The sequence below is a fragment of the Pseudomonas sp. PDM32 genome, assembly GCF_019219225.1.
GTDB classification, from domain to species: Bacteria; Pseudomonadota; Gammaproteobacteria; order Pseudomonadales; family Pseudomonadaceae; genus Aquipseudomonas; species Aquipseudomonas laurylsulfatiphila.
In genome coordinates this window covers 1-56,518 of sequence record NZ_JAHUWE010000018.1, presented here as the reverse complement: position 1 = coordinate 56,518, position 56,518 = coordinate 1, and the positions used below count along the sequence as shown (strand labels likewise).

Below are 56,518 nucleotides of genomic sequence, written 5' to 3'. Positions count from 1 at the left end.
ATGCATCGGGACGGGTGTCGTCGAGCAGTTGCGTCAGGCTCGCGGCATCCCAGCCGTCTTGCGGCGGGCGGGGGGCGAGGAAACCGATGTCTTCCTCCGCACCGAGGCGAATCAGCGCCTGCCCAAGGGCATTTCCGCCGCCCAGTAACATAAGGCGCATTCGCATAGAGTCAGCAGGCCCAGTCTGATTGGAACGATGGCTATATCGACATCGCCCCCAGGCGATGTCGTTGGTAATTGCCGGAATCGTTGCATTTTGCGGGTTTAGTGCGCAACCGTCATCCGTAAAGTGTAGATGTCCGGGATTTGTGGTGCTGCAACTGGCCCCCTCGCCACAGGTTTACCGGCCAGCCAGCGAGACTTGCATCTTGCGCCCCCCACCCGCATAACTTGCTGCATGAACCTGCCCATCCCCGCAGACAGCGCCCTGAGCGGCTTCCACCCCGCCGTCAGTGCCTGGTTCAGCCACACGTTCGCAGCGGTCACCGCCGCCCAGGCTCGGGCGTGGCCGTTGATCCGCCAGCGCCGCTCGACCCTGGTCGCCGCGCCCACCGGCTCCGGCAAGACCCTCACCGCATTTCTCGCGGTCATCGACGACCTGGTGCACCGCGGCCTGGAAAGCCCCGAAGGCTTGCCCGACGCAACGCTGGTGGTCTACGTCTCGCCGCTCAAGGCGCTGTCCAACGACATCCGGATCAACCTGCAAACCCCGTTGGCCGGCATTACCGAACAATTGCGTGTGATGGGCCTGCCCGAACTGCAGATCAGCACCGCCGTGCGCACTGGCGATACACCGCAAAAAGACCGCTCGGCGATGCGCAAGACGGCGCCGCACATTCTGGTGACCACACCGGAATCCCTGTACGTGCTGCTCGGTTCCGACTCCGGTCGGCAGATGCTCGGCACCACACAAACGGTGATCATCGACGAAATCCATGCCATGGCCGCCAGCAAGCGCGGCAGCCATCTGGCCCTGAGCCTTGAACGCCTGCAGGCACTCTGCCCCGAACCGCTGCTGCGCATCGGTCTGTCGGCCACGCAAAAACCCATCGAAGCAGTATCGCGTTTTCTGGTCGGTCGCGACCGCCCGTGCGAGATCGTCGACATCGGCCACGCCCGCCCCCGCGACCTGGACATCGAAGTGCCGCCCGTGCCGCTGTCGGCCGTGATGGCCAACGATGTCTGGGAACTGGTTTACGACCGCCTCGCCGCCCTCGCCCGGGAACACCGGACCACGCTGATTTTCGTCAACACCCGGCGCTTGGCCGAACGCCTGAGCCGCCATCTGAGCGAACGCCTGGGCAAGGACTCTGTAGCGGCCCACCACGGCAGCCTGGCCAAGGAGTTTCGCCTGGACGCCGAGCAGCGACTCAAGCGCGGCGACCTGCAAGTGCTGATCGCCACGGCATCGCTGGAACTGGGGATCGACATCGGCGACGTCGACCTGGTGTGCCAGATCGCCTCGCCGCGTTCGATTGCCGGGTTTCTGCAACGGGTCGGCCGCTCCGGGCACCAGGTCGGCGGCACGCCCAAGGGCCGCTTGTTCGCCACCACCCGCGACGACCTGATCGAATGCGCCGCGTTGCTCGACTGCGTGCGCCGGGGTGAACTCGACACCTTGTTGATCCCGCAAGCGCCGCTGGATGTGCTGGCACAGCAGATCATCGCCGAGGTCAGTTGCCAGGAGTGGCCGGAGCAAGCGCTGCTAGAGATGCTGCGCCGTGCCTCGCCCTACGCCGGACTCGACGACAAACACTATCAGGCGCTGCTGCACATGCTCGCCGAGGGCTACAACGGGCGTCAGGGCATCCGCAGCGCCTACCTGCACCGCGACGCCGTGAGCCGCACCCTGCGCGGTCGCCGTGGCGCAAAACTGACCGCAGTGACCAGTGGCGGGACCATTCCGGACAACGCCGATTACGCCGTGCTGCTGGAGCCTCAAGGGCTGAACATCGGCACCATCAACGAAGACTTCGCGGTGGAAAGCATCGCCGGGGATATCTTCCAGCTGGGCAATACCTCCTATCGAATCCTGCGCGTGGAAACCGGCAAGGTGCGGGTCGAGGATGCCCAGGGTCAACCGCCGACCATTCCGTTCTGGCTCGGTGAAGCGCCGGGGCGCAGCGCCGAATTGTCCTCGGCGGTGGCGCGCTTGCAGGCAAAACTCGACGACCTGTTGGGTACCGAACCAGGCAACTTGCAGCCAGCGCTCGACTGGCTGACCAATACCCTGGGCCTGAACCTCGCCAGCGCCGAACAACTGGTGGACTACCTGGCCCGCGCACGACAGACGCTGGGTGCCCTGCCCTCGCAAGACACGCTGCTGATGGAGCGTTTTTTCGACGAGTCCGGCGGCACCCAGCTGGTCATTCATACGTCGTTCGGCAGCCGCATCAACCGCGCCTGGGGCCTGGCCCTGCGCAAGCGTTTCTGTCGCACCTTCAACTTCGAACTGCAGGCCGCCGCCAGCGAAGACGCCATCGTGCTGTCGCTGTCCACCAGCCACAGTTTTGAACTGGACGATGTCTGGCGCTACCTGCACAGCAACAGCGCCGAGCACATCCTGATCCAGGCCGTGCTCGACGCGCCGCTGTTCGGTGTGCGCTGGCGCTGGAATGCCGGCGTGGCCCTGGCGCTGCCGCGCTACAGCGGCGGGCGCAAAGTCCCGCCGCAGATCCAGCGGATGAAAAGCGAAGACCTGATCGCCAGCGTGTTTCCCGATCAGATTGCCTGCGTGGAAAACCTCGCCGGCGAACGGGAGATTCCCGACCATCCGCTGGTTGAACAGACCCTCGACGATTGCCTGCACGAAGCCATGGACACTGAAGGCTGGCTGGCCTTGTTGCGACGCATGGAACGCGGTGACATTCGTCTGATCAGCCGCGACTTGCCAGCGCCCTCGCCGCTGGCGGCGGAGATCCTCAGCGCCCGCCCCTACACCTTTCTCGACGATGCACCGCTGGAAGAACGCCGCACCCAAGCGGTACTTAATCGGCGCTGGAGCGATCCGCAATCCACCGACGACCTCGGTGCACTGGACGCCGAGGCGATTGCCGCAGTGCGCGACGAAGCCTGGCCCGCGCCCTCCAGTATCGATGAAATGCACGAGGCCTTGATGAGCCTGGCGTGCATCACCAATGCCGAGGCCGGCGCCAATCCACAATGGCTCGACTGGCTCAAGACCCTGGCCGACAGCGGACGCGTGAGTCATTTGCAGATCAATGCCGGGCAATCGCTGTGGCTGGCGCTGGAGCGCCTGAATTGCCTGCGGGCGATTTATCCACAGGCCGAATTGACGCCACCGCTGCAAGCGCTGCCGGACTTCGATGAAAGCTGGGCACCCGACGAAGCCGTCCTCGAACTGATCCGCGCAAGGCTCAGCGCCTTCGGCCCGCTTGCGCTCGAGCGCATTGCCGAACCACTCGGCATGCCCGCAGCACAAGTGACCCGGACCCTGGCGCAACTGGAACGCGAAGGCTACGTGTTGCGCGGTCGCTTCACCCCGGGCATCGCCGAAGAAGAATGGTGCGAGCGGCATTTGCTGGCGCGAATTCACCGCTATACGGTCAAGCGCCTGCGCCGGGAAATCGAACCGGTGGCGTTGCAGGATTTCATGCGATTCCTGTTCGATTGGCAGCATGTGTCGACTGCAAGCCAGGGCCAGGGCGCTGCGGTGTTGCCAACCATCGTCGGGCAATTCGAAGGCTACCCCGCCGCCGCTTCCGCCTGGGACAGCGACATTCTGCCCGCACGGATCAAGGACTACTCAGCGACCTGGCTGGATGAGTTGTGCCGCAGCGGCAGACTGGTGTGGACGCGCCTGACTGCGCACAACAAAAACACCGGCACCGCATTGCGCAGCACACCGATTGTCTTGCTGCCGCGCAACCGTGTCGGCCTCTGGAGCGGCTTGACCGAACAGACACCGGTGAGCGAACTGTCGCCGAAAACACAAAAGGTCCACGCCGCCCTCAGCCAGCACGGCGCGTTGTTTTTCGATGAGCTGATCCATGAGGCGCACTTGTTGCGTTCGGAGCTGGAAATCGCCCTGCAGGAACTGGTGGGCGCGGGGCTGGTGAACGCCGACAGCTTTGCCGGGTTGCGCGCCCTGATCACCCCGGCCAGCAAGCGCCAGCCGCGCAACAGTCGGCGTGGACGCGGCGCATTCATTGGTGGCATGGACGACGCCGGGCGCTGGGCCTTGTTGCGACGCGCGCCAACGGCCCCTGTGGTGGAAAACCAGCGTCCTATGCCGACGCCGGCCGATACCCTGGAACACATCGCCATGACCTTGCTGCGTCGTTACGGCGTGGTGTTCTGGCGCTTGCTGGAACGTGAGGCGGACTGGCTGCCGAGCTGGCGCGAACTGCTGCGCACCTTCCATCGCCTGGAGGCACGCGGCGAGATTCGTGGGGGACGGTTTGTCAGCGGCCTGGCGGGCGAGCAATTCGCCCTGCCCGAGGCGATTCCATTGCTGCGGGAGGTGCGACGTCGGCCCCATGACGGCAGCCTGGTCGCAGTGTGCGGAGTTGATCCGCTGAACCTCGCCGGCACACTATTACCTGGTGCGAAAGTCCCGGCACTGGCGAGCAATCGGCTGGTGTATCGCGATGGTTTGCCGGTTGCTGCCGAGATTGCCGGCAAGCAACAGTTTTGGGGGGAGCGGGATCAGCAGGCGAGTGCCGAGGTGCGCAGCAAGCTGATCCGGCATTGAGGTTGTCTCTACCGGCCCCTTCGCGGGCAAGCCCGCTCCCACAGGGGGATTTGTGAACGACACAGTTCAACTGTGGGAGCGGGCTTGCTCGCGAAGGGGCCATCACAGCCAACAAAGAACCTCAGGACAAAACCTTCTACTGAGACCGCGGCCGATCCGGCATCAACACCGCCGCATGCTCCGGCTCAGCCTCTGGTGGCGCTTCGACCGGATGCCTCGGCACCAGCGCCTGCTGTGGATAAGTCTGCGCGAAGTTCACCCACGGGCAGTTATCCACAAGCTTTTTCAATCGCTGGTTAAAGGCTCGGCTCACCGCATATTGGCCACCACTCACCGTGCGAAATTGCGCGGTCAGCACCACCCCGTTGAGGTCCATCCTGTCGACGCCAAACACATCCAGCGGCCCTTGCAGGTTGTAGCGCAGGAACGGGTCGTTGCTGATGGAGTGCCCGGCCTCGCGGATCAGTTCGATGGCCTTGTCGACGTCGGTGTCGTAGGTGAATTGCACCGAAAAAAACGCATAGGCGAATTGCCGCGACTGGTTGGTCACGGCCTTGATCTGCCCGAACGGTACCGAGTGCACGAAACCCTTGCCGTCGCGCAGGCGCAAGGTGCGGATGGTCAGGCCTTCGACCGTGCCGGCATGCCCGGAATCAAGCACCACCCAATCACCGATGGACAGGGTGTCCTCGATGATGATGAACAGCCCGGTGATCACATCCTGCACCAGTTGCTGGGAGCCGAAACCGATTGCCAGGCCGATGACCCCGGCACCGGCCAGGAATGGCGCGACGTTGATCCCCAGATTGGCCATGGTGGTGATCGCGCAGATCACCACCAGGATGATTTTGATCGCGTTGCGCAGCAATGGCAGGATGGTTTTCACCCGCGTACTCGGCTGGCGTACCGAGCGCTTGTTGGTCGGCGGTTTCAGGGCCTCCTGAATCGCCGTGTCGAGCACCACCCAGACCATCCAGGTCACCAGCAGGATCAAACCGATGTGGCTCAGTGAATCACTGATCGCCCGGCCCACGGCATTGCTCACCGCGAACTCGAACAGCGACACGCCCCAGATCCGCCCGAGGATATCGATGAACACGATGGCCATGCCGATGCGCAGCAAGGCGTGGGACAAGTTGAGAAAACGCTCCTTGTAGGCGCTGCTGCGGCGCAGGTCCGCTTCGCTGCGCGCCTTGAACAGATGGTGCAGCGTAGTGCTGAGAAACACCGTGGCGATCAGCAATACCGTGGTGAACAAGGCGCTGCGCAGCACCCTCTGGTTGTCCGCGCCAACGCCGATCAGGTTGATGATCGAGACCAGCACCATCAACAGGATCGGCCAATACCAGAGCCCGGAAAATATCCGCAGGGTCTCACGCAATGCCGGCTGACTTTGGCGCTGGACCAGCGGCAGGATGCGGATCACCTGAGCGACCGGGCGGCGCGTGCGGATCACCAGCAAGCCGAAGGAAATCGATGCCGCCAAGCCAGTGAAAACGGCGATGCTGCTGGTGAGATTGCTGCCCAGTTGATGGGCGATTTGCGGACTGGTCAGGGCATCGCTCAAGGCCACCAGAAAACCGATGCCGAACAATGGCCGGGCACTCTTCTCGCGGAGAATCTGCACCGCCCGGCGCTTGTGGCCGGCATTGAACACCACCACCAGCGACAGCACCAAGGACGCGGAAAATATCCCCGCGCTTGTGGCATAAGCCAGGCACAACGCAAGCGCCCGACCGGCGGATATCGGCAAAAACTGGCTGGCATAAATCGTCAGGGGCAGGCTGGCCACCGCCGGAAGGGTATAGGGCAATACATAACCGAGCAGGGCTTGGCCGCGTTCGCGGCTGAGCAACAGGCGATGTTCGCACAGGCGTTTGGCCAACAATCGCCCCAGCAGCCAAAGAGAGGCAAACACGGCGGCCCACACGCAGGTCAGTATCAGGAAGTCACCGGTGACGCCCCAGGGCGAGCGGGCCGAAGGCTGATTGACCAACTGATCCACCTCGTCGGCCGCGCGGTCGGCACGCAAGCGCCAGGCGTCCACGAGGTTTTCGTTGAGATCGAGTTTGGCCTGGACCTCGTCGATGCTTGAACTGATGGCCCCCAGTAATCCGCCTTGCACGAGCGGTTCGGGGTGCGCCGGCGGCGTCGCAGCGGTCGCGGCGGCCGGCAGCCCCGGTATCGCGGCGGCTTCCAGTTGCTCGCTGCCCACAAACAGCAACGCCCTCAGCAGTATCGCGGTCTTGAGCCTGATCAAAACACCCGCTCCTTTGGCTGTGTCGGTAAGGAACTGATCGAAAAATGCCGGGCAAGTTCGGGCATTGCTAGTGGATAGCAGGACAGCGACGCCATTTGTGGCGAGGGGGCTTGTCGGATCGCCGCATCGCCCCGTTGGGGTGCGAAGCGCCCCCAAAACCTACAGTTCCGATTCATCTGAAGCACCGCATACTAAGGATTTACGACTGCTGCGCAGCCGAGCGGGGGCGAGCCCCCTCGCCACAAGTATGCACCCGCCTTCGCGATATTTGATCTGTACGCAAATATCAAATGCTCGTCCCTGTATTTTTCTGCACAACCTCAACCCCGACACTGCGCTCCATCGAATCATCTTCCGGAGTTGCAGCCATGCCCATTGCCTTGCTCGCGCTGACCCTCAGCGCCTTTGCCATCGGGACGACAGAGTTCGTCATCGTTGGCCTGTTACCCACTATTGGCACCGACCTCGGCGTCAGTCTGCCATCCGCCGGCCTGTTGGTCAGCCTGTATGCCCTTGGCGTCGCCGTCGGCGCCCCGGTGCTGACCGCCCTCACCGGCAAGGTTCCGCGCAAGTTGCTGCTGTTGTCGCTGATGGTGCTGTTCACCCTCGGCAACCTGCTGGCATGGCAAGCGCCGGGCTACGAGTCGCTGATCCTCGCACGGATCGTCACCGGCCTGGCACACGGGGTGTTTTTCTCGATCGGTTCGACCATCGCCACCAGTCTAGTGCCGAAGGAAAAAGCCGCCAGCGCGATTGCCATCATGTTCACCGGCCTGACCGTAGCACTGGTCACTGGCGTGCCGCTGGGAACCTTCATCGGCCAGCATTTCGGCTGGCGTGAAACCTTCCTCGCCGTTTCGACCCTGGGCGTCATCGCCTTCATCGGCAGCCTGATCTACGTGCCGAAAAATATCCCCCACAGCAAGCCCGCGTCGTTCTTGCAGCAATTGCAGGTGCTCAAGCAACCCCGCCTGTTGCTGGTGTATGCGATGACGGCCATCGGCTACGGCGGCACGTTCACCGCCTTTACTTTCCTCGCGCCAATACTTCAGGACCTCTCCGGCTTCAGCGCCAGCGCCGTCAGCCTGGTGTTGCTGGTCTACGGCATCTCCGTGGCCGTGGGCAACATCTGGGGCGGCAAACTGGCGGACAAACGCGGTCCGATCAGCGCCCTGAAAATCATTTTTGCCCTGCTCGCCGCCGTGTTGTTCGCGCTGACCTTCACGGCCGGCAATCCCTGGCTGGCGCTGGCCACCGTTCTGGTCTGGGGTGCCGTCGCATTCGGCAACGTACCGGGATTACAGGTGTACGTGGTGCGCCAGGCCGAACATCACACGCCTCATGCCGTGGACGTGGCATCCGGCCTGAACATCGCCGCGTTCAACCTCGGCATTGCCGGTGGCGCCTGGGGCGGTGGCCTGATCGTCGCCCACATGGGGTTGATCCACACCGCGTGGATCGGTGGCCTGGTGGTGCTGGTGGCGCTGGCATTGACGGCGTGGAGTGGACGTCTTGATCGCCTTGGCCCGGTGTATGCCGAGCCGGCCGACGGTTCTGCCCGCATAATCGCGGGCCACTGATAAACCCTGTGGGAGCGAGCTTGCTCGCGATGGAGGAGTGTCAGTCGACATCATTGGCGTCCGACACACCGCCATCGCGAGCAGGCTCGCTCCCACATTGAATCTGTTGTGATCTGATAACTGTGTACCGTCCGTAGCCCCATCGAAACTTTCGCCGCCGCCCCAGAGTCATCCAAAAACAGGGGCCGTCAGGCGGGAGGCGACATGACAGCGAATCACACCGATATTCCCGCACACGCAAATGCAAACGACATGCGGGTACAGGGTCCGTCCGTGACTTGTCGCTTCAAGGTGCTGACGGTCAACACCCATAAAGGTTTCACCGCGCTCAACCGGCGTTTCATCCTGCCGGAACTGCGTGAAGCGGTGCGCAGCGTATCTGCCGATGTGGTGTTTTTGCAGGAAGTCCACGGCACCCACGAGCACCACCCCAAGCGCTACACCAACTGGCCGGCGATGCCGCAATACGAGTTCCTCGCCGACACCCTGTGGCCGCAGTTCGCCTATGGTCGCAATGCGGTGTATCCGGCAGGTGATCACGGCAACGCGCTGTTGTCGAAATTCCAGATCATCCGCCACGACAATCTCGACGTGTCCATCAGCGGTCACGAAAACCGCGGGATCCTGCATTGTGTGTTGCGCCTGCCCGGCGACGGCCAGGAAGTACATGCCATTTGCGTGCACCTGGGGTTGCGCGAAAGTCACCGCACGGCGCAATTGAAGCTGCTCGCCCAGCGCCTGGACGCCCTACCCGCCGATGCCCCGGTGATCGTCGCCGGGGACTTCAACGACTGGCGTCAGCGCGCCGATGCGTTGCTCAAACCCTGCGGTCTGCGCGAAGCCTTCGCCGCACACCACGGCAAACCGGCGCGCAGTTTCCCCGCGCGCCTGCCGGCACTGCGCCTGGACCGCATCTACCTGCGCAACCTCAAGGCCAGCCATCCGCAAGTGCTGACCAGTCGCCCCTGGTCGCACCTTTCCGACCACGTCCCGCTGTCGGTGGAGATCGAGTTATGAGCAGCCAGTCGATGGAAAAAACCACGCTGGATCACATCCCCGCTCCACCGATCCGCGAGCCGACAGCGGTCGACGTCGAATACGGCTGGCAAGGTAGCAATCGCGTCGAGTTGCTGGAAAACGGCGAGGCGTATTTTCCCCGGGTATTTGACGCCCTGCGCCAGGCTCAACGTGAAATCCTGCTGGAAACCTTCATTCTGTTCGAGGACAAGGTTGGCAATGAACTGCAACAGATCCTGATCGAAGCCGCTCAACGCGGCGTGCGCACTACCGTCAGCCTCGACGGCTTTGGCTGTGGCGAACTGAGTACCGGGTTCCTCTCCGCCCTGACCGCGGCCGGTGTGCACCTGCAAATGTTCGATCCTGCGCCGAAACGCCTGGGCATCCGTACCAACTGGTTCCGGCGCCTGCACCGCAAGATAGTGGTAGTGGACGGCAGCATTGCCTTCATCGGCGGGATCAACTTTTCTGCCGATCACCTTGCCGACTTCGGCCCCGAGGCCAAGCAGGACTATTCCGTGGAGGTGCAAGGCCCGGCAGTGGCTGACATCCATCACTTCGCTCTGCTGCAATGCGGTCGCCCGGCGCACGCCAAATACTGGTGGCAACGCCGTCGGCAGCGACGTTCGGAACTGGCCTTCAGCGATCACGATGGCCAGGTACGTCTGGTGTACCGTGACAACGGCGAACACCCGAGCGACATTGAAGAGGTTTACCGCCAGGTGTTGCGCCAGGCCAAGCGTCGGGTGGTGATCGCCAATGCCTACTTCTTTCCCGGTTTCCGCCTGCTGCGCGATATCCGCAACGCGGCCCGCCGGGGTGTGGATGTGCGGCTGATCCTGCAAGGGCAACCGGACATGCTGGTGGCCAAACTCGCCGCACGCATGACCTACGATTACCTGCTCAGGTCCGGAGTGAAGATCTACGAATATTGCGACCGCCCGCTGCATGGCAAGGTCGCATTGGTGGATGAAGACTGGAGCACCGTCGGCTCCAGCAACCTCGACCCGTTGAGCCTGTCGATGAATCTGGAAGCCAACGTGCTGATCCGCGACCGTGGCTTCAATCGAGTTCTGTTCGATCGCCTGGAAGACCTCAGCGACAACCATTGCAAGGCCATGTCTCACGACATCGCGCCGCGCGGGCGTGTCTGGCACATGACCATAGGTTTTCTGGTGTTTCACTTCCTGCGGCATTTCCCGGCTTGGGCCGGTTGGTTGCCGGCGCACAAACCTCGCCTGAAACCCATCCCCCCTCCGACCGGGAGCGCTGACCATGAACCGCGCTGAGCCTCACATGGCAACTGACGCCAAAAGCCCGGGCAAGTCGCACTGGAGCCGCTGGAAACGACCGCTGACGATGCTGTTTTTCCTGATGCTGATCGTGTTGTTCACGATGCTCGCCCAGCGCCTGGAGTGGAGCGAAGTGTTCGATAACCTGGCCGATTTCAAGGTGCGCACGCTGATCATTGCGTCGGGGCTGACCCTGGTGAGCTTTCTGGTATACGCCTGCTTCGACCTGATCGGCCGCACCTACATACGCCAGAACCTGACCTGGAAACAGATTCTGCCCGTGGGGATCATCAGCTACGCCTTCAACCTGAACCTGAGCGCCTGGGTCGGCGGCATCGCCATGCGCTACCGGTTGTATTCGCGGCTCGGGGTCAGCAAGAGCAACATCGCGAAAATCCTTGGCCTGAGCTTGGCAACCAACTGGTTCGGCTACATGGTCATTGCCGGCGCTGTGTTCAGCAGCGGGCTGGTGCGCATGCCGCCGGGCTGGAAGCTCAGCAGCAGTGCGCTGCAAGGCGTAGGGGTCTTGTTGTTGCTGCTGAGCGCCGGCTACCTGGCGGCATGCCGCTTTGCCAAACGTCGGGAGTGGGCGATTCGCGGCATCGAAATCGACCTCCCGTCCTTGCGCATGGCAGTGCTGCAACTGGCCCTCGGTGCGCTGAACTGGTCGCTGATGGCCGCGGTGATCTTCACCTTGCTGCCGAGCAAACTGGACTATCCACTGGTACTGGGCGTGCTGTTGATCAGCGCCATCGCCGGGGTCATCACCCACATCCCGGCTGGGCTCGGCGTGCTCGAGGCGGTGTTCGTGGCATTGCTGCAACACGAGGTGTCGCGGGGCAGCCTGGTGGCCGGGCTGCTGGCCTATCGAGCGATTTACTTCATCCTGCCGCTATTGATTGCCCTGGTGATGTACTTGTTGGTGGAGGCCAAGGCCAAGGCGTTACGAATCTCAAGGAAACCCAAGTGATCTTTGGTGTCTGCTAGTCCGCCATCGCGGGCAAGCCCGCTCCCACTGGGTCTGCTGGTGGATGCAGATTTTATGTACACCCTCGATCCCTGTGGGAGCGGGCTTGCCCGCGATGAGGCCCGCAAGAACACCCCGATATCAGGATGATTGAATAATGCTCAACCGCTCCCCGACCACCATCTCGGTAATCCAGTCGACAAGGATCGAGGTATAGGCCTGCTGGGAAACCGGGTCGCTCAAGGCGTGGTCGGCACCGTCGATGATGCGGTGGGTCATTGAGTGCGTCTGCTGGCAGGCCGCCCGGTAGCTCATGATCGTCGCGTGGGGCACGTAGTCGTCGGTCTCGGACTGCACCAGCAGTACATCCCCGCGAAATTGCGAGCAGGCATGCAAGGCCCGGTTGCTGTCGGCACGCACCAGGGTGCCTCGGTAATCACGCAGATCCAGCTTGTCCAGGTCGCGTTTCGGCGTGTGCCATTGTTCGTCGCGGTACAGCGCCGGCACCCGCAGCGCCAGCCAGCGCACCGGCCGCAGCGAAGTCAGAATCGAGGCCAGATATCCCCCATAACTGGTGCCAACCACGGCAATCGCCGAAGTATCGAGGGCCGGGTGCGCGAGCAAGCGGTCATAGGCTGCCAGCAGGTCGCGCAGATTGTCTTCGCGAGTCACCCGGGACAATGGAATGCCAGTGCCGCCGGTGTGCCCGCGCAGGTCGAAGGTCAGGCATACACACCCCAAACCGGCGATACCTTTGGCGCGCTCCAGGTCCCGCTCCTGACTGCCACCCCAACCGTGCACAAAAAGTACGCCGGGCACTTTCGATTTGGGACTCAGAAAAGTCCCGCTCATCTGTTCGTTATCGATGTCGATCTGAATGGATTCGCTTCTAGCCGTCATAGGATTTAACCGTCACGTACTTGAGAAGAAAGTCACTGCTTTGCGCCGGCCCGCGATACACCTCGATGGCATCTGCCGGCAGCGGCTGATCGATGTAGGTTTCCACCGAAGACACACGAATCGCGCGCATCCCCGGATCGTTGACGAAACTCTGCAAGGCCGCCACCTCGGCACTGCTGGCACCGCCCATGCGCCAGGATTGTTCGAGCACGCCGCTGCGCTGTTTGCCGCCGCTATCGATGCCCTGAGCGATGTCGTAGTTGCGCCGTGACGCATAGAAACGCGGATAGGCTTCATCCGCGGCGCTGTCGAACACCTGCGCCTGCTGGATAGCCATGCGCACGTCATCGGCCAGGTCCAGCTTCAGTAAATCGTCATAGCTGCCCTGCACCACCAACAGGTTCGAGCCGCCATACACCTCCTCGCCCTCGGCGTCCTTGGTCAAGTATTGATCGCCGCAGTAACTCAGCACCTTGTCGCCGATGAAACTCTGGCCGACGCTGTGGGTAATCACCTGATCAAGGTCCTGTTCCAGCACCACGCCTTCGGTGAAGGTCGCGTCAGCCTCGGGCCTGGCCAGAATTTCATCGAACTCGTCGAGGCTCTGGATCACTTCCTGACCACGTCCGGCGCAAGCGTGTATCGGCTTCAGGCGGATCGGCCCGGTGTACAACAGGTGTTCCGCCGCCGGGCGAGCATCCTTCAGGCTGAACACGCTGAGACCGTCGAGTACTACGCTGCGTACCCGCTGGGAAAACAAAGGAGCCCAGCCTGGCGGAGCGTGGGCATGGTGGTTGAGCAGGCCATGACTGATGGCTTTGGTGCAGATGAAATCATGGTCGACATAACCACCCCACAAATCCTCCGGTCCCTTGACCCCCAGTTGCCGGGCAGCCTCAGCGCCCACCAGAGTCTGGGTCGGCAACAGGTAGAGGGCGCGACCTTCGTGTAATTGCGGATCGTAACTGCCGCCGTACTTGAGCCCCAATATCCGCGCTAGCCAGCGCGCCAGCGCACGGTTGGTCTCGACTTCGTGCAGCGGCGCGTCGGCGCGTACCGAATGGGCAACCACCAGTTTCTTGCGGTTTGTTGGGGTCATGCATCCCCCTTCAATCGAAGCTTGATGAATGTAGTTGAAGGGGGTGCAGGGATCAGGCCAAGGCGCAGTGCAGCGAAACGGTTTTCAAATCAGCAGGTTGTGGCGCAAGTGATGGCATGAGGCCTGTTTTATTCTGCACGATGCTCTTTGATATGCCGGCATTTTGCACGACTCAATACTGGCACAGAACCCATGTGGGAGCGGGCTTGCTCGTGAAGGCAGAGTGTCATTCACCGCAAATGTTGACTGAAAGTCCGCATTCGCGAGCAAGCCCGCTCCCACATGGGGATTTGTGGTGATAGGCCTACCGCGCTACTGCCCCAGGCGTCACCCCAAACCGCATCCGATAATCACTCGGCGCCAGCCCGGTGATTTTCTTGAATGTCGCGCGAAACGCTCCTGGGTCCTGATAACCCACGGTCCAGGCGATATGGTCGATGGTGCCGTTGGTGAATTCGAGCAGTTCCCGGGCCTTGCCGACTCGCAGATGCTGACAGTATTCGGTGGGTTTAAGCCCGGTGGCCGAGCGGAAGCGTCGCAGAAAGGTGCGCTCTTCCAGCCCTGCCTTTTCGGCCATCGCCGTCAGCGATACCTCGGTCGCCCCGGTGCTTTGCAACCAGTGCTGCACCTTGAGGATCGCCGCGTCGCCGTGACTGAGGATCGGCGCAAAATTGCTGCCGCACTCGCTGGCGCTATCGCTGTGTTCCACCACCAGAAAACGCGCGGTACTGGTGGCAATGCTCGGCCCCAGCAGCCGGTTGACCAGGCGCAAACCCAGTTCAGACCACGCCATCAGTCCGGCGGTGGTGATCAGGTCGCCGTCATCGACAATCGGCGTATCGGCCTTCAGCCGTATCGCCGGATAACGTTGGGCAAAGGTCTTGGCCGAAGTCCAGTGTGTGGTGGCGCTGCGACCGTCGAGCAGACCGCTTTCAGCCAACAGGATCGAGCCCACGCAAACCCCGCCCAGTGTCGCGCCGCTGGCATGTTGCTCGCGCAACCAGCGGATCAAGCCCTGTGGCGCCTGGCCCTCGGAAAAACCGGCAATCGATGGCGGGATCAACACGGCCACCAAGGCACGCTGCGAGCCGGGAAGGCTGTCGAAGACCCGGACCGGCGGCTGATCACCCTCGACCTGCCAATGGCTGACCCGCAGCAGCGGCAACTGTGCAGACTGATGTTCAGCAGCGATCCGGTTCGCCACCCCGAACAAGTCCGTCAAGCCATGCACCGCCGCCATCTGCGCGCCGGGATAGATCAGCACACCAAGTTCGGCAATTGCCCTTTCTGCGTCCATTGTCAGTTTTACCCCTCTTATTGTCGGTGCGGCCAATCCCCGGACCGCCTGCCAGCGCCAATACTTCATTCCACACCAAACACACTTCGAGGAAACAGTCATGGCCGAGCAAGCGCTCATCGTAGTCGATATCCAGAACGACTACTTCCCCCAAGGCAAGTGGCCACTGGTCGGCGCCGATGCCGCCGCCGACAACGCCGTCCGCCTGATCAAGGCCTTCCGTGATGCAGGTGATCCGGTGGTGCACATCCGCCACGAATTCACCTCCGCAGAGGCGCCGTTCTTCGCCCCGAACTCCGAAGGCGCTAAGCTGCACCCCAAAGTGATCAACCGCGCCGACGAACCGGTGGTGCTCAAGCACTTCGTCAACTCGTTCCGCGAAACCGAGCTGAAATCGATCCTCGACGAGCAAGGCATCAAGGAACTGGTGATCGTGGGCAGCATGAGCCACATGTGCGTCGACGGCATCACCCGTGCGGCGGCGGACTTCGGCTACACGGTGACCGTGATCCACGACGCCTGCGCCACCCGTGACCTGGAATTCAATGGCGTGTCGGTCCCGGCGGCCCAGGTTCATGCGGCGTTCATGGCGGCCCTGGCGTTTGCCTATGCCAGCGTAGTGTCGGCCGACGAGTTCCTCGCGGCCTGAGCCTCCGACCAAATTTCACCGCCCATAAAAAACCCGCACTTCAGACCGAAGTGCGGGTTTTGTTTTGTCAGCTTACTGCTTGCAGCTTGAGGCTTGCAGCTGCTTTAGAACGGAATATCGTCATCAAAGCTGTCGAAATCCGGAGCCGGTTGCGGAGCGGCCTGTTGAGGGGCCGGACGCTGTGGCTGCTGTTGCGGTGCTGGACGTTGAGCCTGCTGACGCGGAGCGGATTGCTGGTAGTTGTTACCACCGCCCTGGCCCTGCTGGTCGCCCTGTGGACGGCCGCCCAGCAGTTGCATGGTGCCTTGCATGTCTACCACGATTTCGGTGGTGTAACGCTTGATACCGTCTTTTTCCCACTCGCGGGTCTGCAGCTTGCCTTCGATGTACACCTGCGAACCTTTACGCAGGTATTCGCCGGCGATTTCTGCAACCTTGCCGAACATCGATACACGGTGCCATTCGGTCTTTTCGACTTTCTGACCGGTTTGCTTGTCGGTCCACTGTTCGCTGGTCGCCAGACTCAGGTTGGTCACGGCGTTACCGTTAGGCAAGTAGCGAACTTCGGGATCCTGGCCGCAAGTGCCGACCAATATGACTTTGTTAACCCCACGGGCCATAACGTTCTCCTAGGCTACGCACGCTGCCCCGGCCGGGTTGTTCACCAGGCGCTCAAGGGTGGTGCGATCCAATAGTTCGGTGTCCAGTTTGATGTAAATCGCCGCCTCTTCCGCGACGATGACTGCATCTGTTACCCCTACGACCGCCTTCAGGCGCTCGACCAGACCCGCTTCGCGGATCGCCTCGGGCGACAACGGCAAGCGCAGGCTTGTGACGTAGGGAGGTTCGCGCATGGTAACAGCAAAGGCCAGCCAGAGGGCAGCGAGAGCGGCGCATCCGAGGAACACAACCGACAGACCGCCATGCTGGAACAGCCAGCCACCGAGAATTCCCCCCAGTGCCGAGCCGAGGAACTGGCTGGTGGAATAAACCCCCATCGCCGTGCCCTTGCCGCCTGCCGGTGAAACCTTGCTGATCAGCGACGGCAATGAAGCCTCCAGCAGATTGAATGCGGTGAAGAACACCACCGTACCGATCACCAGAGACCGCAAGCTGTCGCCGAACTGCCAGAAGAATAGCTCAGTGAGCATCAACGTCACGACGGCGCCGAGTAAAACTCGTTTCATTTTGCGTTTCTTCTCGCCGTAGATAATGAACGGGATCATGGCGAAGAAAGAAATCAGCAGCGCGGTCAGGTACACCCACCAGTGCTGCTCTTTGGGCAACCCGGCTTTCTCGACCAGCGCCAGGGGCAAGGCGACGAAGCTGGACATCAACATCGCGTGCAAGACAAAAATGCCCAGGTCCAGGCGCAGCAGGTCGGGATGCTTGAGGGTCGGCATCAATGCCTGGCGCGCGACACCGGACTCACGGTGCTGCAACGGGCCGGTGGAGCGCGGCACCATGAACATCACGATCACGATGCCGAACAGCGCCATGCCGCCGGTGGCCAGGAACAACCCGGACAACCCGAAGGCGCGGGTCAGCAGCGGGCCGACGACCATGGCCACCGCAAACGACAGGCCGATGGTCATGCCGATCATGGCCATGGCCTTGGTCCTGTGCTGCTCGCGGGTCAGGTCGGACAGCAAGGCCATGACCGCAGCGGAAATCGCCCCGGCACCCTGCAGGATTCGCCCGGCGATCACGCCCCAGATCGAATCGGCATTGGCGGCCAGCAGGCTGCCGAGGGCAAAGACGATCAAGCCCAGGTAAATCACCGGGCGACGGCCGATGCGGTCGGAAATGAAACCGAACGGAATCTGGAAGACCGCCTGGGTCAAGCCATAAGCGCCAATCGCCAGACCGATCAGGGCCGGTGTGGCGCCGGCCAGATCCATTCCATAGGTCGCCAGTACCGGCAACACCATGAACATGCCAAGCATACGGAAGGCGAACACCAGGGCCAGACCGCTTGCCGCGCGGGTCTCGCTACCACTCATGCGCTCGCTGTGGGGATCGTGCATGGAAAAACCTCATGTGAACCGGCGGCGATTCTACCAGTCCCATCGATTGGCGGGGTATATCGCGACGCTTTGACGCGCATTGCTGACACACTCTTCATGTAAGACAGTAACCCTCTCGTTTGATAGTGTGCATCCATCCAGTATTTGGCCGTATACTCCTACGTTTTCGACGCCCGCCGAGCGAGGCCACCTTGGACAAGATCCTGATACGTGGGGCTCGAACCCACAACCTGAAGAACATCGACCTGACCCTGCCACGGGACAAGCTGATCGTCATCACCGGCCTGTCCGGCTCCGGCAAGTCGTCGCTGGCTTTCGACACCCTGTACGCCGAAGGCCAGCGCCGCTACGTCGAATCGCTGTCGGCTTATGCCCGGCAGTTCCTGTCGATGATGGAAAAGCCTGACGTCGATACCATCGAAGGCCTGTCGCCGGCGATCTCCATCGAACAGAAGTCCACCTCGCACAACCCGCGTTCGACGGTCGGCACCATTACCGAAATCTACGACTACCTGCGCCTGCTGTATGCTCGCGTGGGCATTCCCCGTTGCCCGGACCACGACATTCCGCTGGAAGCGCAGACCGTCAGCCAGATGGTCGACCTGGTCCTCGCCGAACCGGAGGGCAGCAAACTGATGCTGTTGGCCCCGGTCATCCGCGAGCGCAAGGGCGAGCACCTGTCGGTTTTCGAAGAACTGCGCGCCCAAGGGTTCGTCCGTGCCCGGATCAACGGAAAGCTCTATGAGCTGGACGAAGCACCCAAGCTCGACAAGCAGAAAAAACACACCATTGATGTCGTGGTCGACCGCTTCAAGGTTCGCGCCGATCTGCAACAACGCCTGGCCGAATCCTTCGAAACCGCGCTGAAACTGGCGGACGGCATCGCCCTGGTAGCGCCGATGGACGACGAGCCGGGTGAGGAGATGATCTTCTCCGCACGCTTCGCCTGCCCGATCTGCGGCCATGCCATCAGCGAGCTGGAACCCAAGCTGTTCTCCTTCAACAACCCGGCCGGCGCCTGCCCGACCTGTGATGGTCTGGGGGTAAAGCAGTTCTTCGACATCAAGCGCCTGGTCAACGGCGAACTGACCCTGGCCGAAGGGGCGATTCGTGGCTGGGATCGGCGTAACGTCTATTACTTCCAGATGCTCGGCTCGCTGGCCGCGCACTACAAGTTCAGCCTGGAAGTGCCGTTCAACGAACTGCCCGCCGACCAGCAGAAATTCATCCTGCACGGCAGCGGTTCGCAAAACGTTGACTTCAAATACCTGAACGACCGTGGCGACATCGTCAAACGCTCGCACCCGTTCGAAGGCATCGTGCCGAACCTGGAGCGCCGTTACCGCGAAACCGAATCGGCATCGGTGCGCGAAGAACTGGCCAAGTTCCTCAGTACCCAGTCATGCCCGGATTGCCGTGGCACCCGTCTGCGCCGTGAAGCGCGGCACGTGTGGGTCGGCGAGAAAACCCTGCCGGCGGTGACCAACCTGCCGATCGGCGATGCGTCCGACTATTTTGGCGGGCTCAAGCTCACCGGTCGTCGTGGCGAAATTGCCGACAAGATCCTCAAGGAAATCCGCGAACGCCTGCAATTTCTGGTCAACGTCGGCCTCGACTATCTGTCGCTGGACCGCAGTGCCGACACCTTGTCCGGCGGCGAGGCCCAGCGCATTCGGCTGGCCAGCCAGATTGGCGCCGGCCTGGTGGGTGTCCTGTACATCCTCGACGAACCTTCCATCGGCCTGCATCAGCGCGATAACGACCGGCTGCTGGGCACCCTCAAGCACCTGCGCGATATCGGCAACACGGTGATCGTGGTCGAGCACGACGAAGACGCGATCCGCCTGGCCGACTACGTGGTGGACATCGGCCCGGGCGCCGGCGTGCACGGCGGGCATATCGTCGCCGAAGGCACACCGGCCGAGGTCATGGCGCACCCGGACTCGCTGACGGGCAAATACCTGTCGGGCCGGGTGAAAATCGAAGTCCCGGCCAAACGTACGCCGCGCAACAAGAAGCTGACGCTGGCGCTCAAGGGCGCGCGCGGCAACAACCTGCGCAATGTCGACCTGGAGATTCCGATCGGCCTGCTGACCTGCGTCACCGGCGTGTCCGGCTCGGGTAAATCGACGCTGATCAACAACACGCTGTTCCCGTTGAGCGCCACCGCGCTGAATGGCGCAACGACGCTTGAGGCGGCCGCCCACGACAGCATCAAGGGCCTGGAGCACCTGGACAAGGTCGTCGACATCGACCAGAGCCCGATCGGCCGTACGCCACGCTCCAACCCGGCGACCTATACCGGACTGTTCACGCCGATCCGCGAGTTGTTCGCCGGCGTGCCGGAGTCCCGCTCCCGGGGCTATGGCCCGGGGCGCTTCTCCTTCAACGTCAAGGGCGGGCGTTGCGAAGCCTGCCAGGGCGACGGCCTGATCAAGGTCGAGATGCACTTCCTGCCGGACATCTACGTGCCGTGCGACGTGTGCAAGAGCAAGCGCTACAACCGTGAAACCCTGGAGATCAAGTACAAGGGCAAGAGCATCCACGAAACCCTCGAGATGACCATCGAGGAAGCGCGGGTGTTCTTCGATGCGGTGCCGGCCCTGGCGCGCAAGCTGCAAACGTTGATGGACGTCGGCCTGTCGTACATCAAGCTGGGGCAATCGGCGACCACGCTCTCCGGAGGTGAAGCGCAGCGGGTGAAACTGTCCCGCGAATTGTCCAAGCGTGATACCGGCAAGACCTTGTACATCCTCGATGAACCGACCACCGGGCTGCACTTCGCGGATATCCAGCAACTGCTCGACGTGCTGCATCGCCTGCGCGACCACGGCAACACCGTGGTGGTCATCGAGCACAACCTGGACGTGATCAAGACCGCCGACTGGCTGGTGGACCTCGGGCCGGAGGGTGGTTCCAAGGGCGGTCAGATCATCGCCGTCGGTACACCGGAGGAAGTGTCAGAGATGAAGCAATCCCATACTGGCTACTACCTCAAGCCGCTGCTGGAGCGGGACCGGGCTTAACCAGGCGCCATGAAAAAGCCCCTGTCACTTCATCGGTGGCAGGGGCTTTTTTGTATTCGCTGAATCAGGCGTGGGATTGCAGGTAGTTCTCAAGCCCGATCAATTTGATCAGACCCAGCTGCTTTTCGAGCCAGTAGGTATGATCTTCTTCGGTGTCATGCAATTGAACCCGCAGCATTTCGCGGCTGACGTAGTCCTTGTGCTGCTCGCAGAGCTTGATGCCCTTGCACAGCGCAGCCCGCACCTTGTATTCCAGGCGCAAATCCGCTTCGAGCATCTCGGTCACCGTGGTGCCGACATCGAGATCGTCCGGGCGCATGCGCGGAGTACCTTCGAGCATCAAGATCCGGCGCATCAAGGCATCAGCGTGCCCTGCTTCTTCTTCCATCTCGTGGTTGATTCGTTCGTAGAGCTTGGTGAAACCCCAGTCCTCATACATTCGCGAATGAACGAAATATTGATCACGCGCGGCCAATTCGCCGGTCAGCAACGTGTTGAGGTAATCGATCACATCTGGGTGGCCTTGCATCGCCCTACATCTCCCTGCTTGAAAGTTATAGTTTGAACCAACATGCCCTTATCGTCACTCGCAAGACGCAATAAAAGCGAAGATATTCTGAGAAAACCAGCTGAAATAACGCAAAAACCGCCCAAACAAGGGCGGTTCTGCTTCTCATTTAGACTTCGTTAAGCTGTACGTTGAGCAGCTTTGCGATTGCTTCTCCATACGCCGGGTCAGCCTTGTAGAAATGTTGCAGCTGGCGATCAACCACATCACTCGACACCCCCGCCATCGCAGCGGCGATGTTGCTGACCAGCAGCGATTTCTGCTGTTCAGACATCAAGCGGAACAACGCGCCGGCGTGACTGTAGTAATCAGTATCTTCGCGGTGGTCGTAACGATCGGCGGCACCACTGAGCGCCAACGCGGGCTCTGCGTAACGAGGTGCCTGCTTCGGCGACTCGACATAGCTGTTCGGCTCGTAGTTCGGCGCCGCACCGCCATTGCTGCCAAAGGCCATCGAGCCATCGCGCTGATAGGTGTTGACCGGACTGCGCGGAGCGTTGACTGGCAACTGTTGGTGGTTGGTGCCGACACGGTAGCGGTGAGCATCCGCGTAGGCGAATACCCGCCCCTGCAGCATGCGATCCGGTGACAGACCAACGCCGGGTACCATATTGCTGGGGCCGAACGCCGCCTGCTCGACTTCCGCGAAGTAGTTCTGCGGGTTGCGATTGAGCTCCAGTTCTCCCACTTCAATCAGTGGAAACTCTTTCTGCGACCAGGTTTTGGTCACATCAAACGGATTCTCGTAGTGCGCCGCCGCCTGAGCCTCGCTCATGATCTGAATGCACACGCGCCATTTCGGGAAATCACCCTGCTCGATGGCGTTGAACAAATCGCGCTGGGCGTAATCCGGATCAGTACCCGCCAGACGCGCAGCCTCCGCTGGAGCAAGGTTCTTGATCCCCTGCCGGGTCTTGTAGTGCCACTTCACCCAGTGGCGCTCGCCTTGAGCATTGATGAGGCTGTAAGTGTGGCTGCCGAATCCGTGCATGTGACGGTATCCGTCAGGGATACCCCGGTCGGAGAACAGGATGGTGACCTGGTGCAACGCCTCGGGCGAATGCGACCAGAAGTCCCACATCGCCTGGGCACTCTTCAGGTTGCTTTGCGGCAAACGCTTCTGGGTGTGGATAAAGTCCGGAAACTTCAGTGGATCGCGAATGAAGAACACGGGAGTGTTGTTGCCGACGATGTCCCAGTTGCCTTCCTCGGTGTAAAACTTCAAGGCAAAGCCGCGCGGATCACGCTCGGTATCGGCCGAACCACGCTCACCGCCCACGGTGGAAAAACGCAGGAAAGTCGGGGTTTGCTTACCGACTGCCTCAAACAGCTTCGCGCTGGTGTATTGAGTGATATCGCGCGTCACGGTGAACGTACCGTAGGCACCCGAGCCTTTGGCGTGCACACGGCGCTCAGGGATGTTTTCACGGTTGAAGTGGGCAAGCTTCTCGATCAGATGAAAGTCGTCGAGCAGCAGCGGGCCGCGAGGGCCGGCGGAACGGGAATTCTGGTTATCAGCAACAGGAGCGCCACTGGCGGTGGTAAGCGTTTTGTTTTGGCTCATGCGATCTTCCTTCTTCTGTCGGTCTTGAACTGCCGGCTATCGGCTGAGAAGGAGTATTGATCATCAACATGACAGCTACAAATTCATTAACTTGCAGACATCGATAGTTAAAAACTAATGATCATCCCCATCACATAATGACGATGTGGACGAAGGGGACGCTTGTACAAACGGCGCGTTTCTTACAGGCACAAAAAACCGGGCACTAGGCCCGGTTCCTTGTTTCAGACTGACGTCTTACTCGGCGGATACAGCTTCGCCAGCAGTAGCACGATCAACCAACTCGACGTACGCCATAGGCGCGTTGTCGCCAGCGCGGAAACCGCACTTGAGGATGCGCAGGTAGCCACCCTCACGGGTAGCGTAACGCTTGCCCAGGTCGTTGAAGAGCTTACCAACGATAGCTTTCGAACGAGTACGGTCGAAAGCCAGACGACGGTTAGCAACGCTGTCTGTCTTGGCCAGAGTGATCAGCGGCTCGGCAACGCGGCGCAGTTCTTTGGCTTTTGGCAGAGTAGTTTTGATCAGCTCGTGCTCGAACAGCGACACCGCCATGTTTTGGAACATGGCCTTGCGGTGCGAGCTGGTGCGGCTCAGGTGACGACCACTTTTACGATGACGCATGGTTCATTCCTTACCAAACACTACGTTCGGTGATTACGACGATCAGGCAGTCGCCTTGTCGTCCTTCTTAAGACTTGCAGGCGGCCAGTTGTCGAGGCGCATGCCGAGGGACAGACCGCGGGAGGCCAGAACGTCCTTGATTTCAGTCAAGGATTTCTTGCCCAGGTTCGGAGTCTTCAACAATTCCACTTCGGTACGCTGAATCAGGTCACCGATGTAGTAAATGTTTTCCGCCTTAAGGCAGTTAGCCGAACGTACAGTCAGTTCCAGATCGTCAACCGGGCGAAGCAGGATCGGATCGATCTCGTCTTCCTGCTCGACAACCACTGGCTCACTGTCACCCTTGAGGTCGACGAACGCAGCCAACTGCTGTTGCAGGATGGTTGCAGCGCGGCGAATAGCCTCTTCAGGATCCAGAGTACCGTTGGTTTCCAGATCAATAACCAGCTTGTCCAGGTTAGTACGCTGCTCGACACGGGCGTTTTCCACCACGTATGCGATACGGCGAACCGGGCTGAACGAAGAGTCAAGCTGCAAGCGACCGATGCTGCGGCTTTCGTCTTCATCGCTCTGACGCGAGTCTGCCGGTTCATAACCACGACCACGAGCTACTACGAGCTTCATGTTCAGGGCGCCGTTAGACGCCAGGTTAGCGATTACGTGATCGGGATTAACGATCTCGACATCATGATCCAGCTGAATATCGGCAGCGGTAACCACCCCCGAACCCTTCTTCGACAAGGTCAGCGTAACTTCGTCACGACCGTGCAGCTTGATAGCCAGACCTTTAAGGTTCAACAGGATTTCAATGACGTCTTCCTGTACACCTTCGATGGCGCTGTACTCGTGGAGCACACCGTCAATCTCGGCCTCGACTACTGCACAGCCGGGCATTGAGGACAACAGGATGCGGCGCAGCGCGTTGCCCAGGGTATGGCCGAAACCACGCTCGAGAGGCTCGAGAGTGATCTTGGCGCGGGTTGGACTGACAACCTGCACATCAATGTGGCGGGGTGTCAGGAACTCATTTACCGAAATCTGCATGGATGCACCTATTTTCTAGCCCTTACTTGGAGTAGAGCTCGACAATCAGGCTTTCGTTGATGTCGGCGGACAGATCACTGCGAGCTGGAACGTTCTTGAAAACGCCCGACTTCTTCTCAGTGTCTACTTCTACCCATTCTACGCGGCCACGTTGGGCACACAGATCGAGAGCTTGGACAATGCGAAGTTGATTTTTTGCTTTCTCGCGAACAGCAACCACGTCACCAGCACGAACCTGGTAGGACGGAACGTTAACGGTCTGACCGTTTACGCTGATCGACTTGTGCGATACCAGCTGACGGGATTCGGCACGAGTCGAACCAAAGCCCATACGGTATACAACGTTGTCCAGACGGCATTCGAGCAGTTGCAGCAGGTTCTCACCGGTTGCACCTTTCTTGCCAGCAGCTTCTTTGTAGTAGCCGCTGAATTGACGCTCGAGAACGCCGTAGATACGACGGACCTTCTGCTTTTCACGCAGTTGGGTGCCGTAGTCGGACTGGCGACCGCGGCGTTGGCCGTGGATACCAGGTGCTGCTTCAATGTTGCACTTCGATTCGATCGCGCGCACGCCGCTCTTCAGGAAGAGATCGGTGCCTTCGCGACGAGCGAGTTTGCATTTTGGACCAATGTAACGAGCCATTCTTTACAATCTCCTGGATTACACGCGGCGCTTCTTCGGCGGACGGCACCCGTTGTGCGGGATTGGCGTCACGTCGGTGATGCTGGCGATCTTGTAGCCACAGCCGTTCAAAGCGCGGACTGCGGATTCACGACCTGGACCTGGACCTTTGACGTTGACGTCGAGGTTTTTCAGGCCGTATTCCAGCGCAGCTTGACCAGCACGTTCAGCAGCTACCTGAGCAGCAAACGGGGTGGACTTGCGGGAACCGCGGAAACCCGAACCACCGGAGGTAGCCCAGGAAAGAGCGTTACCTTGACGGTCGGTGATGGTCACGATGGTGTTGTTAAAAGATGCATGGATGTGGGCGATGCCATCAACCACTGTCTTTTTAACTTTTTTACGAGGACGAGCAGCAGGTTTTGCCATGATTAAATTCCTGTCGATTCGCTGGGGCGATTACTTGCGGATCGGCTTACGCGGACCTTTACGGGTACGCGCGTTGGTCTTGGTACGCTGACCGCGCACTGGAAGACCGCGACGATGACGCAGACCGCGATAGCAACCGAGGTCCATCAAGCGCTTGATTTTCATGTTGATTTCGCGACGCAGGTCACCTTCAGTGGTGAACTTCGCCACTTCGCCACGCAGCTGTTCAATCTGCTCGTCGCTCAGATCTTTGATCTTTGCTGCTGGGTTTACCCCAGTCTCTGCACAAATTTTCTGTGCAGTAGTGCGACCAACACCATAGATGTAGGTCAGCGAGATAACAGTATGCTTGTTATCTGGAATGTTAACGCCTGCAATACGGGCCATTCAGTGGGACTCCAATTGACAGCTACCTACGCCCCGGAAGCCAAGAAATAGGGCGCGAGATAATATCGCTGTAATAACAAATAATCAACCCGGCAGCGCACTAGCTGCCGGGCTTGAAGCACAATCACACTCAGCCTTGGCGCTGTTTGTGACGCGGTTCCGCGCTGCAAATTACTCGAACAACACCTTCGCGGCGAATAATCTTGCAGTTACGGCACAGCTTTTTCACCGATGCACGAACTTTCATCACCAACTCCTCGAACCTTATGGGTCAGCGCAGCATGCCGCTGCCGTAACCCTTCAGGTTGGCTTTCTTCATCAGGGATTCGTACTGGTGCGAAACGAGGTGCGATTGTACTTGGGACATGAAGTCCATCACAACCACGACGACGATCAGCAACGAGGTCCCGCCAAGGTAGAACGGTACGTTGGCTGCAACCACCAGGAACTGGGGCAACAGGCAGACGGCCGTCATGTAAAGAGCACCGAACATGGTCAAGCGAGTCAGAACGCCATCAATGTAGCGCGCAGACTGCTCACCTGGACGGATGCCCGGAATAAAGGCACCGGACTTCTTCAGGTTTTCCGCTACGTCTTTCGGATTGAACATCAACGCCGTATAGAAGAAGCAGAAGAAAATAATCCCTGCACTAAACAGCAGAATATTCAACGGCTGACCAGGAGCGATCGACTGCGAGATGTCCTGCAACCAGCCCATACCTTCAGACTGACCGAACCAGGCACCCAACGAAGCCGGGAACAGCAAAATGCTGCTCGCGAAAATAGCCGGAATAACACCGGCCATGTTCACCTTCAGCGGCAAGTGGCTGGTCTGCGCAGCGAAGACCTTGCGGCCCTGCTGACGCTTGGCGTAGTGAACAGCAATACGACGCTGACCACGCTCAATGAACACCACGAAACCGATAATCGCTACTGCCAGCAAACCGATGGCAACCAGGGCGAAGATGTTGATATCACCCTGACGTGCAGACTCGAAAGACTGCCCGATCGCTCTCGGAAGACCGGCGACGATACCCGAAAAAATCAACATCGAGATACCGTTGCCAACACCACGCTCAGTAATCTGCTCACCCAGCCACATCATGAACATCGCACCAGCCACAAACGTGGATACCGCGACGAAATGGAAGCCAAAGTCACCAGTGAACGCAACGCCCTGCCCCGCCAGACCAATGGACATGCCAATGGCCTGGACGAGAGCGAGGACGACAGTGCCGTAGCGGGTGTACTGGCTGATCTTGCGACGGCCAGCTTCACCTTCCTTCTTCAACTGCTCCAGCTGCGGGCTGACGGCGGTCATCAGTTGCATGATGATCGATGCCGAGATGTACGGCATGATCCCCAGTGCAAAGATGCTCATCCGTTCCAGCGCGCCGCCGGAAAACATGTTGAACAAGCTAAGAATGGTCCCCTCATTCTGTCGAAACAGGTCCGCGAGTCGGTCCGGGTTGATACCTGGAACCGGGATGTGTGCGCCTATTCGGTAGACGATAATCGCCAGGAACAGAAAACGCAGACGAGCCCAGAGTTCAGACATACCGCCTTTGCCGAGCGCAGAGAGAGCACCTTGCTTAGCCATTTATTCCTCGAACTTGCCGCCAGCTGCTTCGATAGCCGCACGCGCACCTTTGGTGGCGCCGATTCCCTTGCCGATAGTGACAGCGCGAGTCACTTCACCGGACAGCATGATTTTCACACGCTGTACGTTGACGTTGATCACGTTGGCATCTTTCAGGGACTGCACGGTGACGATGTCGCCTTCCACTTTGGCCAGCTCGGACAGACGCACTTCTGCGCGGTCCATGGCTTTCAGGGAAACGAAACCGAACTTCGGCAGGCGACGATGCAGCGGCTGTTGACCGCCTTCAAAGCCTGGAGCAATGGTGCCACCGGAGCGAGAGGTCTGACCTTTGTGACCACGGCCACCAGTCTTACCCAAACCGCTACCGATACCACGGCCCGGACGATGCTTTTCGCGACGGGAACCCGGCGCTGGACTCAGATCATTGAGTTTCATCGATTAACCCTCGACACGCAGCATGTAGTAAGCCTTGTTGATCATCCCGCGATTCTCGGGAGTATCCTGGACTTCTACAGTGTGACCGATGCGACGCAGACCCAGACCCTTAACACACAGTTTGTGGTTAGGGATGCGGCCGGTCATGCTTTTGATCAGCGTAACTTTAACGGTAGCCATGATCAGAAGATCTCCTTGACGCTTTTGCCACGCTTGGCGGCAATGGATTCAGGAGACTGCATTGCTTTCAAACCTTTGAAAGTGGCGTGAACCACGTTTACCGGGTTAGTCGAGCCGTAGCACTTGGCCAGAACGTTCTGAACACCAGCAACTTCGAGGACAGCACGCATAGCGCCGCCAGCGATGATACCGGTACCTTCAGAAGCAGGCTGCATGTACACCTTCGAAGCGCCGTGAGCGGACTTCATGGCGTACTGCAGGGTGGTGCCGTTCAGATCAACCTGGATCATGTTGCGGCGAGCAGCTTCCATTGCCTTCTGGATCGCAGCAGGCACTTCACGCGACTTGCCACGGCCGAAGCCAACACGGCCCTTACCATCACCAACCACGGTCAACGCGGTGAAAGTGAAGATACGGCCGCCTTTAACGGTTTTGGCTACGCGGTTAACTTGAACCAGCTTCTCGATGTAGCCTTCGTCGCGCTTTTGGTCGTTATTTGACATAACTTAGAACTCCAGCCCAGCTTCACGAGCAGCATCAGCCAGCGCTTTAACGCGGCCGTGGTACTTGAAGCCAGAGCGGTCGAAAGCCACCTGCGAGACGCCAGCGGCCTTAGCACGCGTAGCGACCAGCTGGCCAACCTTAGTGGCCGCGTCGATGTTGCCGGTGGCACCATCACGCAGTTCTTTATCCAAAGTCGAGGCGCTTGCCAGGACTTTGTTGCCGTCGGCCGAAATGACCTGGGCGTAGATGTGCTGCGAAGAGCGGAACACGCAGAGACGCACGACTTCGAGTTCGTGCATTTTCAGGCGTGCTTTGCGAGCGCGACGCAGTCGAGTAACTTTTTTGTCGGTCATTTGCTATGCCCTACTTCTTCTTGGCTTCTTTACGACGGACGACTTCGTCCGCGTAGCGCACACCTTTGCCTTTGTACGGCTCTGGTGGACGGAAGTCGCGGATCTCGGCGGCCACTTGACCTACCAGCTGCTTGTCGATGCCCTTGATCAGGATATCGGTCTGGCTAGGAGTCTCAGCGGTGATGCCTTCCGGCAGTTCGTAATCCACTGGGTGCGAGAAGCCAAGAGCCAGGTTCAGCACTGTGCCTTTTGCTTGCGCTTTGTAACCAACACCGACCAGCTGGAGCTTGCGCTCAAAGCCTTGGCTTACGCCTTGGACCATGTTGTTTACCAACGCACGAGTGGTACCAGCCATTGCGCGAGTCTGTTGATCGCCATTGCGAGCAGCGAAACGCAGCTCACCAGCTTCTTCAACGATCTCAACGGACGAATGGATGTTCAGTTCGAGAGTGCCCTTGGCACCCTTCACCGAAAGCTGTTGGCCTGCGAATTTTACTTCGACACCGGCTGGCAGCTTAACGGGGTTCTTAGCGACGCGAGACATGCTTATCCCCCCTTAGAACACAGTGCAAAGAACTTCGCCGCCGACACCGGCAGCGCGCGCAGCACGATCAGTCATCACACCCTTGTTGGTGGAGACGATAGACACACCGAGACCGCCACGAACTTTTGGCAGATCATCGACGGACTTGTACTGACGCAGGCCTGGACGGCTAACGCGCTTCACTTCTTCGATAACCGGACGGCCTTCGAAGTACTTCAGCTCGATGGACAGCAGTGGTTTGATTTCGCTGCTGATCTGATAACCCGCAATGTAACCTTCGTCCTTCAGGACTTTGGCAACAGCTACCTTCAACGTGGAAGATGGCATGCTTACGACGGACTTTTCAGCCATCTGGGCATTACGGATACGAGTTAGCATGTCCGCTAACGGGTCCTGCATACTCATGGGCTAGACGCTCCTAATACAAAAAAATTAGCCTTGCGGCTATTACGTGTCGCCGAGAATCTCCGAGCATGAAAAACACGGGCTCAGGCGAGCCGGGTATTCTAGACACACCCCAGAAATGAATCAAGCCCCAAAAGGGGCTTGATCCAGATTCAAGGCCACCGGTGGTCAGGATCTTGCGATCCTGGACACCGAGACTTTGACAGTACTTACCAGCTGGCTTTAACCAGACCCGGTACGTCACCACGCATGGCAGCTTCACGCAGTTTGTTACGGCCGAGGCCGAACTTGCGGTAAACGCCGTGTGGACGACCGGTCAGGCGGCAGCGGTTACGCATGCGCGAAGCGCTTGCGTCACGTGGCTGCTTCTGCAGGGCTACTGTAGCTTCCCAACGCGCTTCTGGACTTGCGTTCAGATCAACGATGATAGCTTTCAGTGCTGCACGCTTCTTGGCGTACTTGGCAACCGTGAGCTGACGCTTCAGCTCGCGGTTTTTCATGCTCATCTTGGCCATGGTCCTACTCCAATCAGTTGCGGAACGGGAATTTGAACGCACGCAGCAGAGCGCGGCCTTCATCATCGTTCTTGGCAGTGGTGGTCAGGGTGATGTCCAGACCGCGGAGAGCATCGATCTTGTCGTAGTCGATTTCCGGGAAGATGATCTGCTCTTTCACGCCCATGCTGTAGTTGCCACGACCATCGAAGGACTTGGCATTCAGGCCGCGGAAGTCGCGAACCCGAGGCAGGGAGATCGACAGCAGACGATCCAGGAACTCGTACATACGCTCACGGCGCAGGGTCACTTTGACGCCGATCGGCCAACCTTCACGGACTTTAAAGCCTGCGATGGATTTGCGAGCGTAGGTCACAACGACTTTCTGGCCGGTGATCTTTTCCAGGTCAGCAACAGCGTGCTCGATGACTTTTTTGTCGCCGATCGCTTCGCCCAGACCCATGTTCAGGGTGATTTTGGTAACGCGCGGAACTTCCATCACGTTCGAAAGCTTAAGTTCTTCCTTAAGTTTCGGAGCAATTTCCTTCCGGTAAATCTCTTTTAGTCGTGCCATGGTCTCATCTACCTAGCAGTGTTCAAGCATCAACCGCTTTTTGGGTCGACTTGAAGACACGAATTTTCTTGCCGTCTTCTACTTTGAAACCAACGCGGTCAGCCTTGTTGGTTTCGCTGTTGAAAATGGCGACGTTAGAAGCATCCAGTGGAGCTTCTTTCTCGACGATACCGCCCTGCACGCCCGACATCGGGTTAGGCTTGGTATGACGCTTGACCAGGTTCAGACCACCAATAACCAAACGGTTGTTAGCGAGAACCTTAAGCACCTTACCGCGCTTACCTTTGTCTTTGCCGGCGATCACGATGATCTCGTCGTCACGACGAATCTTTTGCATGTCGGATCTCCTTACAGCACTTCTGGGGCGAGCGAGACGATCTTCATGAACTTCTCAGTACGAAGTTCACGGGTCACTGGCCCAAAGATACGGGTGCCGATCGGCTCTTGCTTGTTGTTCAACAGAACAGCAGCGTTGCCATCAAAGCGGATAATGGAGCCATCAGCACGACGTACGCCGTGACGAGTGCGGACTACAACGGCAGTCATCACTTGGCCTTTTTTCACTTTACCGCGAGGAATTGCTTCCTTGACGGTAACTTTGATGATGTCACCGATACCAGCGTAACGACGATGGGAGCCACCCAGCACCTTGATGCACATAACGCGGCGAGCGCCGCTGTTATCGGCCACATCGAGCATGGATTGAGTCTGAATCATATAATTTCTCCGACCCCTAGTCCTTAGACTTCCACAGCGCGTTCGAGAACATCAACCAGCGCCCAAGACTTGGTCTTGGCCAAAGGACGAGTTTCACGAATAGTGACTTTGTCGCCGATGTGGCACTGATTGGTTTCGTCGTGCGCGTGCAGCTTAGTCGAACGCTTAACGTATTTACCGTAGATCGGGTGCTTAACGCGACGCTCGATCAGAACGGTGATGGTTTTGTCCATCTTGTCGCTGACAACACGGCCAGTCAGCGTACGGACAGTTTTTTCGGCTTCAGCCATGATTACTTACCTGCCTGCTGGTTGAGCACAGTCTTCACGCGAGCGATGTCACGCTTAACTTGCGAGAGCAGATGAGACTGCCCCAACTGGCCAGTTGCTTTCTGCATACGCAGATTGAACTGGTCGCGCAGCAGGCCGAGCAGTTGCTCGTTCAGCTGCTGTGCGGATTTTTCACGAAGTTCATTCGCTTTCATCACATCACCGTCCGTTTAACAAAGGAGGTGGCGAGCGGCAGCTTTGCAGCAGCCAGGGCGAAAGCCTCACGCGCCAGCTCTTCAGAAACACCCTCGATTTCATACAGGACTTTGCCTGGCTGAATCTGGGCAACCCAGTACTCCACGTTACCCTTACCTTTACCCATACGAACCTCGAGAGGTTTTTTGGAGATCGGCTTGTCCGGGAATACACGGATCCAGATCTTGCCGCCACGTTTTACGTGACGGGTCAGAGCACGACGCGCTGACTCGATCTGACGAGCGGTGAGACGACCACGAGCAACAGACTTCAGCGCGAACTCGCCGAAGCTGACTTTGCTACCGCGCAATGCCAGGCCACGGTTGTGACCAGTCATTTGCTTGCGGAACTTCGTACGCTTTGGTTGCAACATTTGGCGTACCCCTTACTTAGCAGCTTTTTTACGAGGCGCTGGTGCTTGTGGTTTCAGTTCTTCTTGGCGACCACCAATTACTTCGCCTTTGAAGATCCAAACCTTTACACCGATCACACCGTAAGTGGTGTGAGCTTCGTAGTTGGCATAGTCGATGTCGGCACGCAGGGTGTGCAATGGCACACGACCTTCGCGATACCATTCAGTACGTGCGATTTCAGCACCGCCGAGACGACCGCTCACTTGGATTTTGATGCCTTTGGCACCAATGCGCATGGCGTTCTGTACGGCGCGCTTCATAGCACGACGGAACATTACGCGACGCTCCAGCTGCTGAGCTACGCTCTGCGCAACCAGCATACCGTCGAGCTCCGGCTTGCGGATCTCTTCGATATTGATGTGCACAGGCACACCCATTTGCTTGGTCAGGTCCTGACGCAGTTTCTCAACATCTTCACCTTTCTTCCCGATAACGATACCTGGACGAGCGGTGTGGATGGTGATGCGTGCAGTTTGGGCCGGACGATGGATATCGATACGGCTTACGGACGCGCTTTTTAGTTTGTCTTGGAGGTACTCACGCACATTCAGATCTGCGAGCAAATAGTCCGCATAAGTCCGACCGTCTGCGTACCAGACGGAGGTGTGCTCCTTGACGATTCCCAGGCGAATGCCAATGGGATGTACTTTCTGACCCATCTCTTCGACTCCGTTACTTGTCAGCAACCTTGACAGTGATATGGCAAGACCGCTTGACGATGCGATCAGCACGGCCTTTGGCACGTGGCATGATGCGCTTCAGCGAACGCCCTTCGTTGACGAAAACGGTGCTGACCTTCAGGTCATCAACGTCTGCGCCTTCGTTATGCTCGGCGTTGGCTACGGCCGACTCCAGCACTTTCTTCATGATCTCGGCGGCTTTCTTACTGCTGAAAGCCAACAGGTTGAGCGCTTCGCCCACCTTCTTCCCGCGGATCTGGTCGGCGACCAAGCGGGCTTTCTGGGCGGAGATTCGAGCGCCCGACAACTTAGCGGCTACTTCCATTTCCTAACCCCTTAACGCTTGGCTTTCTTGTCTGCCACGTGCCCGCGATAAGTGCGGGTACCGGCGAACTCGCCCAGTTTGTGGCCGACCATGTCTTCGTTCACGAGAACTGGGACGTGCTGACGACCGTTGTGTACTGCGATGGTCAGACCGACCATTTGTGGCAGGATCATCGAACGACGCGACCAGGTTTTCACCGGTTTGCGATCGTTCTTTTCCGCCGCCACTTCGATCTTCTTCAGTAGGTGAAGATCGATAAAAGGACCTTTTTTCAGAGAACGTGGCACTGTCGTATCCCTCTATTTACTTGCGACGACGGACGATCATTTTGTCGGTACGCTTATTACCACGAGTCTTCGCGCCCTTAGTCGGGAAGCCCCATGGCGATACCGGATGACGACCACCAGAGGTACGACCTTCACCACCACCATGTGGGTGGTCAACCGGGTTCATGGCAACACCACGAACGGTTGGGCGAACGCCACGCCAGCGTTTGGCACCAGCTTTACCCAGCGAACGCAGGCTGTGCTCGGAGTTCGAGACTTCGCCCAGGGTCGCACGGCATTCAGCCAGGACTTTACGCATTTCACCGGAACGCAGACGCAGGGTAACGTACACGCCTTCACGAGCGATCAGCTGAGCCGAAGCACCAGCGGAACGAGCGATCTGTGCGCCTTTACCTGGTTTCAGTTCGATGCCGTGTACGGTAGAACCGACTGGAATGTTGCGCAGTTGCAGAGCGTTGCCTGGCTTGATTGGAGCCAGAGCGCCCGCGATCAGCGTGTCGCCAGCACTCACGCCTTTAGGGGCGATGATGTAGCGGCGCTCGCCGTCTGCGTAGCAGAGCAGTGCGATGTGAGCAGTACGGTTTGGATCGTATTCGATACGCTCGACAGTGGCGACGATGCCATCTTTGTCGTTGCGACGGAAATCGACCATACGGTAATGCTGCTTATGACCACCACCGATGTGACGAGTGGTAATACGGCCATTGTTGTTACGACCACCAGTCTTCGATTTCTTCTCGAGCAGCGGTGCGTGAGGAGCGCCTTTATGCAGCTCCTGGTTGACCACCTTGACCACAAAACGGCGGCCAGGGGAAGTCGGTTTGCATTTAACGATTGCCATGATGCACCCCTTCCTTACTCAGCACTGCTGCTGAAATCGAGATCTTGGCCTGGCTGAAGGGAGATAACTGCCTTCTTCCAGTCATTACGCTTGCCCAGACCGCGAGCAGTGCGCTTGCTCTTACCCAGAACATTCAGGGTAGTTACACGCTCTACTTTCACGCTGAACAGGCTTTCGACGGCCTTCTTGATTTCCAGCTTGGTTGCGTCAGTAGCAACCTTGAAAACGAACTGGCCTTTCTTGTCTGCCAGAACCGTAGCCTTCTCGGAAACGTGCGGGCCAAGCAGAACTTTAAATACGCGTTCCTGGTTCATCCCAGCAGCTCCTCGAATTTCTTCACGGCCGACACGGTGATCAACACCTTGTCGTATGCGATCAGACTAACTGGATCGGAACCTTGCACGTCACGTACATCTACGTGTGGCAGGTTACGAGCAGCCAGGTACAGGTTCTGATCAACAGCGTCCGACACGATCAGAACGTCGGTCAGGCTCATGTTGTTCAGCTTGCCCAGCAGGTCTTTGGTTTTCGGCGTTTCAACGGCGAAATCCTGAACCACGACCAGACGATCAGTACGCACCAGCTCAGCAAGGATGGAACGCATTGCTGCGCGATACATCTTCTTGTTCAGCTTCTGGGAGTGATCCTGAGGACGAGCTGCGAAAGTGGTACCGCCGCCACGCCAGATTGGGCTACGGATAGTACCGGCACGAGCACGGCCAGTACCTTTCTGACGCCATGGGCGCTTGCCGCCACCACGAACGTCGGAACGGGTCTTTTGCTGCTTGGAACCCTGACGGCCGCCGGCCATGTAGGCCACGACTGCTTGGTGAACCAGCGTCTCGTTGAATTCGCCGCCAAATGTCAGTTCGGAAACTTCGATCGCTTGAGCGTCATTTACATTTAATTGCATGTCAGCTTCCCCTTAACCGCGAGCCTTGGCTGCTGGACGTACAACCAAGTTGCCGCCAGTAGCGCCAGGAACAGCGCCCTTGACCAACAACAGATTGCGTTCAGCGTCCACGCGCACTACTTCGAGGGACTGCACGGTCACGCGCTCAGCGCCCATATGACCGGACATTTTTTTGCCCTTGAATACACGACCAGGAGTCTGGCACTGGCCGATAGAGCCTGGAACGCGGTGGGATACGGAGTTACCGTGGGTGTTATCTTGCCCGCGGAAATTCCAACGCTTGATCGTACCCTGGAAGCCTTTACCCTTGGACTGACCGGTTACATCAACCAGTTGACCAGCGGCGAAGATTTCAGCATTGATCAGATCGCCGGCCTGGTACTCGCCTTCTTCAAGGCGGAATTCCATTACGGTACGACCAGCGGCAACGTTCGCCTTAGCGAAGTGGCCAGCCTGAGCTGCTGTTACACGCGAAGCACGACGCTCGCCGACAGTGACTTGCACTGCACGATAGCCATCGGTCTCTTCAGTTTTGAACTGGGTGACGCGATTCGGCTCGATCTCAATGACCGTGACCGGAATGGAGACACCTTCTTCGGTGAAAATACGGGTCATACCGCATTTACGACCGACTACACCAATAGTCATGTTGTAAACCTCATGAGTGTACGGGGCTTTCACCCGCTATGGCCGCCCATTTCAGAGCGTTACACGACTAAGACCGAGTCTTAGCCGAGGCTGATCTGCACTTCCACACCGGCCGCAAGATCAAGCTTCATAAGAGCATCAACGGTTTTATCCGTTGGCTGGACGATGTCCAGAACGCGCTTATGAGTACGGATCTCGTACTGGTCACGCGCGTCTTTGTTGACGTGCGGGGAGACCAGAACGGTGAACCGCTCTTTACGGGTAGGCAGTGGAATTGGACCACGCACTTGAGCACCAGTACGTTTCGCGGTTTCCACGATTTCCTGGGTTGATTGGTCGATCAGGCGATGGTCGAAAGCCTTCAACCTGATACGGATTTGCTGATTTTGCATTGGATTTCAGACTCCGGCTGCTATTCCCACCGGGCGCAATACGCCCGTTAAAAGGAGGCGCAATTCTATAGACGCCCCAGATAGGTGTCAACCCAATAAAAAAGCCCCCGCTGAGCGGGGGCTTTTCAAAGCATCGAAGCTATCTCAAAAGAGATGCTTACTCGATGATTTTGGCTACGACGCCAGCGCCGACGGTACGACCGCCTTCACGGATAGCGAAACGCAGACCGTCTTCCATCGCGATGGTTTTGATCAGGGTAACAGTCATCTGAATGTTGTCACCTGGCATTACCATTTCAACGCCTTCTGGCAGCTCGCAGTTACCAGTCACGTCAGTAGTACGGAAGTAGAACTGTGGACGGTAGCCTTTGAAGAACGGAGTGTGACGACCGCCTTCTTCCTTGCTCAGAACGTAAACTTCTGCGGTGAACTTGGTGTGCGGCTTAACCGAACCCGGCTTAACCAGAACCTGACCACGCTCAACGTCGTCACGCTTGGTGCCACGCAGCAGAACGCCGCAGTTCTCGCCAGCACGACCTTCGTCGAGCAGCTTACGGAACATTTCAACACCGGTGCAGGTGGTGACAGTGGTGTCACGCAGACCAACGATTTCCAGTGGATCCTGTACGCGAACGATACCGCGCTCGATACGACCAGTCACAACAGTACCGCGACCGGAGATCGAGAATACGTCTTCGATTGGCATCAGGAACGGCTTGTCGATAGCACGCTCTGGCTCTGGGATGTAGGTGTCCAGAGTTTCTACCAGTTTCTTGACGGCAGTGGTGCCCATCTCGTTGTCATCTTTGCCTTCCAGCGCCATACGGGCCGAACCAATGATGATTGGAGTGTCGTCGCCTGGGAAGTCGTAAGTGCTCAGCAGATCGCGCACTTCCATCTCTACCAGTTCCAGCAGCTCAGCGTCGTCTACCAGGTCAGCCTTGTTCAGGAAAACCACGATGTACGGAACGCCTACCTGACGAGACAGCAGGATGTGCTCACGGGTTTGTGGCATCGGACCATCAGCGGCCGAGCAAACCAGGATCGCGCCGTCCATCTGGGCAGCACCGGTGATCATGTTCTTCACGTAGTCAGCGTGACCTGGGCAGTCAACGTGAGCGTAGTGACGAATGTTCGAGTTGTACTCGACGTGCGCGGTGTTGATGGTGATACCACGAGCTTTTTCTTCTGGCGCGCTGTCGATCTTGTCAAATTCAACGATTGCGGAACCGAAAACTTCGGAGCAAACGCGAGTCAGAGCTGCGGTCAGAGTGGTTTTACCGTGGTCAACGTGACCGATGGTGCCAACGTTGACGTGCGGTAGGGAACGATCAAATTTTTCTTTAGCCACGACAATTAACTCCTTGCCTAAAGGACTGAATCAGCCTTGTTTTTTGGTAACGGTTTCGACGATGTGCGACGGAGCCGTATTGTATTTTTTGAATTCCATAGAGTAGCTTGCGCGACCCTGGGACATCGAACGAACGTCGGTCGCATAACCGAACATCTCGCCCAACGGAACTTCAGCACGGATCACCTTACCGGAAACCGTGTCTTCCATACCCAGAATCATGCCGCGACGACGATTGAGGTCGCCCATCACGTCACCCATATAGTCTTCAGGCGTAACAACCTCTACCGCCATGATCGGCTCGAGCAACTCACCACCGCCCTTCTGGGCCAGTTGCTTGGTCGCCATGGAAGCAGCCACCTTAAACGCCATCTCGTTGGAGTCGACGTCGTGGTAAGAACCATCAAACACGGTAGCCTTCAGGCCGATCAGCGGATAGCCGGCAACTACGCCGTTCTTCATCTGCTCTTCGATACCCTTCTGGATAGCCGGGATGTATTCCTTAGGAACCACACCACCCACTACTTCGTTCACGAATTGCAGACCTTCCTGACCTTCGTCAGCAGGAGCAAAACGGATCCAGCAATGGCCGAACTGGCCACGACCACCGGATTGACGAACGAACTTGCCTTCGATTTCGCAGTTCTTCGTGATGCGTTCACGATAGGAAACCTGAGGCTTACCGATGTTGGCTTCGACGTTGAACTCACGGCGCATCCGGTCAACCAGGATGTCCAGGTGCAGCTCGCCCATGCCAGAGATGATCGTTTGACCAGTCTCTTCATCAGTCTTGACGCGGAAAGACGGGTCTTCCTGAGCAAGCTTGCCCAGAGCGATACCCATTTTTTCCTGGTCATCCTTGGTCTTAGGCTCAACGGCAACCGAAATAACCGGCTCCGGGAAGTCCATGCGAACCAGGATGATTGGCTTGTCAGCGTTGCACAAGGTTTCACCAGTGGTGACGTCCTTCATGCCGATCAGGGCCGCGATGTCGCCAGCGCGTACTTCCTTGATCTCTTCACGGGCGTTTGCGTGCATCTGCACCATACGACCCACGCGCTCTTTCTTGCCTTTGACCGAGTTGATCACGCCGTCGCCGGAGGCCAACACGCCCGAGTAAACGCGGACGAAGGTCAAGGTACCCACGAATGGGTCGGTAGCGATCTTGAACGCCAGAGCCGAGAACGGCTCGTTGTCGTCTGCATGACGCTCCATCTGCTTTTCCTCGTCATCCGGGTCAGTACCCTTGATGGCAGGAATGTCAGTTGGTGCAGGCAGGTAGTCGATAACGGCGTCGAGAACCAGGGGAACGCCCTTGTTCTTGAAGGAAGAACCGCAAACAGCCAGAACGATCTCACCAGCGATAGTACGCTGACGCAGAGCACCCTTGATTTCCTCGATGGAGAGCTCTTCCCCTTCGAGGTACTTGTTCATCAGCTCTTCGCTAGCTTCGGCCGCAGCCTCAACCATGTTGTTGCGCCACTCTTCAGCCAGCTCCTGCAGTTCAGCAGGGATGGCTTCACGACGAGGAGTCATACCCTTGTCGGCATCGTTCCAGTAAACGGCTTCCATGGTCATCAGATCGATCTGACCCTGGAAGTTGTCTTCGGAACCGATAGCCAGCTGGATAGGCACCGGAGTGTGACCCAGACGCTGCTTGATCTGAGCGATCACGCGCAGGAAGTTCGCACCGGCACGGTCCATCTTGTTCACGTAAACGATACGTGGAACGCCGTACTTGTTGGCTTGACGCCATACGGTTTCGGACTGAGGCTCAACGCCGGAGGTGCCGCAGAACACAACGACCGCGCCGTCGAGTACACGCAGGGAACGTTCAACCTCAATGGTGAAGTCTACGTGGCCCGGGGTATCGATGACGTTGAAGCGGTATTGATCTTTGTGCTGCTTGGCCGAACCCTGCCAGAAGGCGGTAATGGCAGCAGAAGTAATGGTAATACCACGCTCCTGCTCCTGAACCATCCAGTCAGTGGTCGCAGCGCCGTCATGCACTTCGCCCATCTTGTGGCTTTTGCCAGTGTAAAAAAGGACGCGCTCGGTGGTGGTGGTTTTACCAGCATCCACGTGAGCAACGATACCGATGTTACGGTAGCGATTAATCGGTGTAGTACGAGCCATAAAGCCCTCGCAAAATGAGTGACGCTAGAATTAGAAGCGGTAGTGCGAGAAAGCCTTGTTGGCTTCAGCCATACGGTGCACGTCTTCACGCTTCTTAACTGCAGCACCTTTACCTTCGGCGGCGTCCAACAGTTCGCCAGCCAAACGCAGAGCCATAGACTTCTCGCCGCGCTTGCGAGCGAAGTCTACCAACCAGCGCATTGCCAGAGCGTTACGACGGGAAGGACGAACCTCGACCGGAACCTGGTAAGTAGCACCACCAACGCGGCGCGACTTCACTTCGACCAGCGGAGCGATGGCGTCGAGTGCTTTTTCGAAGAGTTCCAGGGGATCGGTGCCGGCCTTACGAGCCTTCACGGTATCCAGGGCACCATAAACGATACGCTCGGCAACGGCTTTCTTGCCGCTTTCCATTACGTGGTTCATGAATTTGGCGAGGATTTGGCTTCCGTATTTCGGATCGTCCAGAATCTCACGCTTGGCTGCTACGCGACGTCTTGGCATTGATAAGCCCTCAAACGGTCTTCAGGTTAGCCCGGGACAGATCCAGTGGATACGTGCCCGACCTTACTCTTATCGACTCAATAAAATGAATAACTGCAAAACGGCCGATTACTTCGGACGCTTGGTACCGTACTTCGAACGACCCTGGTTACGACCTTTAACACCGGAAGTATCCAACGAACCGCGAACGGTGTGGTAACGAACACCTGGCAAGTCTTTTACACGACCGCCGCGGATCAGTACCACGCTGTGCTCTTGCAGGTTGTGGCCTTCACCACCGATGTACGAGGAAACCTCGAAACCGTTGGTCAGACGCACACGGCATACTTTACGCAGTGCCGAGTTAGGTTTTTTCGGCGTGGTGGTGTACACACGGGTGCACACGCCACGGCGTTGCGGGCAGTTCTGCAGCGCAGGCACGTCGGATTTCTCGACGATACGCTTACGCGGCTGACGTACCAGCTGGTTGATAGTTGCCATCTACTAGCTCCACTGTTGTCTTGCGACGCTATTGTCTTGCAAGAAAAGCAAAATGGCAGGAACGAGTTCCCGCCAAATTTAGGGGTACAAGAGTCTAAAGAGGATCTTGCCCCCAGTCAAGGCAAGGCCCCGCCCTCCCCGCCCATCCAATCTCGACAATTTGTCTCGATTCGATGAACGGAGTGACCAGGGCCTCACACTCATTTACCGCAGAACTCAGTTACCGCTCGAGTTCAGCGCTTCGGTCAGTGCAGCTTCCACTTCACTGGCGCTTACGCGCAACGGTTTGTCTGCATCACGGCGACGCTTACGCTCGCTGTGATAAGCCAGACCGGTACCAGCCGGGATCAGACGACCCACGACCACGTTTTCTTTCAGGCCGCGCAGGTAATCGCGCTTGCCGGTTACCGCCGCTTCGGTCAGTACGCGGGTGGTTTCCTGGAAGGAAGCCGCCGAGATGAACGATTCGGTGGACAACGACGCCTTGGTGATACCCAGCAGTACACGAGTGAACTTGGAGACAAACTTGTCTTCAGTCGCCAGGCGCTCGTTCTCTACCAGTACGTGAGTCAGTTCCATCTGGTCGCCCTTGATGAAACTGGAATCGCCGGATTCAGCGATTTCAACTTTACGCAGCATCTGACGCAGGATGGTCTCGATGTGCTTGTCGTTGATCTTCACGCCTTGCAGACGGTAAACGTCCTGGATCTCGTTAACGATGTACTTGGCCAGCGCACTCACACCCAGCAGACGCAGGATGTCGTGTGGATCGCTCGGACCGTCGGAGATAACTTCGCCGCGGTTTACCTGTTCGCCTTCGAACACGTTCAGGTGACGCCACTTCGGAATCAGCTCTTCGTACGGATCGCTACCGTCGTTCGGGGTAATGACCAGACGGCGCTTGCCCTTGGTCTCTTTACCGAACGCGATGGTGCCGCTGACTTCAGCCAGAATCGACGCTTCTTTCGGACGACGGGCTTCGAACAGGTCGGCAACACGCGGCAGACCACCGGTGATGTCACGGGTCTTCGAAGTTTCTTGCGGAATACGAGCGATAACATCACCGATCGCAATCTTCGCACCGTCCGCTACACCGACCAGGGCGTTGGCTGGCAGGAAGTACTGAGCGATAACGTCAGTGCCTGGCAGCAACAGATCCTTGCCGTTGTCGTCGACCATCTTAACGGCTGGACGGATGTCCTTACCGGCAGCTGGACGATCTTTGGCGTCGAGTACTTCAATGTTGGTCATACCGGTCAATTCGTCAGTCTGACGCTTGATCGTGATGCCTTCTTCCATGCCCACGTAGGTCACGGTACCTTTCATTTCGGTAACGATCGGGTGAGTGTGCGGATCCCACTTGGCCACGATGGCGCCAGCGTCGACCTTGTCACCTTCTTTGACCGAAATCACGGCACCGTACGGCAGCTTGTAACGCTCACGCTCACGACCGAAGTCATCAGCGATGGCCAGCTCACCGGAACGGGACACGGCAACCAGGTGACCGTCCACTCGCTCTACGTGCTTCAGGTTGTGCAGACGGACGGTACCGCCATTCTTCACCTGAACGCTGTCGGCTGCGGAGGTCCGGCTTGCCGCACCACCGATGTGGAACGTACGCATCGTCAGCTGGGTACCCGGCTCACCGATGGACTGGGCAGCGATAACGCCAACCGCTTCACCAATGTTCACCTGGTGACCACGAGCCAGGTCACGGCCGTAGCACTTGGCGCAAATGCCGTAGCGGGTTTCGCAGCTGATCGGCGAACGCACGATCACTTCGTCGATGCTGTTCAGCTCGATGAACTCGACCCACTTCTCGTCTACCAGGGTGCCAGCAGGAACGATGACGTCCTCGGTACCCGGCTTGAATACGTCACGGGCAATAACACGACCCAATACGCGCTCACCCAATGGCTCTACAACGTCACCGCCTTCAATGTGCGGAGTCATCAGCAGACCGTGTTCGGTGCCGCAATCGATCTCGGTTACAACCAGATCCTGCGCCACGTCTACCAGACGACGAGTCAGGTAGCCCGAGTTCGCCGTTTTCAACGCGGTATCCGCCAGACCTTTACGAGCACCGTGAGTGGAGATGAAGTACTGAAGTACGCTCAAACCTTCACGGAAGTTCGCAGTAATCGGCGTTTCAATGATGGAGCCATCCGGCTTGGCCATCAGGCCACGCATACCGGCGAGCTGACGAATCTGTGCTGCGGAACCCCGCGCACCCGAGTCGGCCATCATGTACATCGAGTTGAACGATTCCTGGTCGACTTCGACGCCATGGCGGTCGATGACTTTCTCTTTCGAGAGGTTGGCCATCATCGCCTTGGAAACTTCGTCGTTCGCCTTGGACCAAAGGTCGATCACTTTGTTGTACTTCTCGCCCTGGGTTACCAGGCCGGAGGCGTACTGGCTCTCGATCTCTTTCACTTCGTCGGTGGCTGCACCGATGATGCGGGCTTTTTCATCCGGGATAACGAAGTCGTTAACACCGATGGAAACGCCGGAGATGGTCGAATAGGCAAAACCGGTGTACATCAACTGGTCAGCGAAGATAACGGTCTCTTTCAGACCAACCACGCGGTAGCACTGGTTGATCAGCTTGGAGATCGCCTTTTTCTTCATCGGCAGGTTGACGACGTCGTACGACAGACCTTTTGGCACAACCTGGAACAACAGCGCACGGCCGACAGTGGTGTCGACGATACGGGTGTTGGTCACGCTGCCGCCGTCACGGTCGTTGACGGTTTCGTTGATCCGGACTTTAACCTTGGCGTGCAGTGCGGCTTCGCCGGCACGGAACACACGGTCAACTTCCTGCAGATCCGCGAATACACGACCTTCGCCCTTGGCGTTGATCGCTTCACGCGTCATGTAGTACAGACCCAATACAACGTCCTGCGACGGAACGATGATTGGCTCACCGTTGGCTGGCGACAGAATGTTGTTGGTCGACATCATCAACGCACGCGCTTCCAGCTGGGCTTCCAGCGTCAGCGGTACGTGCACGGCCATTTGGTCGCCGTCGAAGTCGGCGTTGTACGCGGCGCAGACCAGCGGGTGCAGCTGGATAGCCTTACCTTCGATCAGTACCGGTTCAAACGCCTGGATACCCAGACGGTGAAGGGTCGGTGCACGGTTGAGAAGAACCGGGTGTTCGCGAATCACTTCAGCGAGAACGTCCCAAACCTCCGGCAGCTCGCGCTCGACCATCTTCTTGGCAGCTTTGATGGTGGTCGCGAGACCACGCATTTCCAGCTTGCCGAAAATGAACGGCTTGAACAGCTCGAGAGCCATCTTCTTCGGCAGACCGCACTGGTGCAGACGCAGGGTCGGACCTACGGTAATTACCGAACGACCGGAGTAGTCAACACGCTTACCGAGCAAGTTCTGACGGAAACGACCCTGCTTACCCTTGATCATGTCAGCCAGGGATTTCAGAGGACGCTTGTTGGAACCTGTGATAGCGCGACCACGACGACCGTTGTCGAGCAATGCGTCGACGGCTTCCTGCAACATACGCTTTTCGTTGCGCACGATGATGTCCGGAGCGGACAGATCCAGCAGGCGCTTCAAACGGTTGTTACGGTTGATCACTCGACGATACAGATCGTTGAGGTCGGAAGTCGCGAAACGACCGCCATCCAGCGGGACCAGTGGACGCAGATCTGGCGGCAGAACCGGCAGAACGGTCAGCACCATCCACTCTGGCAGGTTGCCGGAACCCTGGAAGGCTTCCATCAACTTCAGACGCTTGGACAGCTTCTTGATCTTGGTTTCGGAGTTGGTTTGCGGAATTTCTTCACGCAGACGGCCAATCTCGTGTTCCAGGTCGATAGCGTGCAGCAGTTCGCGGACAGCTTCGGCACCCATGCGGGCATCGAAATCGTCGCCGAACTCTTCCAGCGCTTCGAAGTACTGCTCGTCGTTCAGCAGCTGACCTTTTTCAAGGGTGGTCATGCCTGGGTCGATAACGACGTAGCTCTCGAAGTAGAGAACGCGTTCGATATCACGCAGGGTCATGTCCATCAGCAAGCCGATACGGGACGGCAGCGATTTCAGGAACCAGATGTGGGCAACCGGCGAGGCCAGTTCGATGTGCGCCATGCGCTCACGACGAACTTTTGCCAGCGCGACTTCAACGCCGCACTTCTCGCAGATCACACCGCGGTGCTTCAAGCGCTTGTACTTACCGCACAGGCACTCGTAATCCTTTACCGGGCCAAAGATCTTGGCGCAGAACAGGCCGTCACGCTCAGGTTTGAACGTACGGTAGTTGATGGTTTCCGGCTTTTTAACTTCACCGAACGACCACGAACGGATCATCTCAGGCGATGCCAATCCGATACGGATGGCGTCGAACTCTTCGACTTGACCCTGGTTTTTCAGCAAATTCAGTAGGTCTTTCAAGGCCTTTCCTCCTGGCGGAGCAGAGAGCGGGCAATCCTGCCCCGCTCTCGATTCGCGTCACGTGTTATTCGGTTTCCAGATCGATATCGATGCCGAGGGAACGAATTTCCTTGATCAACACGTTGAAGGACTCGGGCATGCCCGGCTCCATACGGTGATCGCCATCCACGATGTTTTTGTACATCTTGGTACGGCCGTTCACATCGTCCGACTTCACTGTGAGCATTTCTTGCAGAGTGTAAGCGGCACCGTATGCTTCCAGTGCCCAGACCTCCATCTCCCCGAAACGCTGACCACCGAACTGCGCCTTACCACCCAGCGGCTGCTGGGTAACCAGGCTGTACGAACCGGTAGAACGCGCGTGCATCTTGTCGTCTACCAAGTGGTTCAGCTTCAGCATGTACATGTAGCCAACGGTGACCGGGCGCTCGAACTTGTTGCCGGTACGGCCGTCGGTCAGCTGCATCTGGCCGCTTTCTGGCAAGTCCGCCAGTTTCAGCATGGCCTTGATTTCGCTTTCCTTGGCACCGTCGAACACCGGAGTGGCCATCGGCACGCCGCCGCGCAGGTTTTGAGCCAGGTCCAGGATTTCCTGGTCCGAGAAGTCATCGAGGCTTTCCTGACGACCGCCGATCTCGTTGTAGATCTCGTGCAGGAATTTACGCAGCTCGGCAACTTTACGCTGCTCTTCGATCATGCGGTTGATCTTCTCGCCCAGACCTTTGGCCGCGAGGCCCAGGTGGGTTTCGAGGATCTGACCAACGTTCATACGCGAAGGTACGCCCAACGGGTTGAGGACGACGTCGACCGGGGTGCCATTGGCATCGTGCGGCATGTCTTCAACCGGCATGATCACGGAGACCACACCCTTGTTACCGTGACGACCGGCCATCTTGTCGCCCGGCTGGATGCGACGACGGATTGCCAGGTAGACCTTGACGATTTTCAGCACGCCTGGAGCCAGGTCATCGCCTTGCTGCAGTTTGCGCTTCTTGTCTTCGAACTTGTCGTCCAGCAGACGGCGACGATCAACGATGTAGGCCTGAGCCTTCTCGAGCTGCTCGTTCAGAGCATCTTCAGCCATGCGCAGTTTGAACCACTGGCCGTGTTCAAGACCGTCGAGAACTTCGTCGGTGATGTCCTGGCCTTTCTTCAGACCGGCGCCGCCTTCGGCTTTGTGGCCGACCAGAGCGGAACGCAGACGTTCGAAAGTAGCACCTTCAACGATACGGAACTCTTCGTTCAGGTCCTTGCGGATCTCGTCCAGCTGGGACTTCTCGATCGACAGTGCACGAGCATCACGCTCAACGCCGTCACGGGTGAAGACCTGTACGTCGATGACAGTACCTTTGGTACCGGTAGGCACACGCAGGGAGGTGTCTTTAACGTCGCTGGCTTTTTCACCGAAGATCGCACGCAGCAGTTTTTCTTCCGGAGTCAGCTGGGTCTCGCCTTTCGGAGTGACCTTACCCACCAGGATGTCGCCAGCGCCAACTTCAGCACCTACGTAAACGATACCGGCTTCGTCCAGCTTGTTCAGTGCAGCTTCACCCACGTTCGGGATGTCTGCAGTGATTTCCTCTGGGCCAAGCTTGGTGTCACGCGCCACACAGGTCAGTTCCTGAATGTGGATCGTGGTGAAGCGGTCTTCCTGAACCACACGCTCGGACAGGCAGATGGAGTCTTCGAAGTTGAAGCCGTTCCATGCCATGAACGCGATGCGCATGTTCTGACCCAGAGCCAGTTCACCCATGTCGGTGGACGGACCGTCGGCCATGATGTCGCTGCGCTGAACCCGATCACCCTTACGCACCAGCGGACGCTGGTTGATGCAGGTGTTCTGGTTGGAGCGGGTGTATTTGGTCAGGTTGTAGATGTCGACACCGGCTTCACCGGTTTCAACTTCGTCATCGGCAACACGAACCACGATTCGGCTGGCGTCGACGGAGTCGATCACGCCGCCACGACGAGCCACGACGCATACGCCGGAGTCACGGGCTACGTTACGCTCCATGCCGGTACCTACCAGCGGCTTGTCAGCGCGCAGGGTCGGTACAGCTTGACGCTGCATGTTCGAACCCATCAACGCACGGTTGGCGTCGTCGTGCTCGAGGAACGGAATCAGCGACGCAGCAACCGAAACTACCTGCTTCGGCGATACGTCCATCAAGGTGACGTCTTCCGGCGCCTTGACGGTGAATTCGTTCAAGTGACGAACAGCTACCAGCTCGTCGATCAGGACTTTCTTGTCGTTCATCGTGGCCGAAGCCTGAGCGATCACGTGATCAGCTTCTTCGATGGCGGACAGGAACACGATCTCGTCGGTGACCAGAGCGTCTTTCACCACGCGGTACGGGCTCTCGAGGAAGCCGTACTGGTTGGTGCGCGCATAAGCGGCCAGGGAGTTGATCAGACCGATGTTCGGACCTTCCGGCGTTTCAATCGGGCATACACGACCGTAGTGAGTCGGGTGTACGTCACGAACTTCAAAGCCGGCACGCTCACGAGTCAGACCGCCAGGGCCGAGTGCAGAAACACGGCGCTTGTGGGTGATCTCGGACAGCGGGTTGTTCTGGTCCATGAACTGGGACAGCTGGCTGGAACCGAAGAACTCTTTCACTGCCGCAGCCACTGGCTTGGCGTTGATCAGGTCTTGCGGCATCAGGCCTTCGCTTTCAGCCATCGACAGACGCTCTTTGACCGCACGCTCAACACGTACCAGGCCAACGCGGAACTGGTTCTCGGCCATTTCGCCTACGCAGCGAACACGACGGTTACCCAGGTGGTCGATGTCATCGACGATGCCTTTACCGTTACGGATGTCGACCAGGGTCTTCAGTACCGCGACGATGTCTTCCTTGCACAGCACGCCCGAACCTTCGATCTCGGTGCGACCGATACGACGGTTGAACTTCATCCGGCCGACCGCAGACAGGTCATAGCGCTCAGGGCTGAAGAACAGGTTGTTGAACAGGGTCTCGGCAGCGTCCTTGGTTGGCGGCTCGCCAGGACGCATCATGCGATAGATCTCGACCAGTGCTTCCAGTTGGTTGCTGGTGGAGTCGATCTTCAAGGTGTCGGAGACGAACGGACCGCAGTCGATATCGTTGGTGTACAGAGTTTCGATGCGAACAACGCCGGCCTTGGCGATTTTTGCCAGGATCTCGGTGTTCAGCTCGGTGTTGCACTCTGCCAGGATTTCGCCGGTAGCCGGATGCACGATGACCTTGGCGGTTGTGCGGCCCAGGACGTAGTCGAGAGGCACATCCAGCTCTTTGATCCCGGCTTTTTCCAGCTGGTTGATGTGGCGAGCGGTGATACGACGACCCTGCTCGACAATAACCTTGCCTTTGTCATCCTGAATATCGAGGACAGCGATTTCACCGCGCAGGCGCTGAGGCACCAGTTCCAGGCTCAGGGTCTCGCCCTTCACGTGGAATACGTTGGTGGTGTAGAACGCGTCCAGCACTTCTTCGGTGGTATAGCCGAGCGCGCGCAGCAGTACCGATGCAGGCAGCTTGCGACGACGGTCGATACGCACGAATACGCAGTCTTTCGGGTCGAACTCGAAGTCCAGCCACGAACCGCGGTAAGGAATGATGCGCGCGGAGTACAGCAGTTTACCGGAGCTGTGCGTCTTGCCACGGTCGTGGTCGAAGAACACGCCCGGGGAACGGTGCAGCTGGGAAACGATTACACGCTCGGTACCGTTGATTACGAAGGTACCGTTTTCAGTCATCAGGGGGATTTCACCCATGTAGACTTCTTGCTCTTTGATGTCCTTGATCGCTTTGTTCGACGATTCTTTGTCGAAAATGATCAGGCGCACTTTTACCCGCAAAGGTACGGCGTAAGTTACACCGCGCAATACGCATTCTTTGACATCAAATGCCGGTTCGCCCAGACGATATCCGACGTACTCCAGCGCAGCATTGCCGGAGTAGCTGATGATCGGGAAAACGGATTTGAAGGCCGCATGCAGGCCCACGTCGCGGAACTGATCTTTAGTCGCTCCCGCTTGCAAGAATTCACGATACGAATCCAGCTGGATGGCCAGGAGGTACGGCACATCCATGACGTCCGGCAACTTGCTAAAGTCCTTGCGGATACGTTTTTTCTCAGTATATGAGTAAGCCATCAGCGTTCCCCAGCTTGGTCACCTGCTTGTTTGGCCCCTCCCGACGGGAGCAGCCAGAAAATCGTGCAAACCCCATGGTTTGCGCCACCGCATCGGGTGGTTACAGCACGTTATCGGCACCGACCCAGTCGGCTGCCAATAACGGAAAAAGGCCGGTGGCAAGAGCCACCAGCCATCAGCCTGTCGCTTAACGCTCGGGCTGGAGGAGCAAAGTCGATGCTTACTTCAGCTCGACTTTAGCGCCTGCTTCTTCCAGAGCTGCTTTGGCTTTGTCAGCTGCATCTTTGGCAACAGCTTCCAGAACCATGGCAGGTGCGCCGTCAACTACAGCCTTGGCTTCTTTCAAGCCCAGACCGGTCAGTTCACGTACAGCCTTGATCACGTTAACTTTCTTCTCGCCAGCTTCGGTCAGCATGACGTTGAATTCGGTTTGCTCTTCAGCAACGGCAGCAGCAACAGCTGGACCAGCCGATGCAGCAGCAGCGGTAACACCGAATTTTTCTTCGAAAGCTTTGATCAGCTCAACAACTTCCATTACGGACATGTTGCCAACTGCTTCAAGGATATCGTTCTGAGAGATAGACATGAATCTAATTCCTGATATTGGGGACGGCCTACGCGACCATCGAAAAAAACAAAAAACGCGAGAAGTTGACGAGCCTTAGGCTGCAGCAGCTTCTTTCTGGTCGCGAATTGCCGCCAGAGTACGAGCCAACTTGCTGGTAGCGCCTTGAATCACGCTCATCAGCTGAGAAATTGCTTCGTCACGGGTCGGCAGAGTTGCCAGTACGTCGATTTGGTTAGCTGCGAGGAACTTGCCCTCGAACGCAGCTGCCTTGATCTCGAACTTGTCCTGACCCTTTGCGAATTCCTTGAAGATCCGGGCAGCAGCGCCTGGATGTTCCTTGGAGAACGCAATCAGGGTAGGGCCGGTGAACACGTCGTTGAGGACACTGAATTCAGTGTCAGCAACAGCGCGCTTGAGCAGGGTGTTACGTACAACACGTACGTAAACGCCAGCTTCACGAGCCTCTTTACGGAGTCCGGTCATCGCGCCTACTGTTACGCCACGGGCATCAGCCACGACAGCGGACAGAGCGACTTTGGCAGCCTCGTTGACTTCAGCGACGATGGCCTTCTTGTCTTCGAGTTTAATTGCCACGGGTTTAACTCCTGCTTGTTACCGTTTCATCTGGTCGAAACCGGATGTCGTTTTGGTGTCTGATTCGGTAAGGAACCGGGAGCACCATCTGCGTAGGCTTGTGGTTTAAGACTTGCGTCGCCTACGGTCTTGGATAGCCCCCGCCAGGCAGGGACCCCAATTTTTCAATTGGCGCAATCGCTTGCACCAATTTGTGTCTTACGCGTCGAGCGAGCTCTGGTCGATAACCAGACCTGGGCCCATAGTGGTGCTCAGGGTAACGCGCTTGACGTAGATGCCTTTCGAGGAAGCTGGCTTGATACGCTTCAGATCAGCGATCAGGGCTTCAACGTTTTCCTTCAACTTGACGGCGTCGAAGCCGATCTTGCCAACGGAAGTGTGGATGATGCCGTTTTTGTCGGTGCGATAACGAACCTGACCAGCCTTGGCGTTTTTAACCGCGGTAGCTACGTCTGGAGTTACGGTGCCGACTTTAGGGTTAGGCATCAGGCCACGTGGACCGAGGATCTGACCCAACTGACCTACAACGCGCATTGCATCCGGGGATGCGATCACTACGTCATAGTTCAGGTCGCCGCCTTTCATTTCGGCAGCCAGGTCGTCCATGCCTACACGGTCAGCGCCGGCAGCCAGAGCGGCTTCAGCAGCTGGACCCTGGGTGAACACAGCAACGCGAACGGTCTTGCCAGTGCCGTGTGGCAGCACGGTAGCGCTACGAACGACCTGGTCGGATTTACGCGGGTCAACGCCCAAGTTTACAGCTACGTCGAACGACTCGCTGAACTTGACAGTCGACAGCTCGGCCAGCAGGGCAGCAGCGTCTACAAAGTTGTAGGCCTTGCCTGCTTCGATTTTGCCGGCGATAGCCTTTTGACGCTTGGTCAGCTTAGCCATTACACACCCTCCACGTTAAGGCCCATGCTACGAGCAGAACCGGCGATGGTACGCACGGCTGCTTCCATATCAGCTGCAGTCAGATCCGCGTTTTTGGTTTTCGCGATTTCTTCCAGCTGAGCACGAGTTACGGTGCCAACCTTAACGGTGTTCGGACGAGCGGAACCGCTGGTCAGACCGGCCGCCTTCTTCAGCAGAACCGAAGCAGGGGTGGATTTGGTTTCGAAAGTGAAGCTACGGTCGCTGTAGACAGTGATGATCACTGGAGTCGGCAGACCTGGCTCAAGACCCTGGGTACGGGCGTTGAAAGCCTTGCAGAATTCCATGATGTTCACGCCGTGCTGACCCAGAGCAGGACCAACAGGTGGGCTCGGGTTAGCCTGAGCGGCCTTCACTTGCAGCTTGATGTAAGCGGTAATCTTCTTGGCCATGAGGCACTCCAATTACGGGTTCGAACGCCTCGAGAGGCTCCCCGGTTACTTGCGCGTTTATCCCAGTGACGACAAAACCCCACAGCCTACGGCTGCGGGGTTGGGATTGTTGCTCAGCTAGACCTTTTCGACCTGGCTGAACTCGAGCTCCACCGGAGTAGAGCGACCGAAAATGAGCACTGCGACCTGAATCCGGCTCTTTTCGTAGTTAACTTCTTCAACAACACCGGTAAAGTCCGCGAATGGACCGTCATTGACACGTACCGACTCGCCCGGCTCGAACAACGTCTTCGGCTTCGGCTTGTCGCTACCGTCAGCAACGCGGCGCAGAATCGCTTCTGCTTCCTTATCGGTGATCGGTGCAGGCTTGTCGGCGGTACCGCCAATGAAACCCATCACCCGAGGAGTATCCTTGACCAAGTGCCAAGTACCCTCATTCATATCCATCTGCACCAGCACGTAGCCAGGGAAGAATTTGCGTTCGCTTTTGCGTTTCTGGCCATTACGCATTTCAACCACTTCTTCAGTGGGAACCAGAATTTCGCCGAAGCCGTCTTCCATACCGGCCAGCTTTACGCGCTCGATCAGCGAGCGCATTACATGCTTCTCGTAACCGGAGTAAGCATGCACAACATACCAACGCTTAGCCACGGGACACCCTTAGCCGACAATCAAGGAAACAAGCCAGCCGAGCAGGGAATCAAGCCCCCACAACAGCAACGCCATAACCAGAACAACAGCCACCACAATCAGGGTGGTCTGCGTGGTTTCTTGGCGAGTTGGCCAAACGACTTTACGAATCTCGGTGCGAGCTTCCTTAACCAGTACAAAGAAAGACTTGCCCTTGGCCGTCTGCAGGCCTACAAAGGCAGCTACAGCAGCAATGGCAAGCAATGCGAGTACGCGGTACAGGATCGGCGAAGCAGAAAAGTACTGATTGCCAACAACGCCAACAACCACCAGAGCGACTACTACAAGCCACTTGAGGAGGTCGAAACGAGAGCCTTGAGCTTCAGCTTTAGGAGTCATCTATGAAGATCCTGTGAAAAGAAAGCCAGACACACCAGGTGAATCTGGCAGGTCAGGAGGGAATCGAACCCCCAACCTACGGTTTTGGAGACCGTCGCTCTGCCAATTGAGCTACTGACCTAAAACAAAATCAGGCCGACCATTATGCCGACCCGAAAAAGACTTTACAACACTTACCAGGCAATCCCGACTGCAACACCAGCATCTGAGACACCGGCAACCCCGAAAACACAACGAGGCGCAACCACAACCACCTAAAACAAAGGCAGATATTTTCATATCTGCCTTGTTATATGGAGCTCTTGAGCGGATTTGAACCGCTGACCTCACCCTTACCAAGGGTGTGCTCTACCAACTGAGCTACAAGAGCGTAACACTGTGCAAAACCTGTAAACTTGGAGCGGGTAGCGGGAATCGAACCCGCATCATCAGCTTGGAAGGCTGAGGTTCTACCACTAAACTATACCCGCGAGGCTTACAGCTCTCGCTAAAAATGGTGGAGGGGGAAGGATTCGAACCTTCGAAGTCGTAGACGTCAGATTTACAGTCTGATCCCTTTGGCCGCTCGGGAACCCCTCCTAAGCGAGCCGGCATTCTACATCATGCCAGCCTTCTGTCAAGCATTTTCTCAATTAAATCTTGAGGTTAGCTGCGTTGACCTCGCTTCACATCGCTAACCGTTTCCGGTGTTCGCTGTGGAGCGGGCGCCATTCTATGCAAACTACTCAGTGGGCGCAACCCCCTCGCACGGCATTATTTTATGTTTTAACTCATTGAATTCTTTAGAAAGGTTTTGCAGCTGCAGATCGTCCAGCCAACGCCGGCTTTCCGGCGCAATACGCACCCAATACCCTGCGCTTTCCGAGCCTCTGGGCAGGGATTGGTATTTGACCTCCATCCCGCTCAACCGCCGCTCAACCGCCTGCGCGGCGTCCTGGCGCGTATATCCCCCCAGATAAAGGCAGCCATTGTCTGGCGAGACAGCTTTAGCCTTGTCTTTGGAGGCGTCACCCGCCTCGCTCAACAGGCGTATATCCTGCTGAGACCCGCGATACAGACTCAAAGGCGTGACATCCTTCGCGCGCAGTGGAGCCTCTTGTTGATGCCAGATGTAGTAAAAGCCATTGAGGACAAGCAGCAGCAGAAACAACCAACGCATAAAAACCTCAGGACAAGGGACAGGCCATGGCCAATCCGACAAACACCAAGTCCGGAACCACCCTGGCCCGAGGCACGACCTCAGAAACCAGGCTCGCATCCCCCCCGGTGAGGAATACGACAAAGTTCTCACCCCAGTAGCTGCGCGCCAACTCGAGCTGAGTCATTACGAAGCCGCGCAACATCAGCAAACAACCACGCTCGACAGCCTCGACAGTCGCACGACCCGGGACAAGACTCTCCAGAGCCTGCTCCGCCGCCAGATCTCCGTAACGAATTTTGCGCGTATGGGTACGCAACTGGTTGCGCATCAACGGCATGCCCGGACAGATGAAACCACCCAGGTGCTCTCCATCAGAAGCGATAAAGTCCGCAGTCACGGCCGTACCGAAGTCGAGCACCAGGCACGCACCTGAAGCCAGATGAAAGCCTCCAAGCATTGCAAGCCAGCGATCCAGACCCAGCCGCTCAAACTCTTCATAACCGTTGCGTACGCCTGACATTTCGCGAGCAGGCGCCGCGCAAACTATCGGCACATCAAAGGTATCCTTCAGCAATGACGTCAGCGCACCGGTCTCTTCCGCCGTCCTGACGCTCACCAGCCGGCAAAAAGTGAGGGCAAGCCCCTTGAGCTCCCCCAACCCCTCAAGCAATGCGAGATTGGAATCGACAACCCCCTCACCAAGCACCTGCCCGGCATTCGCCGCAAGCACGCGCCACTTGATGAAACTATTCCCACAATCGAGCTCAAGAATCATCACGCAACCTCAGGCTCAACTCACCACCACTGAAGACTTTCTCCACACCATCCACCTTCAGGCGCAGTGCACCTTGGCCATCAATACCAAGCACTTCACCATCAATTTGATTGACACCGGCAATCAACGACACGCTTCGCCCTTGCCACAGGTGATTTTGCTCCCACTCCGACTGTATGGCCAAAAAACCACCCGCTTGATGACGAGCCAGGTATCGCTGCAGCATCTCCCCCAACATGGCGACCAATTGGTTGCGATCAAACAACTTGCCCGATTCGAGCCGCATGGATGTCCATTGCTGGTCCACCTCGTCAGCGGACTGCATGTTCACATTGATTCCCACCCCCAGAACCACGTGGCACACATCAGCAGGGTCACCGACCAGCTCGAGCAATATTCCTGCGATCTTTTTCTGACCCACCAGAACATCGTTGGGCCACTTCAATCCAGCGGCTGCAATACCCAGCTCACGCAACGTCTGCAAAACAGCGAGCCCGACGACGAGACTCAACCCCTCCAACTGGCGCATGCCACCATCAATGCGCAGTACCAGGCTGTAATAGACGTTTTCAGCGAAGGGACTGACCCATTTGCGACCCCGTCGCCCGCGCCCGGCCGTCTGCCGCTCCGAGAGCACAAGAAAGGGCGCAGCCTGCCCCCGCTCTATGGCACGCAGCGCCTCGGCGTTCGTAGAATCGATTGAGTCGTAAACCTGGACGGGCCAGTCGCAGGAAATCGCCCGAGCAGTGATCTCCGAAGGATCGAGCAGCGCCAATGGCGCGGACAATTGATAGCCGCGCCCACGAACTTTATGAATGGACAATCCCAGCTCAGCTTCTAAATGCTGAAGCTGCTTCCACACGGCGCTACGACTGACGCCCAGGGCAGCACCCAATGCTTCACCCGAATGGAATCGGCCATCTTTAAGAAGCTTTAACAACGTCAGCATGCAGGTCTCGCCTCACAATGAGGCCCGCATGATAGCTACGCGCCGAGCTATTGCATAGAAATCCAGTAGCCGTGACTTTTCTGCGGACAAAAACAAAACCCCAACTGCTTTCGCAATTGGGGTTTCGGAATTTAATCTTGACGATGACCTACTCTCACATGGGGAAACCCCACACTACCATCGGCGATGCATCGTTTCACTTCTGAGTTCGGGA

59 protein-coding genes and 4 tRNA genes (1 of these 63 cut by a window edge) are annotated in these 56,518 nt (G+C 58.0%); 7 read left to right on the top strand and 56 right to left on the bottom strand.

The window, feature by feature from the left end; all coding sequences use genetic code 11:
* Positions 1-166, bottom strand: the start of a protein-coding gene (locus KW846_RS27755; RefSeq protein WP_007970144.1) for a sugar nucleotide-binding protein. The gene continues 719 nt to the left of window position 1, outside the view; only the first 166 of its 885 coding nucleotides appear in the window; the start codon lies at positions 164-166; its stop codon lies off the left edge, out of view.
* Between the two features lie 231 nt (positions 167-397).
* On the opposite strand from KW846_RS27755, the gene KW846_RS27750 reads away from it, so the two are divergent.
* On the top strand, positions 398-4,714 hold the full coding sequence (locus KW846_RS27750; protein WP_218486207.1) for a DNA glycosylase AlkZ-like family protein: 4,317 nt from the start codon (positions 398-400) through the stop codon (positions 4,712-4,714).
* Between the two features lie 136 nt (positions 4,715-4,850).
* Here KW846_RS27750 and KW846_RS27745 read toward each other — a convergent pair whose 3' ends face one another.
* Entirely contained in the window at positions 4,851-6,974 is a 2,124-nt protein-coding gene (locus tag KW846_RS27745) for a mechanosensitive ion channel family protein (protein WP_218486206.1), read from the bottom strand.
* A gap of 368 nt (positions 6,975-7,342) precedes the next feature.
* Between KW846_RS27745 and KW846_RS27740 the strand changes: the two genes are divergently transcribed.
* From KW846_RS27740 to KW846_RS27725, 4 genes are all read left to right on the top strand, one after another.
* The gene (locus KW846_RS27740; RefSeq protein WP_218486205.1) at positions 7,343-8,554 is read left to right on the top strand and encodes an MFS transporter; all 1,212 of its coding nucleotides are present in this window, start codon (positions 7,343-7,345) and stop codon (positions 8,552-8,554) included.
* A 252-nt stretch (positions 8,555-8,806) separates the two neighbouring features.
* Complete coding sequence (locus tag KW846_RS27735) at positions 8,807-9,571, top strand: endonuclease/exonuclease/phosphatase family protein (protein WP_256356889.1); 765 nt, start codon at positions 8,807-8,809, stop codon at positions 9,569-9,571.
* Positions 9,568-10,860 (top strand): cardiolipin synthase ClsB, encoded by a 1,293-nt coding sequence (gene clsB / locus KW846_RS27730; RefSeq protein ID WP_218486203.1) that lies wholly within the window; start codon positions 9,568-9,570, stop codon positions 10,858-10,860. The genes KW846_RS27735 and clsB overlap by 4 nt, the downstream gene beginning before the upstream one ends.
* Complete coding sequence (locus KW846_RS27725; RefSeq protein WP_218486202.1) at positions 10,847-11,833, top strand: lysylphosphatidylglycerol synthase domain-containing protein; 987 nt, start codon at positions 10,847-10,849, stop codon at positions 11,831-11,833. The genes clsB and KW846_RS27725 overlap by 14 nt, the downstream gene beginning before the upstream one ends.
* A 138-nt stretch (positions 11,834-11,971) precedes the next feature.
* On the opposite strand, the gene KW846_RS27720 is transcribed toward KW846_RS27725, so the two are convergent.
* The 3 genes from KW846_RS27720 to KW846_RS27710 form a co-directional block, all read right to left on the bottom strand.
* Entirely contained in the window at positions 11,972-12,730 is a 759-nt protein-coding gene (locus tag KW846_RS27720) for a S9 family peptidase (protein WP_218486201.1), read from the bottom strand.
* Entirely contained in the window at positions 12,720-13,829 is a 1,110-nt protein-coding gene (locus tag KW846_RS27715; protein WP_218486200.1) for a DUF3182 family protein, read from the bottom strand. The genes KW846_RS27720 and KW846_RS27715 overlap by 11 nt, the downstream gene beginning before the upstream one ends.
* A gap of 304 nt (positions 13,830-14,133) precedes the next feature.
* A complete protein-coding gene (locus KW846_RS27710) occupies positions 14,134-15,126 on the bottom strand; it encodes a GlxA family transcriptional regulator (RefSeq protein WP_218486199.1) in 993 nt (330 codons plus the stop codon).
* Positions 15,127-15,226: 100 nt separating this feature from the next.
* Between KW846_RS27710 and KW846_RS27705 the strand changes: the two genes are divergently transcribed.
* Positions 15,227-15,775, top strand: a complete 549-nt coding sequence (locus KW846_RS27705; RefSeq protein ID WP_218486198.1) for a cysteine hydrolase family protein — start codon at positions 15,227-15,229, stop codon at positions 15,773-15,775.
* Positions 15,776-15,879: 104 nt separating this feature from the next.
* On the opposite strand, the gene KW846_RS27700 is transcribed toward KW846_RS27705, so the two are convergent.
* Complete coding sequence (locus tag KW846_RS27700) at positions 15,880-16,395, bottom strand: single-stranded DNA-binding protein (RefSeq protein ID WP_057400623.1); 516 nt, start codon at positions 16,393-16,395, stop codon at positions 15,880-15,882.
* Positions 16,396-16,404: 9 nt separating this feature from the next.
* A complete protein-coding gene (locus tag KW846_RS27695) occupies positions 16,405-17,802 on the bottom strand; it encodes an MFS transporter (protein WP_116582919.1) in 1,398 nt (465 codons plus the stop codon).
* Positions 17,803-17,993: 191 nt separating this feature from the next.
* On the opposite strand from KW846_RS27695, the gene uvrA reads away from it, so the two are divergent.
* Positions 17,994-20,828 (top strand): excinuclease ABC subunit UvrA, encoded by a 2,835-nt coding sequence (gene uvrA / locus KW846_RS27690; RefSeq protein WP_218486197.1) that lies wholly within the window; start codon positions 17,994-17,996, stop codon positions 20,826-20,828.
* A gap of 64 nt (positions 20,829-20,892) precedes the next feature.
* Here uvrA and bfr read toward each other — a convergent pair whose 3' ends face one another.
* From bfr to birA, 49 genes are all read right to left on the bottom strand, one after another.
* On the bottom strand, positions 20,893-21,357 hold the full coding sequence (gene bfr / locus KW846_RS27685; RefSeq protein WP_007970123.1) for a bacterioferritin: 465 nt from the start codon (positions 21,355-21,357) through the stop codon (positions 20,893-20,895).
* A gap of 148 nt (positions 21,358-21,505) precedes the next feature.
* Complete coding sequence (locus KW846_RS27680; RefSeq protein ID WP_218486196.1) at positions 21,506-22,960, bottom strand: catalase; 1,455 nt, start codon at positions 22,958-22,960, stop codon at positions 21,506-21,508.
* Positions 22,961-23,197: 237 nt separating this feature from the next.
* Complete coding sequence (gene rplQ / locus KW846_RS27675; protein ID WP_007970429.1) at positions 23,198-23,584, bottom strand: 50S ribosomal protein L17; 387 nt, start codon at positions 23,582-23,584, stop codon at positions 23,198-23,200.
* A gap of 42 nt (positions 23,585-23,626) precedes the next feature.
* Entirely contained in the window at positions 23,627-24,628 is a 1,002-nt protein-coding gene (rpoA, locus tag KW846_RS27670) for a DNA-directed RNA polymerase subunit alpha (protein WP_007970428.1), read from the bottom strand.
* Positions 24,629-24,650: 22 nt separating this feature from the next.
* Entirely contained in the window at positions 24,651-25,271 is a 621-nt protein-coding gene (rpsD, locus tag KW846_RS27665) for a 30S ribosomal protein S4 (protein WP_003176404.1), read from the bottom strand.
* Positions 25,272-25,289: 18 nt separating this feature from the next.
* Positions 25,290-25,679, bottom strand: coding sequence for a 30S ribosomal protein S11 (gene rpsK / locus KW846_RS27660; RefSeq protein ID WP_002555466.1), 390 nt, complete (start codon positions 25,677-25,679; stop codon positions 25,290-25,292).
* A gap of 30 nt (positions 25,680-25,709) precedes the next feature.
* The gene (gene rpsM / locus KW846_RS27655) at positions 25,710-26,066 is read right to left on the bottom strand and encodes a 30S ribosomal protein S13 (RefSeq protein WP_009045849.1); all 357 of its coding nucleotides are present in this window, start codon (positions 26,064-26,066) and stop codon (positions 25,710-25,712) included.
* Positions 26,067-26,196: 130 nt separating this feature from the next.
* Positions 26,197-26,313, bottom strand: coding sequence for a 50S ribosomal protein L36 (rpmJ, locus tag KW846_RS27650; RefSeq protein ID WP_002555468.1), 117 nt, complete (start codon positions 26,311-26,313; stop codon positions 26,197-26,199).
* Between the two features lie 24 nt (positions 26,314-26,337).
* Positions 26,338-27,666 carry a preprotein translocase subunit SecY gene (secY, locus tag KW846_RS27645; RefSeq protein WP_003228718.1) on the bottom strand — a complete coding sequence of 443 codons (1,329 nt, stop codon included), beginning with the start codon at positions 27,664-27,666 and terminating at the stop codon, positions 26,338-26,340.
* On the bottom strand, positions 27,667-28,104 hold the full coding sequence (rplO, locus tag KW846_RS27640) for a 50S ribosomal protein L15 (RefSeq protein ID WP_003228720.1): 438 nt from the start codon (positions 28,102-28,104) through the stop codon (positions 27,667-27,669).
* Between the two features lie 3 nt (positions 28,105-28,107).
* Complete coding sequence (gene rpmD / locus KW846_RS27635; protein ID WP_003176408.1) at positions 28,108-28,284, bottom strand: 50S ribosomal protein L30; 177 nt, start codon at positions 28,282-28,284, stop codon at positions 28,108-28,110.
* 2 nt (positions 28,285-28,286) lie between these two features.
* Complete coding sequence (rpsE, locus tag KW846_RS27630; RefSeq protein WP_003186035.1) at positions 28,287-28,787, bottom strand: 30S ribosomal protein S5; 501 nt, start codon at positions 28,785-28,787, stop codon at positions 28,287-28,289.
* 3 nt (positions 28,788-28,790) lie between these two features.
* Entirely contained in the window at positions 28,791-29,141 is a 351-nt protein-coding gene (rplR, locus tag KW846_RS27625) for a 50S ribosomal protein L18 (protein WP_003186037.1), read from the bottom strand.
* Positions 29,142-29,151: 10 nt separating this feature from the next.
* Positions 29,152-29,685: a 50S ribosomal protein L6 gene (gene rplF / locus KW846_RS27620; RefSeq protein ID WP_003176412.1), complete on the bottom strand. Its 534-nt coding sequence runs from the start codon at positions 29,683-29,685 to the stop codon at positions 29,152-29,154.
* A 12-nt stretch (positions 29,686-29,697) separates the two neighbouring features.
* On the bottom strand, positions 29,698-30,090 hold the full coding sequence (gene rpsH / locus KW846_RS27615; protein WP_003186040.1) for a 30S ribosomal protein S8: 393 nt from the start codon (positions 30,088-30,090) through the stop codon (positions 29,698-29,700).
* A 209-nt stretch (positions 30,091-30,299) separates the two neighbouring features.
* On the bottom strand, positions 30,300-30,605 hold the full coding sequence (rpsN, locus tag KW846_RS27610) for a 30S ribosomal protein S14 (protein WP_003176414.1): 306 nt from the start codon (positions 30,603-30,605) through the stop codon (positions 30,300-30,302).
* A gap of 13 nt (positions 30,606-30,618) precedes the next feature.
* Positions 30,619-31,158, bottom strand: coding sequence for a 50S ribosomal protein L5 (gene rplE, locus KW846_RS27605; RefSeq protein WP_003210069.1), 540 nt, complete (start codon positions 31,156-31,158; stop codon positions 30,619-30,621).
* A 22-nt stretch (positions 31,159-31,180) separates the two neighbouring features.
* Complete coding sequence (gene rplX, locus KW846_RS27600; protein ID WP_095059509.1) at positions 31,181-31,495, bottom strand: 50S ribosomal protein L24; 315 nt, start codon at positions 31,493-31,495, stop codon at positions 31,181-31,183.
* An 11-nt stretch (positions 31,496-31,506) separates the two neighbouring features.
* Positions 31,507-31,875: a 50S ribosomal protein L14 gene (gene rplN / locus KW846_RS27595; protein WP_002555479.1), complete on the bottom strand. Its 369-nt coding sequence runs from the start codon at positions 31,873-31,875 to the stop codon at positions 31,507-31,509.
* A gap of 23 nt (positions 31,876-31,898) precedes the next feature.
* Positions 31,899-32,165 (bottom strand): 30S ribosomal protein S17, encoded by a 267-nt coding sequence (gene rpsQ, locus KW846_RS27590; protein WP_003176419.1) that lies wholly within the window; start codon positions 32,163-32,165, stop codon positions 31,899-31,901.
* A gap of 2 nt (positions 32,166-32,167) precedes the next feature.
* Positions 32,168-32,359, bottom strand: coding sequence for a 50S ribosomal protein L29 (gene rpmC, locus KW846_RS27585; RefSeq protein ID WP_002555481.1), 192 nt, complete (start codon positions 32,357-32,359; stop codon positions 32,168-32,170).
* Positions 32,359-32,772 carry a 50S ribosomal protein L16 gene (rplP, locus tag KW846_RS27580; RefSeq protein WP_003228729.1) on the bottom strand — a complete coding sequence of 138 codons (414 nt, stop codon included), beginning with the start codon at positions 32,770-32,772 and terminating at the stop codon, positions 32,359-32,361. The genes rpmC and rplP overlap by 1 nt, the downstream gene beginning before the upstream one ends.
* A 12-nt stretch (positions 32,773-32,784) precedes the next feature.
* Positions 32,785-33,471, bottom strand: coding sequence for a 30S ribosomal protein S3 (rpsC, locus tag KW846_RS27575; protein ID WP_007970424.1), 687 nt, complete (start codon positions 33,469-33,471; stop codon positions 32,785-32,787).
* Between the two features lie 13 nt (positions 33,472-33,484).
* Complete coding sequence (gene rplV, locus KW846_RS27570; protein ID WP_003103908.1) at positions 33,485-33,817, bottom strand: 50S ribosomal protein L22; 333 nt, start codon at positions 33,815-33,817, stop codon at positions 33,485-33,487.
* 11 nt (positions 33,818-33,828) lie between these two features.
* Positions 33,829-34,104 (bottom strand): 30S ribosomal protein S19, encoded by a 276-nt coding sequence (gene rpsS / locus KW846_RS27565; protein WP_002555486.1) that lies wholly within the window; start codon positions 34,102-34,104, stop codon positions 33,829-33,831.
* 16 nt (positions 34,105-34,120) lie between these two features.
* Complete coding sequence (gene rplB, locus KW846_RS27560) at positions 34,121-34,945, bottom strand: 50S ribosomal protein L2 (RefSeq protein ID WP_008018194.1); 825 nt, start codon at positions 34,943-34,945, stop codon at positions 34,121-34,123.
* A gap of 14 nt (positions 34,946-34,959) precedes the next feature.
* Positions 34,960-35,259, bottom strand: coding sequence for a 50S ribosomal protein L23 (rplW, locus tag KW846_RS27555; protein WP_002555488.1), 300 nt, complete (start codon positions 35,257-35,259; stop codon positions 34,960-34,962).
* Entirely contained in the window at positions 35,256-35,858 is a 603-nt protein-coding gene (gene rplD, locus KW846_RS27550; protein WP_003228735.1) for a 50S ribosomal protein L4, read from the bottom strand. The genes rplW and rplD overlap by 4 nt, the downstream gene beginning before the upstream one ends.
* 12 nt (positions 35,859-35,870) lie before the next feature.
* Positions 35,871-36,506 (bottom strand): 50S ribosomal protein L3, encoded by a 636-nt coding sequence (gene rplC, locus KW846_RS27545; protein ID WP_003186059.1) that lies wholly within the window; start codon positions 36,504-36,506, stop codon positions 35,871-35,873.
* Between the two features lie 80 nt (positions 36,507-36,586).
* Positions 36,587-36,898 carry a 30S ribosomal protein S10 gene (gene rpsJ, locus KW846_RS27540; protein WP_003186070.1) on the bottom strand — a complete coding sequence of 104 codons (312 nt, stop codon included), beginning with the start codon at positions 36,896-36,898 and terminating at the stop codon, positions 36,587-36,589.
* Between the two features lie 157 nt (positions 36,899-37,055).
* Complete coding sequence (gene tuf / locus KW846_RS27535) at positions 37,056-38,249, bottom strand: elongation factor Tu (protein ID WP_007970421.1); 1,194 nt, start codon at positions 38,247-38,249, stop codon at positions 37,056-37,058.
* A gap of 30 nt (positions 38,250-38,279) precedes the next feature.
* Positions 38,280-40,385, bottom strand: a complete 2,106-nt coding sequence (fusA, locus tag KW846_RS27530) for an elongation factor G (protein WP_057400627.1) — start codon at positions 40,383-40,385, stop codon at positions 38,280-38,282.
* 30 nt (positions 40,386-40,415) lie between these two features.
* Positions 40,416-40,889: a 30S ribosomal protein S7 gene (rpsG, locus tag KW846_RS27525; protein WP_007970418.1), complete on the bottom strand. Its 474-nt coding sequence runs from the start codon at positions 40,887-40,889 to the stop codon at positions 40,416-40,418.
* A 108-nt stretch (positions 40,890-40,997) separates the two neighbouring features.
* Positions 40,998-41,369, bottom strand: coding sequence for a 30S ribosomal protein S12 (gene rpsL, locus KW846_RS27520; protein ID WP_003186084.1), 372 nt, complete (start codon positions 41,367-41,369; stop codon positions 40,998-41,000).
* Positions 41,370-41,585: 216 nt separating this feature from the next.
* Complete coding sequence (gene rpoC, locus KW846_RS27515; protein WP_007970416.1) at positions 41,586-45,785, bottom strand: DNA-directed RNA polymerase subunit beta'; 4,200 nt, start codon at positions 45,783-45,785, stop codon at positions 41,586-41,588.
* Positions 45,786-45,849: 64 nt separating this feature from the next.
* Complete coding sequence (gene rpoB, locus KW846_RS27510) at positions 45,850-49,923, bottom strand: DNA-directed RNA polymerase subunit beta (protein ID WP_007970415.1); 4,074 nt, start codon at positions 49,921-49,923, stop codon at positions 45,850-45,852.
* 220 nt (positions 49,924-50,143) lie between these two features.
* Positions 50,144-50,509 carry a 50S ribosomal protein L7/L12 gene (rplL, locus tag KW846_RS27505; RefSeq protein ID WP_007970414.1) on the bottom strand — a complete coding sequence of 122 codons (366 nt, stop codon included), beginning with the start codon at positions 50,507-50,509 and terminating at the stop codon, positions 50,144-50,146.
* Positions 50,510-50,584: 75 nt separating this feature from the next.
* A complete protein-coding gene (gene rplJ / locus KW846_RS27500; protein WP_007970413.1) occupies positions 50,585-51,085 on the bottom strand; it encodes a 50S ribosomal protein L10 in 501 nt (166 codons plus the stop codon).
* 198 nt (positions 51,086-51,283) lie between these two features.
* Entirely contained in the window at positions 51,284-51,979 is a 696-nt protein-coding gene (rplA, locus tag KW846_RS27495) for a 50S ribosomal protein L1 (protein ID WP_003186095.1), read from the bottom strand.
* Positions 51,979-52,410: a 50S ribosomal protein L11 gene (rplK, locus tag KW846_RS27490; protein WP_007933726.1), complete on the bottom strand. Its 432-nt coding sequence runs from the start codon at positions 52,408-52,410 to the stop codon at positions 51,979-51,981. Before rplK ends, rplA begins: the two co-directional genes overlap by 1 nt.
* A gap of 117 nt (positions 52,411-52,527) precedes the next feature.
* Complete coding sequence (gene nusG, locus KW846_RS27485; RefSeq protein ID WP_007984405.1) at positions 52,528-53,061, bottom strand: transcription termination/antitermination protein NusG; 534 nt, start codon at positions 53,059-53,061, stop codon at positions 52,528-52,530.
* 9 nt (positions 53,062-53,070) lie between these two features.
* Positions 53,071-53,439 carry a preprotein translocase subunit SecE gene (gene secE, locus KW846_RS27480; protein WP_102673697.1) on the bottom strand — a complete coding sequence of 123 codons (369 nt, stop codon included), beginning with the start codon at positions 53,437-53,439 and terminating at the stop codon, positions 53,071-53,073.
* 45 nt (positions 53,440-53,484) lie between these two features.
* A tRNA-Trp gene (locus tag KW846_RS27475) sits at positions 53,485-53,560 on the bottom strand.
* Positions 53,561-53,733: 173 nt separating this feature from the next.
* Positions 53,734-53,809 (bottom strand) — tRNA-Thr (locus KW846_RS27470).
* 26 nt (positions 53,810-53,835) lie between these two features.
* Positions 53,836-53,909, bottom strand: a tRNA-Gly gene (locus KW846_RS27465).
* A 24-nt stretch (positions 53,910-53,933) separates the two neighbouring features.
* Positions 53,934-54,018, bottom strand: a tRNA-Tyr gene (locus tag KW846_RS27460).
* Positions 54,019-54,160: 142 nt separating this feature from the next.
* Positions 54,161-54,598: a hypothetical protein gene (locus KW846_RS27455; protein WP_116582923.1), complete on the bottom strand. Its 438-nt coding sequence runs from the start codon at positions 54,596-54,598 to the stop codon at positions 54,161-54,163.
* A gap of 7 nt (positions 54,599-54,605) precedes the next feature.
* Positions 54,606-55,355: a pantothenate kinase gene (locus KW846_RS27450; RefSeq protein ID WP_116582924.1), complete on the bottom strand. Its 750-nt coding sequence runs from the start codon at positions 55,353-55,355 to the stop codon at positions 54,606-54,608.
* Positions 55,345-56,304 carry a bifunctional biotin--[acetyl-CoA-carboxylase] ligase/biotin operon repressor BirA gene (birA, locus tag KW846_RS27445; RefSeq protein WP_116582925.1) on the bottom strand — a complete coding sequence of 320 codons (960 nt, stop codon included), beginning with the start codon at positions 56,302-56,304 and terminating at the stop codon, positions 55,345-55,347. Before birA ends, KW846_RS27450 begins: the two co-directional genes overlap by 11 nt.
* Positions 56,305-56,518 lie beyond the last annotated feature (214 nt).

What these genes read in the sequence shown, in the direction of transcription:
- KW846_RS27750 (WP_218486207.1), top strand. Translation starts at nt 398, where the DNA reads ATGAACCTGCCCATCCCCGCAGACAGCGCCCTGAGCGGCTTCCACCCC.
- KW846_RS27740 (WP_218486205.1), top strand. Translation starts at nt 7,343, where the DNA reads ATGCCCATTGCCTTGCTCGCGCTGACCCTCAGCGCCTTTGCCATCGGG.
- KW846_RS27735 (WP_256356889.1), top strand. Translation starts at nt 8,807, where the DNA reads ATGCGGGTACAGGGTCCGTCCGTGACTTGTCGCTTCAAGGTGCTGACG.
- clsB (WP_218486203.1), top strand. Translation starts at nt 9,568, where the DNA reads ATGAGCAGCCAGTCGATGGAAAAAACCACGCTGGATCACATCCCCGCT.
- KW846_RS27725 (WP_218486202.1), top strand. Translation starts at nt 10,847, where the DNA reads ATGAACCGCGCTGAGCCTCACATGGCAACTGACGCCAAAAGCCCGGGC.
- KW846_RS27720 (WP_218486201.1), bottom strand. Translation starts at nt 12,730, where the DNA reads ATGACGGCTAGAAGCGAATCCATTCAGATCGACATCGATAACGAACAG.
- KW846_RS27715 (WP_218486200.1), bottom strand. Translation starts at nt 13,829, where the DNA reads ATGACCCCAACAAACCGCAAGAAACTGGTGGTTGCCCATTCGGTACGC.
- KW846_RS27710 (WP_218486199.1), bottom strand. Translation starts at nt 15,126, where the DNA reads ATGGACGCAGAAAGGGCAATTGCCGAACTTGGTGTGCTGATCTATCCC.
- KW846_RS27705 (WP_218486198.1), top strand. Translation starts at nt 15,227, where the DNA reads ATGGCCGAGCAAGCGCTCATCGTAGTCGATATCCAGAACGACTACTTC.
- KW846_RS27700 (WP_057400623.1), bottom strand. Translation starts at nt 16,395, where the DNA reads ATGGCCCGTGGGGTTAACAAAGTCATATTGGTCGGCACTTGCGGCCAG.
- KW846_RS27695 (WP_116582919.1), bottom strand. Translation starts at nt 17,802, where the DNA reads ATGCACGATCCCCACAGCGAGCGCATGAGTGGTAGCGAGACCCGCGCG.
- bfr (WP_007970123.1), bottom strand. Translation starts at nt 21,357, where the DNA reads ATGCAAGGCCACCCAGATGTGATCGATTACCTCAACACGTTGCTGACC.
- KW846_RS27680 (WP_218486196.1), bottom strand. Translation starts at nt 22,960, where the DNA reads ATGAGCCAAAACAAAACGCTTACCACCGCCAGTGGCGCTCCTGTTGCT.
- rplQ (WP_007970429.1), bottom strand. Translation starts at nt 23,584, where the DNA reads ATGCGTCATCGTAAAAGTGGTCGTCACCTGAGCCGCACCAGCTCGCAC.
- rpoA (WP_007970428.1), bottom strand. Translation starts at nt 24,628, where the DNA reads ATGCAGATTTCGGTAAATGAGTTCCTGACACCCCGCCACATTGATGTG.
- rpsD (WP_003176404.1), bottom strand. Translation starts at nt 25,271, where the DNA reads ATGGCTCGTTACATTGGTCCAAAATGCAAACTCGCTCGTCGCGAAGGC.
- rpsK (WP_002555466.1), bottom strand. Translation starts at nt 25,679, where the DNA reads ATGGCAAAACCTGCTGCTCGTCCTCGTAAAAAAGTTAAAAAGACAGTG.
- rpsM (WP_009045849.1), bottom strand. Translation starts at nt 26,066, where the DNA reads ATGGCCCGTATTGCAGGCGTTAACATTCCAGATAACAAGCATACTGTT.
- rpmJ (WP_002555468.1), bottom strand. Translation starts at nt 26,313, where the DNA reads ATGAAAGTTCGTGCATCGGTGAAAAAGCTGTGCCGTAACTGCAAGATT.
- secY (WP_003228718.1), bottom strand. Translation starts at nt 27,666, where the DNA reads ATGGCTAAGCAAGGTGCTCTCTCTGCGCTCGGCAAAGGCGGTATGTCT.
- rplO (WP_003228720.1), bottom strand. Translation starts at nt 28,104, where the DNA reads ATGAAACTCAATGATCTGAGTCCAGCGCCGGGTTCCCGTCGCGAAAAG.
- rpmD (WP_003176408.1), bottom strand. Translation starts at nt 28,284, where the DNA reads ATGGCTACCGTTAAAGTTACGCTGATCAAAAGCATGACCGGCCGCATC.
- rpsE (WP_003186035.1), bottom strand. Translation starts at nt 28,787, where the DNA reads ATGTCAAATAACGACCAAAAGCGCGACGAAGGCTACATCGAGAAGCTG.
- rplR (WP_003186037.1), bottom strand. Translation starts at nt 29,141, where the DNA reads ATGACCGACAAAAAAGTTACTCGACTGCGTCGCGCTCGCAAAGCACGC.
- rplF (WP_003176412.1), bottom strand. Translation starts at nt 29,685, where the DNA reads ATGTCTCGCGTCGCTAAGAACCCCGTTAAGCTGCCAGCCGGTGTCGAA.
- rpsH (WP_003186040.1), bottom strand. Translation starts at nt 30,090, where the DNA reads ATGAGTATGCAGGACCCGTTAGCGGACATGCTAACTCGTATCCGTAAT.
- rpsN (WP_003176414.1), bottom strand. Translation starts at nt 30,605, where the DNA reads ATGGCCAAGATGAGCATGAAAAACCGCGAGCTGAAGCGTCAGCTCACG.
- rplE (WP_003210069.1), bottom strand. Translation starts at nt 31,158, where the DNA reads ATGGCACGACTAAAAGAGATTTACCGGAAGGAAATTGCTCCGAAACTT.
- rplX (WP_095059509.1), bottom strand. Translation starts at nt 31,495, where the DNA reads ATGCAAAAGATTCGTCGTGACGACGAGATCATCGTGATCGCCGGCAAA.
- rplN (WP_002555479.1), bottom strand. Translation starts at nt 31,875, where the DNA reads ATGATTCAGACTCAATCCATGCTCGATGTGGCCGATAACAGCGGCGCT.
- rpsQ (WP_003176419.1), bottom strand. Translation starts at nt 32,165, where the DNA reads ATGGCTGAAGCCGAAAAAACTGTCCGTACGCTGACTGGCCGTGTTGTC.
- rpmC (WP_002555481.1), bottom strand. Translation starts at nt 32,359, where the DNA reads ATGAAAGCGAATGAACTTCGTGAAAAATCCGCACAGCAGCTGAACGAG.
- rplP (WP_003228729.1), bottom strand. Translation starts at nt 32,772, where the DNA reads ATGTTGCAACCAAAGCGTACGAAGTTCCGCAAGCAAATGACTGGTCAC.
- rpsC (WP_007970424.1), bottom strand. Translation starts at nt 33,471, where the DNA reads ATGGGTCAGAAAGTACATCCCATTGGCATTCGCCTGGGAATCGTCAAG.
- rplV (WP_003103908.1), bottom strand. Translation starts at nt 33,817, where the DNA reads ATGGAAGTAGCCGCTAAGTTGTCGGGCGCTCGAATCTCCGCCCAGAAA.
- rplB (WP_008018194.1), bottom strand. Translation starts at nt 34,945, where the DNA reads ATGGCAATCGTTAAATGCAAACCGACTTCCCCTGGCCGCCGTTTTGTG.
- rplW (WP_002555488.1), bottom strand. Translation starts at nt 35,259, where the DNA reads ATGAACCAGGAACGCGTATTTAAAGTTCTGCTTGGCCCGCACGTTTCC.
- rplD (WP_003228735.1), bottom strand. Translation starts at nt 35,858, where the DNA reads ATGCAATTAAATGTAAATGACGCTCAAGCGATCGAAGTTTCCGAACTG.
- rplC (WP_003186059.1), bottom strand. Translation starts at nt 36,506, where the DNA reads ATGACTATTGGTGTAGTCGGTCGTAAATGCGGTATGACCCGTATTTTC.
- rpsJ (WP_003186070.1), bottom strand. Translation starts at nt 36,898, where the DNA reads ATGCAAAATCAGCAAATCCGTATCAGGTTGAAGGCTTTCGACCATCGC.
- fusA (WP_057400627.1), bottom strand. Translation starts at nt 40,385, where the DNA reads ATGGCTCGTACTACACCGATTAATCGCTACCGTAACATCGGTATCGTT.
- rpsG (WP_007970418.1), bottom strand. Translation starts at nt 40,889, where the DNA reads ATGCCAAGACGTCGCGTAGCAGCCAAGCGTGAGATTCTGGACGATCCG.
- rpsL (WP_003186084.1), bottom strand. Translation starts at nt 41,369, where the DNA reads ATGGCAACTATCAACCAGCTGGTACGTCAGCCGCGTAAGCGTATCGTC.
- rpoB (WP_007970415.1), bottom strand. Translation starts at nt 49,923, where the DNA reads ATGGCTTACTCATATACTGAGAAAAAACGTATCCGCAAGGACTTTAGC.
- rplL (WP_007970414.1), bottom strand. Translation starts at nt 50,509, where the DNA reads ATGTCTATCTCTCAGAACGATATCCTTGAAGCAGTTGGCAACATGTCC.
- rplA (WP_003186095.1), bottom strand. Translation starts at nt 51,979, where the DNA reads ATGGCTAAGCTGACCAAGCGTCAAAAGGCTATCGCCGGCAAAATCGAA.
- rplK (WP_007933726.1), bottom strand. Translation starts at nt 52,410, where the DNA reads ATGGCCAAGAAGATTACCGCTTACATCAAGCTGCAAGTGAAGGCCGCT.
- secE (WP_102673697.1), bottom strand. Translation starts at nt 53,439, where the DNA reads ATGACTCCTAAAGCTGAAGCTCAAGGCTCTCGTTTCGACCTCCTCAAG.
- KW846_RS27455 (WP_116582923.1), bottom strand. Translation starts at nt 54,598, where the DNA reads ATGCGTTGGTTGTTTCTGCTGCTGCTTGTCCTCAATGGCTTTTACTAC.
- KW846_RS27450 (WP_116582924.1), bottom strand. Translation starts at nt 55,355, where the DNA reads ATGATTCTTGAGCTCGATTGTGGGAATAGTTTCATCAAGTGGCGCGTG.
- birA (WP_116582925.1), bottom strand. Translation starts at nt 56,304, where the DNA reads ATGCTGACGTTGTTAAAGCTTCTTAAAGATGGCCGATTCCATTCGGGT.